42 protein-coding genes (1 of these 42 running past the window's edge) are annotated in these 57671 nt (G+C 60.3%); 24 read left to right on the top strand and 18 right to left on the bottom strand.

The genetic code is table 11. The features are described from left to right. On the top strand, window positions 1-336 hold the final stretch of the coding sequence (gene murB, locus ABVS03_RS07745) for a UDP-N-acetylmuramate dehydrogenase (protein WP_368018660.1). Its footprint begins 579 nt before the window's first position; only the last 336 of its 915 coding nucleotides appear in the window; its start codon lies beyond the left edge, outside the window; the stop codon is at window positions 334-336. A 76-nt stretch (window positions 337-412) separates the two neighbouring features. Here murB and ABVS03_RS07740 read toward each other — a convergent pair whose 3' ends face one another. Together ABVS03_RS07740 and ABVS03_RS07735 are read right to left on the bottom strand one after the other, a co-directional pair. Beyond that, window positions 413-787, bottom strand: a complete 375-nt coding sequence (locus ABVS03_RS07740; RefSeq protein ID WP_330971486.1) for a P-II family nitrogen regulator — start codon at window positions 785-787, stop codon at window positions 413-415. A 15-nt stretch (window positions 788-802) separates the two neighbouring features. Continuing rightward, window positions 803-2050, bottom strand: coding sequence for an ammonium transporter (locus tag ABVS03_RS07735; protein WP_368018659.1), 1248 nt, complete (start codon window positions 2048-2050; stop codon window positions 803-805). Window positions 2051-2410: 360 nt separating this feature from the next. Between ABVS03_RS07735 and ABVS03_RS07730 the strand changes: the two genes are divergently transcribed. Both ABVS03_RS07730 and ABVS03_RS07725 read left to right on the top strand, forming a co-directional pair. Continuing rightward, on the top strand, window positions 2411-3691 hold the full coding sequence (locus tag ABVS03_RS07730) for a coiled-coil domain-containing protein (protein WP_368018658.1): 1281 nt from the start codon (window positions 2411-2413) through the stop codon (window positions 3689-3691). 313 nt (window positions 3692-4004) lie between these two features. Then, window positions 4005-5456 (top strand): hypothetical protein, encoded by a 1452-nt coding sequence (locus ABVS03_RS07725; RefSeq protein ID WP_368018657.1) that lies wholly within the window; start codon window positions 4005-4007, stop codon window positions 5454-5456. 91 nt (window positions 5457-5547) lie between these two features. Here the strand turns inward: ABVS03_RS07725 and ABVS03_RS07720 are convergent, their stop codons facing one another. The 3 genes from ABVS03_RS07720 to ABVS03_RS07710 form a co-directional block, all read right to left on the bottom strand. Further along, window positions 5548-6912 carry a PFL family protein gene (locus ABVS03_RS07720; RefSeq protein WP_330971477.1) on the bottom strand — a complete coding sequence of 455 codons (1365 nt, stop codon included), beginning with the start codon at window positions 6910-6912 and terminating at the stop codon, window positions 5548-5550. A 90-nt stretch (window positions 6913-7002) separates the two neighbouring features. Beyond that, window positions 7003-7656 carry a hypothetical protein gene (locus ABVS03_RS07715; RefSeq protein WP_368018656.1) on the bottom strand — a complete coding sequence of 218 codons (654 nt, stop codon included), beginning with the start codon at window positions 7654-7656 and terminating at the stop codon, window positions 7003-7005. Between the two features lie 179 nt (window positions 7657-7835). Next, the gene (locus tag ABVS03_RS07710; RefSeq protein WP_368018655.1) at window positions 7836-11591 is read right to left on the bottom strand and encodes a phosphoribosylformylglycinamidine synthase; all 3756 of its coding nucleotides are present in this window, start codon (window positions 11589-11591) and stop codon (window positions 7836-7838) included. Between the two features lie 377 nt (window positions 11592-11968). On the opposite strand from ABVS03_RS07710, the gene ABVS03_RS07705 reads away from it, so the two are divergent. Continuing rightward, window positions 11969-13501, top strand: coding sequence for an aminotransferase class I/II-fold pyridoxal phosphate-dependent enzyme (locus ABVS03_RS07705; protein ID WP_330971474.1), 1533 nt, complete (start codon window positions 11969-11971; stop codon window positions 13499-13501). Between the two features lie 164 nt (window positions 13502-13665). Here the strand turns inward: ABVS03_RS07705 and ABVS03_RS07700 are convergent, their stop codons facing one another. Then, on the bottom strand, window positions 13666-14247 hold the full coding sequence (locus tag ABVS03_RS07700) for an N-acetyltransferase family protein (protein ID WP_368018654.1): 582 nt from the start codon (window positions 14245-14247) through the stop codon (window positions 13666-13668). A gap of 184 nt (window positions 14248-14431) precedes the next feature. On the opposite strand from ABVS03_RS07700, the gene ABVS03_RS07695 reads away from it, so the two are divergent. Further along, the gene (locus ABVS03_RS07695; protein ID WP_368018653.1) at window positions 14432-15661 is read left to right on the top strand and encodes an alpha/beta hydrolase-fold protein; all 1230 of its coding nucleotides are present in this window, start codon (window positions 14432-14434) and stop codon (window positions 15659-15661) included. 103 nt (window positions 15662-15764) lie between these two features. Here the strand turns inward: ABVS03_RS07695 and ABVS03_RS07690 are convergent, their stop codons facing one another. Continuing rightward, the gene (locus ABVS03_RS07690) at window positions 15765-16640 is read right to left on the bottom strand and encodes a helix-turn-helix domain-containing protein (RefSeq protein WP_368018652.1); all 876 of its coding nucleotides are present in this window, start codon (window positions 16638-16640) and stop codon (window positions 15765-15767) included. 554 nt (window positions 16641-17194) lie between these two features. Between ABVS03_RS07690 and ABVS03_RS07685 the strand changes: the two genes are divergently transcribed. Next, window positions 17195-17398, top strand: coding sequence for a hypothetical protein (locus ABVS03_RS07685; protein ID WP_368018651.1), 204 nt, complete (start codon window positions 17195-17197; stop codon window positions 17396-17398). A 575-nt stretch (window positions 17399-17973) separates the two neighbouring features. Here the strand turns inward: ABVS03_RS07685 and ABVS03_RS07680 are convergent. Both ABVS03_RS07680 and ABVS03_RS07675 read right to left on the bottom strand, forming a co-directional pair. Then, window positions 17974-19602: an Mbeg1-like protein gene (locus tag ABVS03_RS07680; RefSeq protein ID WP_368018650.1), complete on the bottom strand. Its 1629-nt coding sequence runs from the start codon at window positions 19600-19602 to the stop codon at window positions 17974-17976. A gap of 261 nt (window positions 19603-19863) precedes the next feature. Beyond that, on the bottom strand, window positions 19864-21003 hold the full coding sequence (locus ABVS03_RS07675) for an IS3 family transposase (protein ID WP_368018649.1): 1140 nt from the start codon (window positions 21001-21003) through the stop codon (window positions 19864-19866). Window positions 21004-21050: 47 nt separating this feature from the next. On the opposite strand from ABVS03_RS07675, the gene ABVS03_RS07670 reads away from it, so the two are divergent. Beyond that, complete coding sequence (locus ABVS03_RS07670) at window positions 21051-21701, top strand: sortase (protein WP_368018648.1); 651 nt, start codon at window positions 21051-21053, stop codon at window positions 21699-21701. Window positions 21702-21783: 82 nt separating this feature from the next. Here ABVS03_RS07670 and ABVS03_RS07665 read toward each other — a convergent pair whose 3' ends face one another. The 5 genes from ABVS03_RS07665 to ABVS03_RS07645 all read right to left on the bottom strand — a co-directional run bounded on the left by ABVS03_RS07665 (window position 21784) and on the right by ABVS03_RS07645 (window position 27870). Continuing rightward, window positions 21784-23103: a prolyl oligopeptidase family serine peptidase gene (locus ABVS03_RS07665; RefSeq protein ID WP_368018647.1), complete on the bottom strand. Its 1320-nt coding sequence runs from the start codon at window positions 23101-23103 to the stop codon at window positions 21784-21786. An 82-nt stretch (window positions 23104-23185) separates the two neighbouring features. Further along, on the bottom strand, window positions 23186-24676 hold the full coding sequence (locus ABVS03_RS07660; RefSeq protein ID WP_368018646.1) for a glycerol kinase: 1491 nt from the start codon (window positions 24674-24676) through the stop codon (window positions 23186-23188). A gap of 2 nt (window positions 24677-24678) precedes the next feature. After that, a complete protein-coding gene (locus ABVS03_RS07655) occupies window positions 24679-25626 on the bottom strand; it encodes a transketolase family protein (RefSeq protein WP_368018645.1) in 948 nt (315 codons plus the stop codon). Beyond that, entirely contained in the window at window positions 25619-26452 is an 834-nt protein-coding gene (locus ABVS03_RS07650) for a transketolase (protein WP_368018644.1), read from the bottom strand. The genes ABVS03_RS07655 and ABVS03_RS07650 overlap by 8 nt, the downstream gene beginning before the upstream one ends. Window positions 26453-26454: 2 nt before the next feature. Further along, window positions 26455-27870, bottom strand: coding sequence for an L-fucose/L-arabinose isomerase family protein (locus ABVS03_RS07645; RefSeq protein WP_368018643.1), 1416 nt, complete (start codon window positions 27868-27870; stop codon window positions 26455-26457). A gap of 153 nt (window positions 27871-28023) precedes the next feature. Here ABVS03_RS07645 and ABVS03_RS07640 point away from each other — a divergent pair, with 153 nt between their 5' ends. From ABVS03_RS07640 to ABVS03_RS07615, 6 genes are all read left to right on the top strand, one after another. Continuing rightward, the gene (locus ABVS03_RS07640; protein WP_368018642.1) at window positions 28024-29064 is read left to right on the top strand and encodes a LacI family DNA-binding transcriptional regulator; all 1041 of its coding nucleotides are present in this window, start codon (window positions 28024-28026) and stop codon (window positions 29062-29064) included. A gap of 195 nt (window positions 29065-29259) precedes the next feature. Next, complete coding sequence (locus tag ABVS03_RS07635) at window positions 29260-30711, top strand: PTS transporter subunit EIIC (protein WP_368018641.1); 1452 nt, start codon at window positions 29260-29262, stop codon at window positions 30709-30711. A 97-nt stretch (window positions 30712-30808) separates the two neighbouring features. Then, entirely contained in the window at window positions 30809-32518 is a 1710-nt protein-coding gene (locus ABVS03_RS07630) for a DUF4038 domain-containing protein (protein ID WP_368018640.1), read from the top strand. Further along, complete coding sequence (locus ABVS03_RS07625) at window positions 32515-33795, top strand: DUF4038 domain-containing protein (RefSeq protein ID WP_368018639.1); 1281 nt, start codon at window positions 32515-32517, stop codon at window positions 33793-33795. The genes ABVS03_RS07630 and ABVS03_RS07625 overlap by 4 nt, the downstream gene beginning before the upstream one ends. A gap of 167 nt (window positions 33796-33962) precedes the next feature. Beyond that, on the top strand, window positions 33963-34973 hold the full coding sequence (locus ABVS03_RS07620; protein WP_368018638.1) for a LacI family DNA-binding transcriptional regulator: 1011 nt from the start codon (window positions 33963-33965) through the stop codon (window positions 34971-34973). Between the two features lie 127 nt (window positions 34974-35100). Then, window positions 35101-37605: a phosphoketolase gene (locus tag ABVS03_RS07615; protein ID WP_368018637.1), complete on the top strand. Its 2505-nt coding sequence runs from the start codon at window positions 35101-35103 to the stop codon at window positions 37603-37605. A 104-nt stretch (window positions 37606-37709) separates the two neighbouring features. Here ABVS03_RS07615 and ABVS03_RS07610 read toward each other — a convergent pair whose 3' ends face one another. Next, on the bottom strand, window positions 37710-38702 hold the full coding sequence (locus ABVS03_RS07610) for an AraC family transcriptional regulator (RefSeq protein ID WP_368018636.1): 993 nt from the start codon (window positions 38700-38702) through the stop codon (window positions 37710-37712). A 129-nt stretch (window positions 38703-38831) separates the two neighbouring features. Here ABVS03_RS07610 and ABVS03_RS07605 point away from each other — a divergent pair, with 129 nt between their 5' ends. From ABVS03_RS07605 to ABVS03_RS07570, 8 genes are all read left to right on the top strand, one after another. Continuing rightward, window positions 38832-40208 (top strand): PTS transporter subunit EIIC, encoded by a 1377-nt coding sequence (locus ABVS03_RS07605; RefSeq protein WP_368018635.1) that lies wholly within the window; start codon window positions 38832-38834, stop codon window positions 40206-40208. Between the two features lie 92 nt (window positions 40209-40300). Then, on the top strand, window positions 40301-42532 hold the full coding sequence (gene bglX, locus ABVS03_RS07600) for a beta-glucosidase BglX (RefSeq protein WP_368018634.1): 2232 nt from the start codon (window positions 40301-40303) through the stop codon (window positions 42530-42532). Window positions 42533-42547: 15 nt separating this feature from the next. Next, window positions 42548-44017: a family 43 glycosylhydrolase gene (locus ABVS03_RS07595; protein WP_368018633.1), complete on the top strand. Its 1470-nt coding sequence runs from the start codon at window positions 42548-42550 to the stop codon at window positions 44015-44017. A 12-nt stretch (window positions 44018-44029) separates the two neighbouring features. Beyond that, on the top strand, window positions 44030-45637 hold the full coding sequence (locus ABVS03_RS07590; RefSeq protein WP_368018632.1) for a DUF5597 domain-containing protein: 1608 nt from the start codon (window positions 44030-44032) through the stop codon (window positions 45635-45637). Between the two features lie 258 nt (window positions 45638-45895). Then, the gene (locus ABVS03_RS07585; RefSeq protein ID WP_368018631.1) at window positions 45896-48568 is read left to right on the top strand and encodes a glycosyl hydrolase; all 2673 of its coding nucleotides are present in this window, start codon (window positions 45896-45898) and stop codon (window positions 48566-48568) included. A gap of 132 nt (window positions 48569-48700) precedes the next feature. Next, a complete protein-coding gene (locus ABVS03_RS07580) occupies window positions 48701-50539 on the top strand; it encodes a Wadjet anti-phage system protein JetD domain-containing protein (protein ID WP_368018630.1) in 1839 nt (612 codons plus the stop codon). Window positions 50540-50803: 264 nt separating this feature from the next. Further along, on the top strand, window positions 50804-51367 hold the full coding sequence (ahpC, locus tag ABVS03_RS07575; RefSeq protein ID WP_368018629.1) for an alkyl hydroperoxide reductase subunit C: 564 nt from the start codon (window positions 50804-50806) through the stop codon (window positions 51365-51367). Between the two features lie 80 nt (window positions 51368-51447). Then, window positions 51448-53088, top strand: coding sequence for an FAD-dependent oxidoreductase (locus ABVS03_RS07570; RefSeq protein ID WP_368018628.1), 1641 nt, complete (start codon window positions 51448-51450; stop codon window positions 53086-53088). A 354-nt stretch (window positions 53089-53442) separates the two neighbouring features. On the opposite strand, the gene ABVS03_RS07565 is transcribed toward ABVS03_RS07570, so the two are convergent. After that, window positions 53443-53766: a glutathione S-transferase N-terminal domain-containing protein gene (locus tag ABVS03_RS07565; RefSeq protein ID WP_330971442.1), complete on the bottom strand. Its 324-nt coding sequence runs from the start codon at window positions 53764-53766 to the stop codon at window positions 53443-53445. Window positions 53767-53953: 187 nt separating this feature from the next. On the opposite strand from ABVS03_RS07565, the gene ABVS03_RS07560 reads away from it, so the two are divergent. Together ABVS03_RS07560 and ABVS03_RS07555 are read left to right on the top strand one after the other, a co-directional pair. Beyond that, window positions 53954-54349 (top strand): flavodoxin family protein, encoded by a 396-nt coding sequence (locus tag ABVS03_RS07560; protein ID WP_368018627.1) that lies wholly within the window; start codon window positions 53954-53956, stop codon window positions 54347-54349. Window positions 54350-54406: 57 nt separating this feature from the next. Then, window positions 54407-54868: a GNAT family N-acetyltransferase gene (locus tag ABVS03_RS07555; protein ID WP_368018626.1), complete on the top strand. Its 462-nt coding sequence runs from the start codon at window positions 54407-54409 to the stop codon at window positions 54866-54868. A 270-nt stretch (window positions 54869-55138) separates the two neighbouring features. Here the strand turns inward: ABVS03_RS07555 and ABVS03_RS07550 are convergent, their stop codons facing one another. Beyond that, on the bottom strand, window positions 55139-55831 hold the full coding sequence (locus ABVS03_RS07550) for a DNA alkylation repair protein (protein WP_330971439.1): 693 nt from the start codon (window positions 55829-55831) through the stop codon (window positions 55139-55141). Between the two features lie 174 nt (window positions 55832-56005). Here ABVS03_RS07550 and ABVS03_RS07545 point away from each other — a divergent pair, with 174 nt between their 5' ends. Next, on the top strand, window positions 56006-56458 hold the full coding sequence (locus ABVS03_RS07545) for a hypothetical protein (RefSeq protein ID WP_330971438.1): 453 nt from the start codon (window positions 56006-56008) through the stop codon (window positions 56456-56458). A 213-nt stretch (window positions 56459-56671) separates the two neighbouring features. Here ABVS03_RS07545 and ABVS03_RS07540 read toward each other — a convergent pair whose 3' ends face one another. Continuing rightward, complete coding sequence (locus ABVS03_RS07540; protein WP_368018625.1) at window positions 56672-57640, bottom strand: hypothetical protein; 969 nt, start codon at window positions 57638-57640, stop codon at window positions 56672-56674. Window positions 57641-57671 lie beyond the last annotated feature (31 nt).

The following is a 57671-nucleotide window of genomic DNA, read 5'->3' as shown; positions in this document are numbered from 1 at the left end:
GTCACCTATGCGCTCAAGCGGGGTGACAAGGCAGAGATCCAGGCGAAGATGGACGATCTCACGCGCAGGCGCGAGGAGAAGCAGCCGCTCGAGTATGGCAGTGCAGGCTCCACGTTCAAGCGCCCTGAGGGCTTCTTTGCCGGCAAGCTCATCACCGATGCCGGGCTCAAGGGCTACCGTGTCGGCGATGCAGCCGTCTCCACGAAGCATGCCGGCTTTGTCGTGAACCTGGGCCATGCGACAGCGAAAGATGTCCATGCGGTCATCGGGCATGTGCAGGATGAGGTGCTGAAGCAGTTTGGCGTCTTCCTCGAGCCTGAGGTGCGCTTCCTCTAGAGCAGGCAGTACAAAGACAAGAAAAGAGCGGGCAGAAGCTGTCTTCTGTCCGCTCTTCTGCTGGAGAGGCTCTGCCTCAGAGGGCTTCGAACTTAGCGTTGGGGCTCGGGGTGATGGCCTCGGTATCGCGCTCGCCAGTCCTGATGCGTATTGCATGGTCAATGTCATACCAGAAGACCTTGCCGTCGCCTGGCTCGCCGGTGTGTGCCGCCTTCACGATCGCATTGACGGTCTTCTCTGCCCAGTCCTCGTTCGAGACGACGATCTCGAACTTCGCCTTCGGCAGCATGTTCATAGCGACCTTGTTGCCACGGACCATGTGGGTGTAGCCGAGCTGGGTGCCGCAGCCCATGACCTGGGAGACCGTGATGCCACGAACATCTATGGCACGCAGGGCTTCCTTCACGTCCTCGAGGCGCTCTTCACGCACGATTGCTTCTACCTTGATCATATTGCTGCCTCCTGGCTAATCGTCGAGACCGGTGAAGGACGGATAGGCACGCTCGCCGTGCTGTGTGAGGTCGAGGCCGATGTGCTCCTCGTGCTCTGTGACACGCAGAGATCCGCAGATTGCCTTCGTGAGGGCAATGCAGATGAGCGAGCCCACGATAGCAAGCGCTATCGTCACCAGTATGGCAATGATCTGGGCGCAGATGAGGCCAGTATCGCCGAAGAAGAGGCCATTCCACTGGAGAGCAGGGTTTACGGCCTTGCTTGCAAAGAGGCCTGTTGCAATGCCTCCCCAGATGCCTCCGATGCCATGGCATCCGAAGGCATCGAGTGCATCGTCGTAGCCGAAATGCGCCTTCATGCGGGAGCACGTGAAGTAGCAGATGACAGCACCGATGAAGCCGATGGGAAGCGCTGCAGCAAGAGGCACGAAGCCGCAGCCTGGCGTGATCGCCACAAGGCCGATCACGAGGCCGGTGCAGGCACCGACAAGCGTCGGCTTGCGGTCGAAGAGCACATCCATGAGCATCCAGCCAAGCTCCGCTGCAGCTGCAGAGAGCGCCGTCGTCGCGAAGGCATGGACCGCGAGGCCGTCAGCAGCAAGGGCAGATCCTGCATTGAAGCCGAACCAGCCAAAGAGGAGGATCGTCGCGCCGATCGCGACAAGCGGGATGTTGTGGACGCGGTAGTTCACATCCGAATAGCCGCTCCTCTTGCCGAGCGCGAGGCAGAGCACGAGCGCCGAGATGCCGGAGCTGATATGGACGACATTGCCGCCGGCAAAGTCGACTGAGCCGATTGAGGCAAGAAGGCCGCCCTGGCCCCAGACCATGTGGGCGATGGGGTAGTAGACGACGAAGGACCAGAGCAGGATGAAGACAAAGAGCGCCTTGAAGCGCATGCGCCCTGCAACCGAGCCCGTGATGAGGGCAGGGGTGATGACAGAGAACATCATCTGGAAGAGCGCATAGGCAAGGAATGGAATCGTCGCTGCATAGGGGCCTGCCGCATCGGCAGAGACGCCCTGCATCATGAGGTAGTCGAAGCCGCCGATGATGCCTGCGTGGTCGGACCCGAACGAGAGCGAGAAGCCGACGCAGATCCACAGGACGATCTCGAGGCCGATCGTGAAGAGCGATGCCAGGATGTTGTTCACGACATTCTTCCTGCGCCCCAGCCCGCCATAGAAGAAGGCGAGTCCTGGTGTCATGAAGAGCACCAGCGCGGCCGAGAGCAGCACGAAGGCTGTATCCGCATTGTTCATATGAAAGCTCCTTCCCTGAAGCATGCACACTGAAGACGGTACGGGGCGTCTGTTGCGGGGCCGTGACAGGGCGATTTCAGGAGCGCAGTATTGGTATTACGATATGCGGACCACAAGACCAGAGGACACTATCGAACCAGAGGCAGACAACTGCGAACAGATGCATGATTTCATTCAGGCGCGGCTCAGTGCGGTCTCAGGGACAAGCAAGCTCCATAAAGGCTGTTCAAGGCTTCTTAAGGGAGCGGCTGTTTCTGTGGAGTGTCGATGAGTCCTTCTGTTAGGCGTATAGTGTTGAATGCGCTATCTGTACTCACTTGCAGTTATTGCAAAACGTAGCATGCCCCGTAAGGAGTGAACGTGACACCTATAGATCAGAATACCGACGAGACGAGGCGCACGCCCTCCCTCTCACGCCGCAGCGCATTGAAGATGATGCTGAGCGCTGCTGGCGCCCTTGCCGTGCTTGGCAGCCCGCTTCGCGCTTTCGCAGACGATGTGGCCGATGCAACGGCTGCCGCCAATGATGCAGCGAACCAGCTTGCGGAGACGCAGTCCCAGCTCGATGCTGCCCAGTCTGAATACGATTCGATCTCAGCCCAGCTTACGCAGATTCAGAACGACTATGAGGACCTTGCAAAGCAGCAGGCAAACACCCTCTCCCAGATCGAGGATGTCCAGAAGCAGATCGATGCGACGCAGGAGGACATCGACGAGAAGCAGGCCGATCTCGACCAGAAGCGCCAGGTGCTTGGTGCACGCATGGCATCGTCGTACAAGGCAGGAAACGACAACCTGATCTCGATCGTCCTGAATTCCGATTCGTTCGAGGACCTGTTCCAGAACGTCTACTACCTCGACAAGATCACGGCAGCAGACAATGCGATGATCCAGGAGGTCAAGGCCGCGAAGGATGAGCTCGATGCGCAGAAGGCTGCGCTCGAGGACCAGAAGTCCCAGCTCGATGCCCTGAACCAACAGCAGACCGAGCAGATGAACCAGATGGCCCAGAAGCAGCAGGAGGTTGCCGACCTTCTTGCGAATGCAGACTCTGCCGTCCAGCAGCTCCTTGCCCAGAAGGATGCCGACCTCGTTGCCTACAACAACGCCGAGCAGGCACGCCAGCAGGCAGAGGCGGCAGCAGAAGCCGAGCGCCAGCGCCAGGCAGCAGCTGCAGCAGCTGCCGCAGCAGCGTCGTCAGGCTCGTATTCCGGCTCCTATGCCGCTTCCGGCGCGGGTGCCATCAGCACGGGCGGCGGCAACGGTTCGCTCTCGTCGGTGCTTTCTGCCTGCAGCAGCACGCCGTCACCGGGCTATGGCTACTGCGCTGCCTGGGTCACGAACGTGTTCCAGAATGCAGGTGTCGGCTACTTCGGTGGCAATGCCTGCGACATGTATGCCTCATGGTGCGGCAGCTCGAACAGGGGCGACCTCCAGCCGGGCATGATTATCGCTGTCTCCTCGCACAACCTCGACGCCGCAGGCAGGATCTACGGCCATATCGGCATCTACGTCGGCAACGGCACCGTGATGGACAACATCGGCTATATCAGGAGCACGAGCGTCGATTCCTGGATTTCCACGTTCTCGGGCGTCGTCCCGGCACGCTGGGGCTGGCTCGGCGGTGTCGTGCTGGCATAGGCACAGACATTCAGAAGGGCACTGCCAAGCGGGACCGGATCTTGAATTCGGTCCCGCTTTTTTCAGAGCGAGCATGCCTGATTGACGGACAGAGAAATTAAAAATCAGATCTTGATCTTTTCCGAAAGCTGAGAGATCATCTGACCAGTGCTCCGGACGGAGCGCTGGGTATTCGGGGTCGGATGATCTCAAGCATATATCAGAGCAGGGAGAGACTGGTCTGATCTGTCTGGGCCGAGCAATCGGCTTTTCTTTTCTCTCGGGAAGCCACCTGCCCCCGTATTCCAACATCGGATTATGTTTGGGGGACGCTATGGCAACAGATGCAATCATCATCAGGCTCAAGCAATCGAATGAGCAGGAGGTTGGCGATATAACACGCGTCGTCGGTCTCATGCCGGCACGCCACATGGCTGACATCATCAATGTGCTCGACCTTGAGGCAAATCCTCGCAATTCCCGTCTGGGAAGCGTGACGGACGATATCGAGAGGTCCATAGAGAACGATGAGAATGGTACGGGCCAGAAGCTTTTCCCGCTGAAGTCGAAGGGCGTCTTGATTGCAACTTCCAGATTCACGAAACTGGACAGGGGCCGCTACAAGCTCTCGTTTGGGGATCTGAGCGTCGAGGGAATACTCGACGGAGGACATAATACGCTTGCCATCGGCCGCTACATTCTCGACCAGGCGGAGACGTTTGCAGGAAAACCCAAGCCACGGAAGAGAGATGTGTCTCTCTGGGCAGACTTCAAGAAGGTGTGGAACAGCGAGCGCTCCGATATCGCTACGTATCTTGATGCCATTTCGGATAGCAGAGATGCTCTGAAGAGCGAGGGCATAGGAACGCTCAACTTCGATGTGCCCGTCGAGCTCCTTCTTCCCTTGAAGCCGGAAGATCCGGAGTGCCTGGAGACGTTCCACTCCTCGCTTCTCGAGATCTGCGATGCGCGCAACAACAATGCCCAGCTCACTGCGGGCACGAAAGGCAACAAGGAAGGACTCTTCGACTCGTTCAAGGCGTTGTTCGAAGAAAAGGATCCTGTGTTTGCGAAGAAGATCAGCTGGAAGACGAACGACGGAGGAACCATCGATTCGCGTAGCCTTGTTGCGCTTGCCTGGATACCCCTGTCGCTTACGACGTGGGTTGAAGGCTCCGATAAAATCGTCGAGCTGCCGAAGCCGATGAGCATCTATAGCGGGAAAGGCTCCTGCCTCGAGAGGTATCTCGATCTCATGCGCGATCCGCATATCTCGTCAGCCAATACCAATGGAAACGAGAAAGAGCTGCATGACCTGCAGGTGCTGAGTGCGCTGAAAGTGGCTGTGGATCTTCCAAAGCTCTTCGATCTCATCTACATAAACTTCCCGGACTATTACAACAAAGACGGATCGTACGGCAAGATAACTGCCGTGAAGGGCATGCAACACAAGGACAAAGACAAGAAGAATGCCAAGCCGTATTACACGCCGTATTATGGCATGACATGCAATCAGCCGGTGCCGGACGGCTTCATCTATCCTCTGGTCTATGGACTTCGTGCCTGCATGAAGCGGAACAAGGACGACAGGATCGAATGGACGCTCGACCCCTTCGACTTCATCGAGAGCGACGAATTCAGCAGTGCGGCTGCAGATTACTGCGGCGTCATTCGGCAGAGCGACTACGATCCGCAGAAAGTAGGCAAGGGAAGCTTCAGCTATAGCGCTGCCTTGACCGGTCTCAAGCTTGCTGCCATCGACTATCGTGCTGACTGCGAGCAGTAGGAAGGGCCTGCTGCATCTTGGATGCATCAAAACGAGCGGCCGGACTCCAGGAGGAAACCGGCCGCTCTGCTGCTTTGCGATGGGCTCAGGACTAGTTCTTGAGGGAATTGAGCGGTGCCGGGAAGCGGCCGCCACGGTGGGCAAAGACCTTGCCGGCATACTTGTTGACGGGCATGACAGGAGCGGAGCCGAAGAGGCCGCCGAACTCGAGCATGTCGCCTTCTTCCTTTCCGATGGCAGGGATGAGGCGTACGGCCGTCGTCTTCGTGTTGATGACGCCGATGGCCATCTCGTCTGCGATGATGCCTGCCATGGTCTCGATGGAGGTATCGCCCGGAATGGCAATCATATCGAGGCCGACCGAGCATACGCTTGTCATGGCCTCGAGCTTCTCGATCGAAAGGGCGCCCTTCTCGGCAGCCTCGATCATGCCAGCATCCTCGGAGACCGGGATGAAGGCGCCGGACAGGCCGCCCACCGAGCTTGATGCCATGACCCCGCCCTTCTTGACGCAGTCATTGAGAAGCGCGAGGGCGCAGGTCGTGCCAGGGCCGCCACAGGTGCCGACACCGATAATCTCCAAAATCTTTGCGACGGAGTCGCCGGCTGCCGGCGTCGGTGCCAGCGAGAGGTCGACGATGCCCTTCGCGACGCCGAGCCTACGTGATGCCTCGCGGCTCATGAGCTCGCCGGCACGGGTGATCTTGAAGGCGGTCTGCTTGATCTTCTCTGCGACGGTCATGAGGTCTGCATTGTCGGGGAGCTGCGAAAGCGCTGCTGCCATGACGCCAGGGCCAGAGACGCCGACATTGATCACGGCATCTGCCTCGCCGACGCCGTGCACGGCTCCTGCCATGAACGGGGAGTCTTCGACCATGTTCGCGAAGCAGACGAACTTGGCTGCACCGTAGCAGTCGATATCGGTCGTTGCCTGGGCGCAGGCACGTATCGTCTCTGCGGCACGCAGGACTGCATCCATGTTGATGCCGGCACGGGTCGAGGCAACGTTCAGGGACGAGCAGACACGCTCGGTCGTGGAGAGGGCATCAGGGATGGAGTTGATGAGGCGCTGGTCGGCGCTTCCCATGCCCTTCTGCACGAGGGCAGAGAAGCCGCCCATGAAGTCGATGCCCAGAGTCTCAGCAGCCCTGTCCATCGTGCGTGCGATCGGGGAGAAGTCCTCATCGGCGCATCCTGCCGCGACCATAGCAATCGGCGTGACAGAGACGCGCTTGTTCGCGATGGGGATGCCATATTCGCGCTCAAGGTCTTCGGCCGTCTCGACGAGGTGTTCTGCCTGCGTCACGATCCTGTCGTAGATCTTGTCGCACATGCGGTCCATATCCTCGTCGGCGCATCCGAGAAGCGATATTCCCATCGTAATCGTGCGCAGGTCGAGATTTTGCTCTGATACCATGGCCAGAGTCTCTGCGACCTCATTCGGAGTGATGTCCATGCTGCCCCTTATCGTCTGTGCTGGTATGTCCCAAGTATGGCAGAGAAGGGACGCATGTACGTCCCTTCTCTGCTGTAGATGCATCAATTTTTACTTTCCGGCTGCTGCTGTGCCGTCCTTCTCGGCCTGCTTCTCCTGCATAGCCTTGAGGCCTTCCTTTGCCATGTCCTCGAGCATGCCGGTGTAGATCTTGGCCTTCGTCTGCTGGCCGCGGTTGCCGTACTGAAGCGCTATGAGGGAGAGGAGCTGGGCCTTGCGCTCGCCCTTGGCATCTTTGAGCTCCTCGAGCATATCGTCGAGGTAGACAGAGCTCCTGTTCGCGATGATCTCATACATCTGGCGGCAGGACTTCTCGTAGGCTTCATCCTCGTCGCGTGCCTCGATGAGCTTCAGCATCTTCTTGGCATCCTTGTACTTGCCGGCATCGAGATAGAGCGTGAATGCCTTGTCCTCGGCGGCAGCGCGCTGCTTCTTGTTCAAGCGGGCATTGAGCAGACGGTCGCAGACCTCGAGGGCATGCTCGTCGTCGCCCTTTGCGATATAGGCATTCATGCGCACGAAGTCGCGGTTGAAGGGATGCAGGTACATCTTCGCAATGAACGAATCCATGTACTTCAGGAGCTCGTCGTAGGAGCCCTGAGCGAAGTAGCGCGTGATGCGGTCGGAAGCGACGCGGCGCATGATGAAGTCGATGAGGATGAGGACGATAACCAGGATGAGGGTTATCTGCATGGGCGTGCTCATGATCAAATCCTTTCTGGGCTTGAGGCCCAGTGTCTGCGTACCTGTTGCGTCCTTGGGGGAGGGGCGCATGTAGCTATCAGTATACGGATTGGGAGCGCTCGGGCGCCATAAGGATGGCAAAAGGCGCAGGTCCCTGGAGGAACCTGCGCCTTGGAAGTGCTTATGGCTGCCTTCTGCTGTTATGCGAAGTAGGCGACGCCGCCCTCGAGCAGCGGCTGGAAGCGGTTGCCCGGGATGTTCTGGTAGCAGCCCTTGCTCACGCGCTCTGAGTGGCCCATCTTGCCGAGGACGCGGCCATCGGGGCTCGTGATGCCCTCGACTGCCATGAGGGAGCCATTCGGGTTGAAGGCAAGGTCCATCGAAGGCGTGCCTTCGTCGTCCACATACTGCGTGGCGACCTGGCCCTTTGCGATGAGGTTCTTGAGGACTTCGTCAGAGGCGACGAAGCGACCCTCGCCGTGGCTGATCGCGATGCGGTGCAGGTCTCCGACCTCGCACTTGGAGAGCCAGGGGGAGAGGTTCGAGGCAACGCTCGTCGTGACGATGCGGGACTGGTGGCGTCCGATCGTGTTGAACGTCAGGGTCGGGCTTGCAGCGGTCGTGTCGACGATATCGCCGTAGGGAACGAGACCGAGCTTGATGAGGGCCTGGAAGCCGTTGCAGATGCCGAGCATGAGGCCATCGCGCTTCTGCAGGAGGTCGCGCACCGCCTCCGTGATCTGCGGGTTCCTGAAGAAGGCGTTGATGAACTTTGCGGAGCCATCAGGCTCGTCGCCGCCGGAGAAGCCGCCCGGCAGCATCACGATCTGGGACTCGTTGATCGCCTTTGCCATGGCCTCGACAGACTCTGCAACCGCCTCGGGCGAGAGGTTGTTGAGGACCAGGGAGCGCGGAGCGGCACCTGCACGCCTCCAGGCACGCTCGGAGTCATACTCGCAGTTCGTGCCTGGGAAGACCGGGATGATGACGCGGGGCTTGCCGAAATCGACACCGCCTGCAGGGGCTGCGAAGTGCACGGGCTCGTAGTCGTGCTCCTCTGCCTTCCAGGCAAGCTTCTCGAGAGCTGGCCCTTCAGCGACGCCGCGGTACGGATAGACATCCTCGATGCCGTGCTCCCAGGCCTCCTGGAGCGTGGCGCCGGCCAGGGTCTCGCCGCAGGCACGGATATGGTAGTCAGCGGCCGTCTCGCCCAAGGGAGCGACAGAGACATTCTCGGGTGCCTTTGGCACGATGCAGCCGTCTGCAAGCTCGACGATATAGGAGCCATAGGCAGGCGTGAAGAGGCTCTCGACCGTATAGGTATCAGCAACATCGACGCCGATCTGGTTGCCCAGGCACATCTTGAAGAGGGCTTCGGCCACGCAGCCATAGCCCGGCGTCGAGACAGCGACGGCGCCCTTGTCGGCAATGAGCTTCTCCACGAAGGAGGAGGCAGCAAGGAAGGAGTCTGCCTCGGGCACAAGGCCATCCTCGTGGTAGGCAGGGACGACAGCGATGACGCGAGAGCCTGCGTGCTTGAACTCGGGAGAGACGATTGTGTCGATCGTGCCCAAGCCTGTCGCGAAGGAGACAAGGGTAGGCGGCACGTCGAGGTCCTCGAAGGAGCCAGACATCGAGTCCTTGCCGCCGATCGAGGCAAGGCCCAGATCCATCTGCGCCATGAGCGAGCCGAGAAGGGCTGCTGTCGGCTTGCCCCAGCGCTCAGGCACGTCGCGGAGCTTCTCGAAGTATTCCTGGAACGTCAGGTAGAGGTCCTTGTGGGCAAAGCCCGTGGCCACCATCTTTGCGACAGACTCGACGACGGAGAGGTAGGCGCCGCGGAACTGGTCTGCGCTCATGAGGTAGGGGTTGAAGCCCCATGCCATGCCCGAGCAGGTCGTCGTCTCGCCCATGACGGGGAGCTTTGCGACCATGGCCTCGGCAGGCGTGAGCTGGGTCTTGCCGCCGAATGGCATGAGCACGGTCGAGGCGCCGATCGTGGAGTCGAAGCGCTCGGAAAGGCCCTTGTTCGAAGCAACATTGAGGTCGCGGACAAGGGAGTCCATCTTCTGGCCGAAGGTCGTGCCATCCCAATCGTGGGAATAGGGCTTCTGGGCCTCCACATGCACCTTCTGGTGCTTCGGGGCGCCGTTCGAGCTCAGGAACTCGCGGGAGACGTCGACGATGGTCTCGCCGTCCCAGACCATGCGCAGGCGCTTCTCTTCGGTCACGCGGGCAACGACCGTGGCCTCGAGGTTCTCCTCGTGGGCGATCTTCAGGAACTCGTCGACATCCTCAGGCGCCAGGGCAACAGCCATGCGCTCCTGGGACTCGGAGATGGCAAGCTCGGTGCCGTCCAAGCCCTCATACTTCTTCGGGACGCGGTTGAGGTCGATGAAGAGCCCATCTGCAAGCTCGCCGATAGCGACAGAGACGCCGCCTGCGCCGAAGTCGTTGCAGCGCTTGATGAGGCGGCAGGCGTCCTTTCTACGGAAGAGGCGCTGGAGCTTGCGCTCGACAGGAGCATTGCCCTTCTGGACCTCGGCACCATCCTGGGCCAGGGACTCCACATTGTGAGCCTTGGAGGAGCCGGTGGCACCGCCGATGCCGTCTCGTCCCGTGCGGCCGCCGAGGAGGACGATCTTGTCTCCCGGAGCCGGGCACTCGCGGCGGACATGGTCAGCGGGCGTGGCACCGACGACAGCGCCGATCTCCATGCGCTTTGCCACATAGCCTGGATGATAGAGCTCGGAGACCTGGCCGGTTGCAAGGCCGATCTGGTTGCCGTAGGAGGAATAGCCTGCTGCAGCCGTGCGGCAGATCTTGCGCTGCGGAAGCTTGCCCTCGAGCGTCTCGGATACCGGCTGCGTCGGGTCGCCTGCGCCGGTCACGCGCATGGCCTGATAGACATAGGAACGGCCAGAGAGCGGGTCTCTGATGGCGCCGCCGATGCAGGTGGCAGCTCCGCCGAACGGCTCGATCTCGGTCGGGTGGTTGTGTGTCTCGTTCTTGAAGAGGAAGAGCCAGTCCTCGGGCTTGCCGTCCACATCGACCGTGCACTTGACGGTGCAGGCATTGATCTCTTCGGACTCATCGAGGGTCGTAAGTATTCCTTTGTGCTTCAGATACTTGGCACCGATCGTGCCCATGTCCATGAGGCAGAGCGGCTTCTTGTCGCGGCCAAGCTCGTGGCGGGCGTCAAGGTAGCGCTGGAAGGCCTGCTTCACGACCTCGTCGTCGATCTCCATATCGTCGAGGTTCGTGCCGAATGTCGTGTGGCGGCAGTGGTCGGACCAGTAGGTGTCGATCATCTTGATCTCGGTGATGGTCGGCACGCGGCCTTCGCTTGCAAAGTAGCGCTGGCAGAACTTGATGTCGGCGAGGTCCATGGCAAGGCCACGCTCGTCGATGAAGGCCTGAAGACCCTTCTCGTCGAGGTCGAGGAAGCCTTCGAGCTTCTCCACCATCTTCGGCTTCGGATACTCGGTCTTGAGCGTCGCCTTCTTCTCGAGCGATGCCTCGCGGGCCTCGACCGGGTTGATCACATAGCTCTTGATCTGGGCGATATCGTCATCCGAGAGCTTGCCTTCAAGCACATAGACCTTGGCAGAGCGGACAAGGGGGCGCTCGCCCTTCGAGATGAGCTGCACGCACTCGCTTGCAGAGTCTGCACGCTGGTCGAACTGGCCGGGGAGCGACTCGACGGCGAAGACATAGGAGCCTTCTGCGACTGGAGGCATCTCCTCGAGGCTGGTGTCGTCCACCTGCGGCTCGCTGAAGACGGTCGGGATGCACTCGTGGAAGAGTGCGTCCGTGATGCCTTCGACGTCGTAGCGGTTGATGATGCGGAGCTTTTCGAGGCCGGCAATGCCGAGCATGTGCCTCAGCTCATGGGAAAGGTCTTTTGCCTCTCCGTTGTAGCCGTCCTTCTTCTCCACGTAGATGCGCTGGACCATGGTCCTACCTTCCCGGGGGTGTGGTGGCACGTACAGCTCAATTCTACGTCTCGGCCAGGGGAGGAGAGCCCACCTGTTTGCCTGCTGATAACACTCCCTGCAAATACCGCATACGGAAGGGATGGGTGTCCAGAGCAGGGGTGGGTCCCGTGCAGGCAGCCGGCGTTCTGTTTCCACCCGCTTTCCGGAAGCAGGGAAAGGGCCTCAAGAGGGACCGTCTGCAGGCAGCTGCTGTGAATTGAACCTACTTCCTGGAAAGTTCAACGATTGGTGCATACAAGCTGTGCTATGCTGCCACTTGCATTGAACATACGGCAGCAGATGAATTGAACTTCTCATAAAATTGAACTTGTTGCGCATGCAGGGAAGGAGCGCGCATGGAAAGCAGGACTGCAGCGGAGCCCCAGGCCTTTGCCCGGCGTCTGGAAGATGCGATGCAGGAGCGCCACCTCAAGCAGGTCGACCTCATCCATATGGCAGAGGATGCCGGCGTGAAGCTCGGCAAGAGCAAGCTCAGCCAATATGTAGGAGGAAAGACCTACCCGCGTCCCGAGATGCTCGATTTCCTTGCCCAAGCACTTGATGTGCCGTCTGCATGGCTTGGAGGAACGGAAGCCTCCGATCCTGCAGCAGCACAGAAGGCACCTGAACCCAGCACAGACCAGAAGAGCACGACAATTCCGGAAGGACGTCCGATGCGCGAATTCACGAAGTCCCACAAGCTCGACAATGTCCTCTACGACGTGCGTGGCCCCGTGGTCGACGAAGCCAACCGCATGGAGGAGGCGGGCACCCATGTCCTGAAGCTCAACATCGGCAACCCTGCTCCCTTCGGCTTCCGCACGCCGGACGAGGTCGTCTACGATATGAGCCGCCAGCTCACGGAATGCGAGGGATATTCTGCCAGCCGCGGCCTCTTCAGCGCCCGCAAGGCCATCATGCAGTATGACCAGCTCAAAGGCCTGCCCAATGTCGAGATGAACGATATCTATACCGGCAACGGCGTCTCCGAGCTCATCAACCTCACGATGCAGGCGCTGCTCGATGACGGGGACGAGATCTTGATCCCGAGCCCGGACTATCCGCTCTGGACGGCATGCGCCACGCTTGCAGGCGGGCATGTCGTGCACTATCTCTGCGACGAGAAGGCCCATTGGTATCCTGACATCGAGGACATCAGGAAGAAGGTCACGCCGCGCACGAAGGCCATTGTCATCATCAATCCGAACAACCCCACCGGCGTCCTCTATCCGAAGGAGGTCCTGGAAGAGATTGTCGAGGTCGCACGCGAGCATCAGCTCATGATCCTCTCCGACGAGATCTATGACCGCCTTGTCATGGACGGCAAGACACACGTTTCCATCGCAAGCCTGGCGCCGGACCTGTTCTGCATCACCTACTCCGGCCTCTCGAAGTCCCACATGATCGCCGGGTATCGTATTGGATGGATGACGATGTCGGGCAACAAGGACTGCGCACGCGACTTCATGATGGGCATCAACATGCTCTCGAACATGCGCCTGTGCTCCAATGTGCCGGCACAGTCCATCGTCCAGACGGCTCTGGGCGGGCACCAGTCGGTGAACGACTACATCGTGCCGGGCGGCCGTGTCTATGAGCAGAGGAACTTCGTCTACGACGCCCTCAAGAGCATCGACGGCGTCGAGGCCGTGAAGCCGGATGCTGCCTTCTACATCTTCCCGAAGCTCGATCCGAAGAAGTTCCATATCACCGACGACGAGAAGTTCGCGCTCGACCTGCTGCGCCAGAAGAAGGTGCTGATCGTCCACGGCAAGGGCTTCAACTGGGAGACGCCGGGATATTTCCGCATCGTCTATCTGCCGCGCATCGAGACCCTGCGCGAGGCCATGAACAAGCTTGCCGATTTCCTGAGCTACTACCACCAATAGGAGGATCCGCAGATTCCAGAGATGTCCAGAAGCGCCGTGTCCCGAAAATGGGGTGCGGCGCTTCTGTGCCGTTCCGGCGTCCTTGCCAAGGCTCTGGGGTCTCTCTTGAGATCTGCGCTATCGGCACAGACCCATACGTGGCACCGGAAAGCGCTGTCCGGTGCCTAGGACATCCAGGGAAGTGCAGGCGCCGGTGTCGGGTGCGTGCCGATCATGCGCTCCATCCACACCACGTCGTACCACTGGCCGAACTTGTAGCCGCATCTTGCGAAGCGGGCACAGAGCGCATACCCCAGCCTCTCGTGGAAGCGGATGCTCGCATCGCCGAGATAGGGGTCCTCGGTCCGGTCTTCGGGCAGGGCCGTGATGCAGGCATACATGTTCTGGATGCCCATCTGGGAAAGCTTCTCTTCGAGCCCGGCATAAAGCGCCCTGCCGATGCCTTTTGCGCGTTGGGCCCTGTCTACATAGATCGAGGTCTCCACAGACCAGGAGTAGGCGGCGCGTCCATGATAGACGCCCGCATAGGCATAGCCCAGAAGATGGCCGGGCTCTTCTGCGTCTGCTGCCACAAGGTAGGGGTAGCGCCCGAGCGTATGGGCAATGCGGGATTTGAACTCCTCGGCCGAGGGAGCCTCATATTCGAAGGTGATGGCCGTCTCCTCGACATAGGGACGGTAGATGGCAGCAAGCCTTTCTCCGTCATCGGGGGTGGCAGGGCGGATGAGGATGCCTTGTTCGGACATGGAAGCTCCCAGGTTTTGAGGAATCGGTTCATTGACAGTCTATGGCAGGAGGGACCTTTCGGCATGAGTTGCCGCAGGCTTGTTACGTTGCTGCATTTGCCGAGAGGCGTTGTGGTACAAATGCTGAAGGGGTATACGAGACACGAGACGTGCTTCGGCGCATTCGCTTCCGAGGAGGCCTGCCATGGAAGAGGACTTTACCGTCCACAGCGACGCGATGGACAGGGATTTCGATGTTGAGGTCTATGGAGCGGGCGGAGCGCCCCTCATCGTGCTTCCGGAAGGCAATGGCTCCTGCTCGAGCTGGAACGACCATGGCATGGTCGAGACGCTCTCCGACCGCATCGACGACGGGACGATACAGCTCTTCTGCGTCGACTCGGCAGACCCTTCCGGCTGGTACTTCGCAGAAGGCGCTGCACGCTACCGCAAGAAGGCGGCGCTTTCCTACATCAAGTTCCTCTGCCAGGAGTTCGTGCCGTTTGTGCGTACGAAGAACCAGGGCCTTCCCATCCTTGCCGGCGCCGGCATCGGCGCCCTCAATGCCGCCATCGCAATGCTCCAGCACCCTGAGCTCTTCGGCGGCCTCCTTGCGATGTCGGGCACCTATGATGCAAGAAACATCGTCGGGGAGAGCTTCGACGATGTATGGGAGCAGCTCTCGCCGGTCGATATCGCACAGCATCTGACGGCGGCCCAGAAGAAGTCTTTGGCTCCCCGCCATCTTGCCTTCGTGTCAGGCCAGAATGTATCCGAGGACGGAGTCAAGACGCAGCATGTCCTCGAGGCGATCTTTGCAGACCAGGGCATCGACGCCACATTCGAGTACTGGGGCGAGGATGTCACGCACAGCTGGATGTGGTGGCAGGAGATGGCACGCCAGATGGTGCCCTGCCTTCTTTCCAGGGATGGTCTCGAGGAACGGAAGAGATGCGGCATCCTCTCCCGTGCAGAGATAGCAGCTTCCGAGGCAGAAGATGTCTTCGAGGCAAGAAGGCAGGACCTTGCCGGAGCGCAGGCCTGGCTCGACAATGCCTCCGAAAATGCGGATGCCACCTCGAAGCGGCTTGACGCCGAAAAGGCCAATGTCGCTGCGCGCGCAGACCGTGCACGCGCGCTCCAGGAGAGCGCCAATGCGCTCTGGAGCGCGCGCGATGCAGCGGCACAGGCGCTTGCGGAGGCAGAGGCCCGTGCCCGCGCTGCGCAGGACGAAGCGGACAGGGCAGCCCATGCCCTCTCCGATGCCCAGTGGATCGAGGGCGAGGCCAAGGCCGCCCAAGCATCTGCCATCGAAGAGAAGAGGCGCGCGAAGGAGTCGGTCGCGACGCAGAAGGATGCGCTCGAGCGTGCCCGCTATGCAAAGACGCGTGCAGAAGCGGCGCTCAAGGCAGCTGCTGCCCAGAAGAAGGCATAGCGCTGCTCCCGGACCGGGCATGGTAGGAAAACTGAACTGGTTGGCTTGGATTGCATGAAGGGGCTGGTATCGTACAGATGCCAGCCCAGTACATACGGCTGCTCTACCCCGGCTGCACCTCACGGTAGAGGCGGGGAGCGCCTGCGCGGTAGGCGCTCGGGCTCTGTCCGCACATCTCGCCGAAGCGGTAGCTGAAGTTCGATTCGCTCGCAAAGCCTACCTGCCGGGCAATCGTGGCAACAGGAAGCGTCGTCTCTGCAAGGAGCTCCTTTGCCTGCGTGATGCGGTAGCGCAGAAGGTAGCTATGAGGGGTCGTTCCGAGCTGGCGCTTGAAGAGGCGGATCAGCTGCGAGGTGGAGATGGCAGCCTCCCGGGCTACATCGTCCACATGGAGGTCCTCTGCGTAGTGCTCTTCCATGTAGCGGCGCGCCACCGATACGGCATCGAACTCGACGAAGGATCCTCTCGAGTCAGGAGCAAGCGCAATGGAGGTCAGGAGCTTGTCCACGGCAAGCGATGTCGTCAAGGACTCTATATATCCTTCCTTCTTCATGTTCTCGAAGATCGTCTCGAAGATGGGCCTCACGTCTGCAAGGGGCAGGCTTACCGGCTGGAGCTTCGGGAGCCCCATGGCCTGGGAGATGGCATCGGCACCGGCGCCGTTCACATGGGCCCAGAGATGGTACCAGTGGTGGCGCACGGGATCGGTGACATAGCGCTGGGGTGCCCTGCAGTCCATAAGGAGGGCCTGGTTCTGGCCAAGCGTCACAGACTGGCCTCCCTGCTCGATGATGCCTGCGCCTCCGAGCGTATAGAAGACAAGATAGGCATCCTTGTGGGAGCGTTCCGTCACAAAGCGCTCGCGTGCGTAGAACGTGCCTGCCTCCGTGCAGAAGAAAGGGAGGGAGCGGCCTGTCTCGCTCGGCGTGGACCTGAACCAGGTGCTCCTCTTCTCGATATCCATGGTGTAGGTGAGCATGGCATCTCCTGGGAAAAGACGTCGCAAAGGCTTACTCGGAACAGCTTATCATGACAGGGGATGGGCATGCGCAAATATCGAAACACAGCATTGGCTGGCAGTGTCGGTCCGTATATATGTGCAGCATATCCTTCGTTTCAATGAAGCGAGGAAGCAGGCGCAGATAGGGAATCTGCATCATGCCGAGGACGGGCTTGCCTGAGGCCATGCTATCTGGCGATATCGGGCGACAGACACTGCAGGCGGAAAGGATGCTTTGGGCGAGATTGCGCACATGAAGGCCTGGCGCCTGCAGATCGGGATGTGGGAGAGAGCAGATCCCGTCTGGGGTCTTGCAGAGCCTTTCCGTGAGCGAACTGACCTGCATATGCCGTTTTTTCTGGTCCATCTGGCCGAGAATGGTGCAGGCATCGGCGTGATGCCGGCGGGGCTTTCCCGGCTGGTCCTGCTTGACTCTTTCCATGCCCTGAAGACTCTGGGCTGCCGGGCTCTTCCGCCCATGACGGGAGAATTCTGCAGGCTCGGGGCAGCGGCTGCCAAAGGAGGGGTGCGCCATGGTGAAGACAGGTCCTGTTCCAGAAGAGGCGACAGCTGCTCGTCTTCCTGCCTTCCACACAGAGAGGGCGTCCGTAGGAGACGACTTCCTCGATGGAATCTGCGAAGGGCCAGGAGCTCCAGGCCGTCTCATGCGTCTGGCCGGACCTCTTGGCTCTGGCAGGGCCACGCTTCTGGGGGATCTGGCACGGATTGCAAGATGATGAAGGATGGCAGGCAATAAAGATTTCCGGCACAGGCCTTCTGAGGGATGCTGTAGATGGACTTGCTGCATTGTCTGAGGGCTTGGATGATGGATGTCTGCCTGATGGCCTCCGTCTCCGCCATCTGCTTGAGCGCACCACTGCCGATCTGAACGGCGGGGGCAGGGGTCTCGTGCTTCTGGTGGATGACGCGCAGAAAGCAAAGAAAGACGAGCTTGCACTTCTGGCTGAATGCGTGCCGTGCGAGATCAGGAAGAGACATGACATAGCGCGTGTCCCTGCAGGGACACGCGAGAGCATGCTTGCATGTACAGGTGGCGCTGGCATGGGCTTTCTTTCGCGTGCGAAGGCAGAAGACCTGCGTGTGATTCCTGAGGACGAATCTGCGCCTGCCCTGGAAGAGGCGCTCTTGGCAGCTGGCCTTGTAATCGAAGGTGGAGTGCTGTTTCTGCTGCAGATGGGCTCAAGGAACGCCAGCTCCTGGAAGAGACCTCCCCGGGCTGCGTGGCGCTGGCGCATCCCTTTCTCGGGATCTATCTGCTGGAGCATGCAGGCAGCCTCGCTCCTGCGGCGTCCTAGAGGCCTGATGCTGCGCTTGCCTCATGGCGCCAGTCGAGGAAGGCGGCTATGGCACAGATGAGCAGCAGGTAGCCGAGAGAGGTTGCATAGGCTGCAAACGTCGAATAGGGTGCCACAAGCACGAAAGCGGCAGAGAGGGCCAGAGCGATGGCGCAGAAGCCATTGAAGATGGGGGAGGTGCCTCTCTCCTTGCCGCTTCTTGCCTTCTTTGCATAGGACCAGGAGCCAAGGCCAAGGATGATGCCGAAGAAGAGGCTTGCATAGATGTAGAGGGCTTCTGGCTTCACGATGGTGAGGACAAAGATGAGGGAAGCGGCAATGAGTGCTCCGATGCGCAGCTGTTCCTTCCGGAGGTCTGCGCCCTCTGCCTTGAGGCGGAGGACAAGCTCTGCTGCAAGCACGACCACGACAGCAAAGAGCGCAAGAGACAGCGCCATGGGAATCGCTATCTGGTGCAGGGCGATGAGGAGGATGCCTCCTGCCAAGAGCTCGATGCAGTGTGCCAGGCCATCAACCAGGAACCACTGGATAGGGACATGCTCCTTGAGAGAGTCCGAGACAGCGCCCGCAAACATGCGAAGCGGCACCTTTGCTGCGGTCTTCCTGGCTCCGGGTCGCGAGCCTGCAATCCCTTCCAGGATGAGCGGCAGGCTCTCGTTCAGAGAGGCTGCGATATCGGAAGTCTTGGAGCCGGCTCTGCCGATTGCATTGAAGACATCATCCGTGAACTCCTGCCGCTCCTTCAGCGAGACATTGTCCATCCACTCATGGAAGACCTCTGCACAGTAGTCGCTCTCAGGATCGGGCTTTGCTGCAAGGTCGAGCTTTCCTTCCCTGAGCTGCCAGGAGAGGAGCTCATGCTGGAAGACGCCCTCGCCTGAGCTGTGCACGACGAAAGGTGCCAATGCAGGCTCGAAGAGCCTGCCGAAGACGCTGAAGGACGGGATGATGCGGATGGTCTTGGCTATCCAGGCGCGGGAGGGCTTGCCCGACGCAAGCTCGGGAGCTATGCCAGGGCCATCGAGGAGATAGATGGCATCGATCTGGGAGAGCTCCTTGCCGGTGAGCTCGGCTGTTGCATACTGTGCGAGATTGGCACCTTTCGAGTGTCCACCGACCAGAAGATGCGTGCCTGATTCCTCTACATGTCTGAGTGTCTCGGCAAGATAGCTCCGGGCCCGCTTCTGCGCTTCTGTCTCCTTGAAGGAGAGCTCGAAGTCTTCCTTCCAGCCAAGGATGGTCGAGTCCGTTCCCCTGAAGGCGACAAAGATCCTGCCATCAGGCAGATGGAACTCTTCAGCAGAGAACTGGGTCCTTTCCAGCGAAGGCTCTGTATCCACATAGCGGCAGACACGCACGTCGCCAAAGCGCTTCGTTGTAGCAGTCTTCTCGAAGAATCCTCTTCCTTCGCTGCTGAGGCCTTTGGGAGCAATGAGGCCAGATGCTTCCTCTGTGCATTCGGCAAGGCTCAGGCCTGTCGCTGTCTTCGCTTCATCCAGAGCCACAAGGTCATAGTAGGCAAGCTTGCAGAGGACGATTGCATCGATTTCCGAGAACGGGGAGACGGAGAAGGGAATATCCCCGCGCCACCCGAGATAGCTCTCGATGTTCGTCCCATAGTCCATAGCATGCTCCTCGTATCGGATGAATCCATTGTAGGTGCATCTGCTGGCTGATGACGCTGTGCTGTTCAGCGCTTGGGGATGTCTTTATTCCTGTCGGGAGCGGGAGATAGCATGAGCAGGGCAGAGAAAGCTGCTGCCAAGATCCGGAGAAAGAGGTTGCCATGCTGAAGCTTCTCAAGGGCATTGCCTATATCACGCTGAGGTGGACCCCAATCTCCGCACACTGCCAGGCAGTGAACCTTCCTGCATGCTCCATGGGGGTCAGCCATCCCAGGCGCTCCTGCCCCCTGCGATCGCTGCAGCGGTCGGCGTGCCTGCCGGCAGGCGCCATGACCCCCTCGGAGGGAGATGCGCCGTGTCTCCCATCTGCTCCTCCATCCGTCCCCAGAAGCTCCCGATGCATGCATTGTCCCAGCAGCAGGCCCGCCTGGACATGGACTGCCGGATCCCGGGCTCCCTGGGCCTGTCCCGGCAGGCCCGTGCGGCATGGTGGACGCCCCGGTCCGAGCATGCCCAGATGTCGTCGGGAAGGCCGGGCCCCCTGAGCTGGTCATATGTGTCCAGCACGAGCCTCTCCTCCATCGAGATGGAGCATTTTTGGGCAAGCAGCACATCTGTCTGGCAGTCCAGGATTCCGGACATGCAGACGAAGCCCTCGTCCATGCATGGGGGGGCAGGCGATGTCGGTGGAGACGGCCTTGAGGGGAGCGCCGCGCCTGAAGTCCCTGTCCACGGCATTGGGCGCCACCTTGGGCTCCCGTCCTGGCCGATCGGGCCGCAGGGCCTCCCGCGCTTCCCCTCCCACACGATGCCGAACTTCCTCATGATGCGCTGCACCTTCCTGCGGCTCATCCTGACCTTCTGCCCGCGGGCCAGGCAGTCGACGATCTGCCGCGACCCCTTCCTGGAGCCGTGCGAGGCGAAGGCTGCCTCCACCTGCTCCTTCGCCGCAAGGTCGGCCTTCTCGCGCTCGAGGCGGCCGGGGCGTGCCGCCACCCAGTCGTAGTAGCCGCGCCTCGAGACCTCGAGGGCCCCGCAGGCCGCGCTCACGTTAAAGGACGGGTCCTCCTCCCTGAGCTGGAAGATCAGCCCGAACCTTTCCGACTTCTCCGTCGCCCGGGGTGCACGCTGGGTCCTCCTTGCCAGCGCGCCAAGAGCTTTTAAAGCCTTCACCTGCGCCTTCAGGGACTCTATCTCGGCCCGCTGCGAGGCGATGATCTTTTCCTCGCGGCTCCTGGCGCGCTCCTTCTGCCTCGCCAGCCTGTCCTCCATCTCGGCTTTCTCGCGCGCCCTGATGGCCCTCTGCCTCTCCACGGCCTCCCGCTTCTCCCGCCGGATGCTTTCGACCTTGTCGCGGTGCCTTGCCTGGGGCGCGTCCGTCTTCGTGAGAGCACCCTTCATCTCGGCTTCCTTCCAGTGGCAGGCCGCCCGCGATGCGCTTGTAGCCGATGAGGGAGGCAGGGAGCCCCGCCTGGGCGAAGATCTCTCCCGGCCTCTCGCCTTCATGGCAGCGCCTCATGCACTCTTCCTTGAACCGCTTCGAGCAGACGAGCGATTCCGTCCTGACCTCGTCCACCGCATCCAGCGGGATGAGATGGGCGCGCTCTTCCTTCGCGAACCTGCCATCGATCATATATGGAGCCCCGTTCCATCCGTGGCCCGCTGCCGGGCGGAGTCGAACCGTTTCGCGATTCCGAATCGGGTATGCGGAATACGGGGCCCAGGTCAATATCCGCGATCTCGTTCCCGGAGACATCGTGCTCCTCCATACGATGGGGGAGGTGCTGGCATACAAGGTGGACTCCTCCGAAGCCGTATGGCCCGATGAGATGGACTCCTTGGGCATCCAGCAGGGCAAGGACCTCCTCACCCTTGTCACCTGCACGCCGTATGGCCTGAACGACCACAGGCTCCTCGTGCACTGCGAGAGGACGGAATATGTCCCCGAGGAGGCGGAGGCGCAGGGCGACCTCGCGAACCGCCACTGGGGCATGCGCGAATGGGCAGTGCTCATCGTGGCTGTCGTCCTCCTCGATGTGATTGTCCACCGCATTCGCCAGAAGCGGAAGGCGAAGGCCTCTCCCAAGCACATGGAATGAATCCCTCTTCCATAGGAAAGAAAGAGCGTCCCGGCTCATTGCGAGCCGGGACGCTTGTCTGTAGGAACATGCTGTCTGCGGCCTATACCAGATGATGGAGGCCAACCCATTGCCAGAGGGTGACGGGGGTACCGTCTACAAGCACGTTCGTACCGTTGAGTTCCGTCTTCACGAAGTCATGGTAGGCAGGAATCCAGACGAAGTGGCCGATATAGCGCTGCGGCTCTCCATTCTTGTCGTGGTATCTGCCGGTCTCGTCCTGGATGTGGTCGAAGCAGGTGATATGCACGTCCTGGGCACCGAGCTCCTTGAGCTTCTTGTAGTCAGCAAGAGCATGATCCTGTGCTGTCACGATCGGGTCGTCTGCAGACTGCACGAACCAGAGCGGCGTCTGGGCAATGGCCTTCATCTCTTCCTCTGCGGCAAGAGAAGCCACCCACGGAGCGCAGACCGGCACGCCTGCTGCGAAGAATCCCGGATAGTCTGCCACCAGCCTCATTGTCATGAATCCACCGTTGGAGAGACCTCCCACATAGATGCGCTTGCGGTCGATGTCGGGGTGCGCCTCGATGAACTCATCGATCAAGGTCTTCAGGGCCTTCGTATAGATCGACTTGTTGTCGTCGGCAATCTGACCATTGCCGGAGTCCATCCAATAGGTCGGGCTTGAAGGAGCCAGGATATAGGCAGCTCCGCCGAGCTCCTCCTGAATCTCAGGGGAGGAGAGAAGCGTCACACGGTTGCCCATGACGGTACGGTAGGGCTCCTGTCCCTCTCCTGCACCGTGGAGCCAGACAAGGAGCGGCACGGACGCAATCGGCGGCAGCGGGCTGAAAGGACGTGCTGCGCGTGCGGCATTGACGGCGTCCAAGTCAGGCGTGAAGAAGCCGTAGTTCATATCGATATCGTCGAAGATGCCAGAGCCCGTGAGATCCCAGCCATTGAGGTCAGGGCAGATGTCCCCGGTGTCGATGTCGAAGACCAGGCCTGTGAGCGGAGCCTCGTCCGGAGTCTCAGACGATATGGCTTTCGTCTGCGTGATACGGAAGTCCAGCACACGTATGTAGCCACGGGTGAGCGCTCCATCGATCCTCTTCGTGAGGCGGACCTCGGGCAGCTCGAGCGCGATATAGGAGCCCTGCTCCTGCGGGTTGCCTTCGCCGTCAGAGGCATAGGCAGAAAGCACAGGGACATAGCCCTTCGAGGGGTAGGCGCGCTTGTCCGTATGATGCTCCTTGGCGAGAACGACCTCCCCGGTCTCGGCGTCCTTGCGCTCCACATAGACGCTGAAGCCAGCCTTGTCCACGAATTCCGTACGCACCTTCTCGGGGAGCTCGAGGATGAGCTTCGAGACATAGGGCCCCATGTCGGCGGCCGAAGTGAACGTCTTGTATCCAGCCATGCATATCCCCTTTCTTGTGCAGCAGGGGCCAGCATCTGCTGGCCCTGCAATGTCTTTCCGTTGCTTGTTCTACCCAGATATGTCAGCTGTGGCAGCGGACCTGTCGAAGGGCAGCCTGCCAGCCTGAGCGCTTGCTCTGGCGCATCTCTTCTGCCATCTCGGGCGTATAGGTCTCATGTCCATAGCGCTTGTGGATCACATTATCTGTCCAGAGGCCAGCTCCTCTGCCTGCTGCAAAGGCGGCTCCTGCGGCAGAGAGCTCGGCGAGCTTCGATACCTCGACCGATGCCTTTGCCATGTCTGCCTGGAACTGCATGAGGTAGGCATTCTTCGTGACGCCGCCATCTGCTCTCAGGGTTGTGAGAGCAAGGCCGGTATCGGCCCTCAAGGCATCGAGCACATCTGCTATCTGGTAGGGGATGCACTCGGCGCAGGCCTTTGCGATCTCTGCCCTGCCGGTGAGTGTTGTGACACCGGTGAGCATGCCCGTGGCGGCACTGTCCCACCAGGGAGCACCGAGACCTGTGAAGGCAGGCACGAAGTAGCTCCTGTCGTTCGGATTGGCCTCGGAGATGAGCTTTTCAAGCTCGCTCGGGCTCTCGATCAGATGGACCCGGTCCTTCAGCCAGGAGACGACAGCACCGGTGTAGTTGAGGTTTCCTTCGAGCACGTAGGAGAGCCTGCCTTCGAGGTTCCAGGCAATGCTCGAGACAAGGCCATGGGTGCTCCGGATGGGAGCATCTCCTGCCATGAGCATGACGGAAGAGCCGGTGCCATAGGTCGCCTTGACTTCTCCCGGCTTGAGGCAGTCCTGGGCTGCAAGCGCTGCCTGGGAGTCACCGAGCATTGCATGGAGAGGCACAGGAGCCGCAAGCGCGCCATTGAAGTCAGAGACACCGAAGAGGGCATCGGACGCAAGGACTTGAGGCAGGGAAGAGCGGGGGATGCCGAAGAGAGAAAGCAGTCCATCGTCCCACTCAGCCGTCTCAAGGTTCAGAAGCTGGGTCCTGCAGGCATTTGATGGCTCTGTCACGAAGGGATGGCCTTCGCAGAGGCTGTAGGCCAGCCAGGAGTCGATTGTGCCGAAGCAGAGCGTGCCTGTCTTTGCAGCCTCTTGGACTTCCGGCACGTTCTGGAGCATCCAGGACATCTTGGCGGCAGAGAAGTAGGGAGAGAGTGCAAGACCCGAGCGATCCTGCACAAGCTCTTCTGTACCAGGATGTGTCGTCTTGAGCTCGTCGCAGAGTGCTGCAGCACGGCCGCACTGCCAGACGATGGCACGTCCCAGAGGCTTGCCGGTGGTCCTGTTCCAGGCAAGGCAGGTCTCGCGCTGGTTCGAGATGCCGAAGGCGGCGATGTCTTCCGCGTGGGCACCGGACTCCTGCATCAGCGTTTCGACGCAGGAGCAGACGTTCCCCAAGATCTCTTCCGCATCATGCTCGACCCAGCCCTGCTCGTTCACATACTGCGTGTGGGGCAGGGAGGTCTTTGCCAGAAGGGAGCCATCCTCTTGGAAGAGGAGCGCCTTCGTGCCCTGTGTGGACTGGTCTATTGCAAGGATGAGCTTTCCCATCGCTACTGTTCAGCCTTTCCGAGAAGCTTCTCTGCAGATGCTGCAATGCCTTCTGCATCGAGGCCGTAGTAGCTGAAGACCTCCTTCGAGGTGCCGGTGACGACCGGGGCATCAGGAAGCGAGAGGTTCTCGACGAGTCGCGGGCAGCTGGAAGCGACCGTCTGGGCGACGCGGGCGCCGAGGCCTCCATACGGAGAGTGCTCCTCGACCGTGAGGACAGCCTTTGCGTTGCGGGCAGCCTTCACGACAGCCTCTTCATCGAGCGGCTTCACGCAGTACATGTCAAGGACGGTGGCAGAGATGCCCTTGGCCTCAAGCAGCGCTGCTGCATCGAGTGCTGGACGGACGAGCTCGCCTGTGGCGACGATTGCGATGTCGGTGCCTTCCTTGAGCCAGGTTGCCCTGTCCATCTCGAAGGGGCAGGAGTCCTCGGTGTAGATATCCTCGACGGCGTTCCTGCCGACACGCACATAGGCAGGCTTTTCGTCCTTCAGAAGGGCACGGATGAGCTTGGCGGTCTGGAAGCGGTCGCTCGGGAGATAGACGCGCATGTTCGGAATGGCGGACATGGCTGCGATATCCTGGGCGGAGTGGTGGGACATGCCCAAGGCACCATAGGAGATGCCGCCGGAGATGCCAATGAGCTTCACGTTCGTATCGGAGTAGGCGCAGTCGACCTTTGCCTGCTCATAGGAGCGGGTCGTGAGGAAGCTTGCCGGGCTTGCGGTGAAGGGCTTCTTGCCGCAGGAGGCGAGGCCGGCAGCAATGCCGACGAGGTCCTGCTCGGCGATGCCGACCTCGATGGCCTGCTCAGGATACTTGTCGAAGAAGGGCGTCAAGGAGGCAGAGCCCCTCGAGTCGGAACAGAGGACGCAGACGTCCTTGTCAGTGGCGGCAGCCTCCATCAGCACATCGCAGATGGCCTGCTTGTTCGCAATCTTGTTAGGCATGGCACTCCTCCTTGCGTGCTGCGAAATCTGCGGTGATCTGGGCGTACTCTTCTGCATTCGGCAGGTGGTGGTGCCAGGATGCCTTGTTCTCCATGACAGGGGAGCCGAAGCCCTTTGTTGTGTTGGCAATGATGACGGTAGGCTTGCCCTTCGTCTCTTCGGCAAGCGAGAAGGCAGCATCGAGCGCACGGATGTCATTGCCCGGAATCGAGAGGACGTTCCAGCCGAAGGCGGCCCAGCGATCCTCCTGGGAGTCCTGCTTCATAACATCTTCCGTGGAGCCAGAGATCTGGAGACGGTTCCTGTCCACGAGGGCACAGAGGTTGTCGAGCTCGAAGTTGCCGCCCGACATGGCACCTTCCCAGACAGAGCCTTCTGCAAGCTCGCCGTCGCCCATGAAGACATAGGTGCGGTAGTTCCTGCCATCCATCTTCGCGGCAAGCGCCATGCCCACAGCGACGGGCAGGCCGTGTCCCAGGGAGCCGGAGTTCATCTCGATGCCAGGAAGCTTGTTGTTCGGGTGTCCGATGTAAGGGCTCTTGAACTTCGAGAAGCGTGCCTTCACATCGTCGAGGTCGAGGAAGCCTTCGTGGCAGAGCACGGCGTAGTAGGCCTCCATGGCATGTCCCTTGGAGAGGACGAAGCGGTCGCGGTCGGGGTCATTCACCGTCTCCGGCGTGATCCTCAGATGGTTCTCGTAGAGGACCATCAAGGCATCGATCACGGACATGTCGCCTCCGATATGTCCGCCACCTCCTGCCATGATGATATCGACGCAATCCTGGCGCAGGTCCCAGCGCAGGCTCTCGAGCTTATCGATTTCCACAGCTACTCTCCCCTCAGATAGGCCTTGATGTCGTCTTCGATCGGGTCATACAGATCCGGCGTGATGCCCAGATACTTGCAGGCTTCATAGAGCACGGGCACGACGTCGTCGTGGATGCCGGCGCAGTGGTGAATATAGGGTCCCTCCACGATCTTTGCCTCGAGGCGCTTGATGTTCTGTACGCGGATCCAGAGATAGGTGCCCATGCCCTTCGGTCCGTCGATGCCTTCTGCCGTGCCCAGCAGCATCGAGTACTGTCCGTTGTCCCCATCGAAGCGGGCCAGCGTGACCGTGCCGTGCTTTGCCTCTGCCGTAAGGGCGCCATTGTGGTCGAAGGCAAGAGGCGTCGTGATGACCGGCTTTCTCTGTGCCACGGAGCAGGGCCACGGTCCGCAGTGCTGCAGGAGCTCGCCGTTGGGATCGTCAGGATGGCGGATGGTCCAGTCGGCAAAGAATGAGCGCTTGCGGCCCATGTCAGCAGCCTCGATCATGAGGGAGGTGATCGCGCCGTGGACATCGGTCTCGCAGGTGATGGGCGTGCCCTCCTCGTTCAGGATCGAGTTCGCGGCACAGGGCATGATGCCCAGCTCGTGCTGGAGCTCGTTCCAGCATTGGATGCAGCCAGCCGTGCAGTGGTACTTCCTGAGCATGCGGCGTATCGCCACGGCCATGGCTGCAACGGTGCGTACCTGCTCGTTCGTGCAGTTCTTCTCGAAGTGCTCAGAGATCCAGGCAAGCTGCTTCTCCACATCGGAGGTCCCGTCGCCCTTGTCCTCTGCAAGTGCTGCCTTCACGCCGCGGGTGAGCTCGGGCAGGGGCACTGGCACGCACTCGATGCCAAAGCGCTCGAGGAGCTCGCCCTCGTTGCACATCGTGGAGTAGAACTCATAGGGACGCGGCCCGATCTGGAGGATCCTGGCAGAGCGGAAGGTCTTCACGACATTGCAGACGGCAATGAAGTCGCGCAGTCCCCGTTCGAAGACAGGATCGTCCACCCTGCAGTTTGTCATGTACGTGAAGGGCACCTGGAAGCGGCGCAGTACCTTGCCGGTCGCGAAGAGTCCGCACTGGGTGTCGCGCAGGCGGGTGCCATCAGCCTCGGGGCGCTCATCGAGCGGTCCCCACAGAAGGACGGGCTTGCCAAGATCTTTGGCAAGGCGTGCACAGATGAACTCCGTGCCGAAGTTGCAGTGGGGAAGGAACAGGCCATCGACCCCTGCATCCTGGAACTTCTTCAGGACCTTGAGACGGTCGTCTTCGTCGTAGAGCAGGCCTTCCTCATTGATATCGTCGATATCGACAAACTCCACGCCGAGCTCACGCAGCTTGTCGGCGATGATCTTGCGGTACTTCCGTGCATCGGGCGCGCTGAAGATGCTTCTGCGGGTCGGTGCATAGCCAAGAACGATCTTGTCCATGAGGCTCCTCTCCTCTGTCCCCGCATCCGCCATTTAGCGGATTGGAAGGGCAGGTTTCTTTTCCTGAGATAGAGGATATGGATGGACTCAGCTATACTTAACGAGTAGGCGCAATTACTAAATATTTAGCTCTAAACAAGTTGAGGAGAGCTTATGGCGGGAAAGGTCACGGCACGCGATGTTGCAAAGGCAGCAGGAGTCTCTCCGGCAACGGTCTCGCTCGTGTTCCGGGATCGCCCTGGCGTCGGTGCAGAGACAAGGGACCGTGTGCGCAAGGTGGCAGAGGAGCTCGGCTTCGAATATGACGTGCCGTCCACACCCCGCAAGACCAGTACGATTCTTCTTGTCATCTACAAGCAGCATGGCCGCGTCGTCTCAGATACCCCCTTCTTCGAGTCCCTCATCAAGGGCGTCTCAGACATGACATACAAGCTCGGATACCACCGGCTCTCCGTCTCCTACTTCTATTCGCAGGAGAACAAGGCAGAACAGATGGACAGCCTGCGCTCCATCAAGTGTGCCGGCATCGTGCTTCTGGCCACGGAGATGCGGGCAACCGATGTGGCACAGTTCGAGCATCTGGGCGTGCCCATCGTCCTTCTGGACAACTGGTTTCCGACGAAGAATCTCGACTCCGTCGTGATTGACAACTCCCGTGGTGCCTGGACGGCTGTGCGCTACCTCAGGAACATGGGGCATACCGATATCGGCTATCTCCATTCCCGTACAGAGATCAGGAACTTCCTCGAGCGCAAGGATGGCTACATTCAGGCCATGCGCTACTTCAATACTTCCGATATAGATCCCCGTCACACAATCATCGAGGTCGGCTCCACGATGGAGAGCGCCTATGAGGATATGAACCGCTATCTTGACGGGAATCCATATCTGCCGACTGCCTACTTTGCAGACAACGACCTCATTGCGATGAGCTGTATCCGTGCGCTCAAGGATCACGGCATCAGAGTCCCCGAAGACATCTCTGTCATCGGCTTCGACGACGTTTCGACGGCTGCCATAGCAGATCCGCCGCTCACGACCATGGCGGTGCCCAAGACGAATATGGGCGGTCTGGCTGTCAGGCGTCTTGTCGAGCATGTGAAAGGCGAGACAGGTGGCGAGGTTGTGCGCATATCGGTCCTGCCGGAGATTGTCCAGCGCGAATCGGTCATGAAGGCCGAGGAAGACGCCTAGATGAATGCAGATTGCTGCTAGCACAATCCATAAATCTGTGCAAGTAATTGAGCTAAATATTCCTAAATTCTCGTAAACATGCTACTAAATCCATTGAAGAGTCAAGGTACAGTCCCGCTTCTGTAATCTTCATGTCAGCAAGTAATTCCGGGTGCAGGCAAGGAGGCCTGCACAGAGGAAAAGAAGGGGGATTCAATGGCAGTCGATTATCAGAAGATTGCTGAGGGCGTGCTTGCCAATGTAGGAGGCAAGGATAACGTCGCTTCCGCGACGCACTGCATGACAAGGCTGCGCCTGACCTTCAAGGACAAGTCGAAGGTCAACAGCGACGCAATCAAGGGCCTCACGGGTGTCCTGGGCATCAACTGGGCAGGCGAGCAGCTCCAGGTCATCATCGGCCAGGCTGTGCCGAAGGTCTATGACGCGGTGCTCGCGATGGGAGTTGCCGGCGGCGGCTCCATCGACGAGAACCTCGATGAGAACCTTACGAAGGAGAAGCTGACGCCGAAGGTTGTCGGCAACAAGATCCTCGACTATCTCTCCGGCTCCATGGTGCAGATGATCCCGTTGATCATGGCATCCGGCCTGTTCCGCACCCTTGCTGTCGTTATGGGTCCCCAGATGTTCAATCTCTGGGCTGCCGATTCCGGTATCTACACATTCTTCTACACGACGCTCTATGAGGCTGGCTTCTACTTCCTGCCGATCTATCTTGGCTACTGCGCGGCAAAGAAGGTTGGCGCCAATCCGCTGCTCGGCCTGCTTTCCGGCGGCATCCTGATTGCCCCGAGCATCATCACGGCGGCAACAGCTGGCACGACCATCAATGTCTATGGCCTCGATATCGCAGCTGCAAACTATAGCCAGTCGGTGCTTCCGATCATCCTCACGATTCCGGTGCTTGCTGTCGTCGAGAAGTTCATGAAGAAGCACGTGCCTGAAGTCCTCTCGACGCTCTTCACGCCGTTCTTCACGATGATCGTCGTCGTTCCTATCGAGCTCATCGTCCTTGCTCCTATCGGCAACCTCATCGGCCAGGGCATCGCTGCTATCATCTTCGGCCTTGCTGATCTCGGCGGCATCGGCGTCCTCATCGTTATGGCAGTCCTCGGTGCCTTCTGGCAGCTCTTCGTTATCGCCGGCATGCACATGCCTGTCATCCTGCTTGCCCAGGTCACGCTTCTCCAGACTGGCGTCGACCCGTTCCTCTTCGTTGCTACGAACTGCGCTATGACCGCCGTCTGGGGCTGCGCTATCGGTGCCTTCCTGCGCATACGCAACAAGGAGGAGAAGGGCATGGCAGCTGGCTATGTCATCTCCGCTCTCCTCGGTGGCGTGACTGAGCCGGCACTCTTCGGCATCCTCATGCGTTTCCGCCGCACCATGCTTGGCATGTTCATCGGCGGCGCTGTGGGCGCAGTCGTCTCCGGTATTCTCGGCGTTCACCTCTATGTCGGTGCCATGGCAACGAACTTCCTCGTCTTCCTCGGCTATCTCCAGGGCGGCACCTTCAATACCGTTGCTGCTGTCATCGGTCTCACCATCTCCTGCGTTGTTGCTGCCGTCGTCGTCTACATGACTGGCTTCACGAAGGAAGAGCTCGATGCTCTCGACAAGGAGAAGCCCGGCCAGATGACGGTCGAGTAAGAGCTGCTCCATGCACCAGATCTGAAGCAGAACAAAGCGGACAGTCGGGTCAGCGTGCCTGGCTGTCCGCTTTCATGAAGGGAGGCGTTTTTAAGCTATGGCTGAAGCGGAGAATCTGCACCGCGAAGCAGAGACCTGGCGCGAGGTCGTGCTGCACTTTGAGTCGGCCCATCCGTTCAGAGATCCCGTCAGGGACTGCTGCATCGTCGCGGACTTCACAGGGCCTGAGGGCATGCATATCCAGCGGGAAGCGTTCTGGGATGGCGGATGCCGCTTTTGCGTGAGCTTTGCTGCACCGAAGCCAGGAACCTGGACCTGGAAGCTCGCTGCTCCTCCCGAGAGCGGGCTTGACGGGAAATCGGGCACGATTGTGGCTGCCCCCTATTCGGGGAATCTTCCCATCTACCAGCATGGCTTTCTGCGCTGTGCCAAGGCAGGCGAGCTCTATGAGGGTCAGCCTCTTGCGAGGAATATCCTGGTCCATGCAGATGGCATGCCGTTCTTCTGGCTCGGGGATACGCACTGGGAGTTCGCGCTGGGGGAGAGCTGGGACGCATCGAACCATGCCGGCATGAGAAGCCAGTTCAGGGGCATGGCGGACAAGCGTGCAGAGCAGGGGTTCACGGTCTATCAGACGAACCTGAGGAGCGATTTCCATGAGCACGGCCGCTTCTGGCTGACGAGAGAGGATGCAGAGCATCCCATCCCCAATCCTGCAGTCTTTGCAGAAGAGATCGACCGCCGCATGCACTATATCGCCGATCTTGGCCTCGTGAATGCGCTTGGCTTTGCCTGGGGTAGCAGCATGGAGGCAGAACCTGATGCCTTCGGAGCTGCCGCGACATTGGCGGAGCAGAAGACGCTTGCACGCTACTGCGCTGCCCGCTATGGAGCATTGCCACTTGTCTGGACCATTGCTGGCGAAGCTTCTGGTTACGATCCTTCTCGGCACGACTTCCTTGTCTCCCGCTGGAGCGAGGTAGCACGTACTGTGCGCAGGCATGATGCCTACCGGCAGCCCTGCACGGTGCACTCTGCAAATGAGCGGCCGTTCTCGGACTGCTTCTGCGAAGAGGCATGGTACGATTTCACGCTCAACCAGGCAGGGCACGGCGACTTCGTCGTGGCTGAGTCCGACTACCGCGACTTCATGGAGCGGCACCCCGAGAAGCCCTTCGTGGAAGGGGAGGCGCTCTACGAGGGATGTTCCTCGCTCGAGGAGAACGGGAGCCGCCGCATCGATGCCTCGATGCTTCGTCGTGCGGCCTATATCACCATGCAGCTCGGAGGAGCAGGCTATACGTATGGCGCTCAGGGCATCTGGGATAACATCTGGTCCCAGGCGGACCTGTCGAAGTCTCCTATGGCCCGCATGATGGCGGAGATCTTCAACCGTTATGGCGTCACCTGGACAGAAGCCATAGACTTCCCCGGTGCCGATCAGATGGGCATCATGCGTCGCTTCTTCGAAGAGCAGAAGTGGTGGACGCTCGAGCCTTATGGGAAGGGCGGAAGCGCGCTTCTGGGCAGGAAGGCACCTCTGGCTGCAAAGAACGCGGACGGCACGCATGCCGTGGCATACTATGCGGCAACGACGAGAAAGCCGCTCGAGCTTGCTGGCTTGAAGGATGGCTCCTGGCTGCTGCGGTGGTTCGACCCTGTGCGGGGCGTCTATGCAGGAGAGGAAGTCCGGCAGATATCCGGAGGGCGCATGCGCCTGCCAGACAAGCCGACGATGGACGACTGGCTGCTTGTCCTCAATAGGGCAGACGGCCTGTACAAGATGAGGATGGAGCAGAGCAAATGAGCAAGGTATCAATCGAAGGAATGCATCTTGTCCGTGACGGAAAGCCGTTCTTCTGGCTTGCGGATACGATCTGGACTGCCTTCACCAATCCGACAGACGACGAGTGGATAGCCTATCTCGACCAGCGTGCCGCACAGGGCTTCAATGTGCTCCAGATCAATGCGCTGGCCCAGTGGGACCGTGCACAGGCGGCTTTCGACCGCTATCCCTACCAGACGCCGGACCACGGGAAGACCTTCGACTTCACGAAGCCGGACGCCTCCTATTGGGAGCATGCACGCTGGCAGCTTGCCGAGGCGACAAAGCGTGGCTTCACGCCTGCCATCGTCGTCCAGTGGTGCAACTACGTCCCCAATACCTGGGCCTCGAACATGATGCCTGACAACATCATCCCAGACGGGCTGGTCGAGCCGGTCGTGAAGCAGATCCTTCAGAGCTTCAACGAGTTCGACCCCATCTATATCATCTCGGGCGACACCGATTTCGACCACGAGGAGCCGATCGAGCGCTATATGCTCGTGACCGACCTGGTGGAGCGCTATGCACCGGATGCCCTCAAGTGCTATCACATCAAGGGCCGCTACGACGGGCTGCCGGAGTGCCTGGCCGAGCGTGCAGATATCTATCTCTATCAGTCGGGACACAACATCTCGGCGCAGGCAGGTGCCTACGATCTTGCACGGAGCTTTGCGGCCAGGCCCAAGAGGAAGCCGATCATCAATTCGGAGCCCTGCTATGAGCAGATGGGCTACTCGCATATGGTCTATGGACGCTTCCGCCGCGAGGACTGCAGGCGGGCCCTCTGGCTCTCGCTTATGGGCGGAGCCTCTGCCGGCGTGACCTATGGCGCGCACGGCGTATGGAACTGGGAGACCGGCGTGCTCGAGGGAGGCTTTGCCTTCGGCGAAGGCTTCCTCAAGGCCCTGCCGCATGAGCAGGGAATCCATTTTGCGGGAGCCTGGGATTTCTCCTTTGCCCGCACGGTCGCAGAGCGGCTGGGGCTTCTGGAGCTCGAGCCTGCGCAGGAGATGCTGGCAAGCCGCGCAGACGATGTTTTCGCTGCCAGGACAGCGGATGGAACGACGCTGTGCATCTATGTGCCGACCAATGCGACCCTCCGTCTCAAGGGAGACCTCACGCAGGCGCATCTCCATGCGCTCGACGTGGCAGAGCATGAAAGCCTTCCGCTCGCTGCAGAATATGATGCAGAGCGGGACGAGACGCTGATACAGCAGAGCTCCTGCCTCGAGGATGCACTCTACATCGCAGAGCTCTGAGAGAGGATGCGGGGCAAGGCTTCCGATGCAGCATCTTGCCCTGCATGGCTATGCCGGAAGGCGGCATGCCTGGCATAATGAAGAGAGCCGCCTTGGGGCGGCTCTCCGGCTTTCTGCCGCACGCATGCCGCGGAGAAGCAGGATGGAGCGCGAGGGGAGCGCAGACAATGGGCAAGGTGACGCTCAAGGACATCGCACATGAAGTAGGCGTCTCGCCTTCCACCGTGTCGCTCGTGCTGAATGGCAGGGAGGTGCGCGTCTCGGATGCCAAGCGCCAGGCCATCCTCGACTGTGCCCGCAAGAAGCGCTATGTGCCGAACCAGATTGCACGCAGCCTCGTCTCCCAGCGCTCCGATACCTTGGGCCTCATCATTCCCAACATCGAGAGCCGCTTCTTCAGCTCCCTGGCCAAGAATCTCGAGCAGCGCCTGAGAAGAGAGGGCTATGCGCTCCTGATCGCGAACTCGGACGATGTGCCTGCCAATGATGCGGCGCTCGTGCGCCTTTTCGTGAACCGTGGCGTCGACGGGATTTTTCTTGTCGCAGCAGGAGGCCTTGCTCCCGATGCAGCCTTGGCAGAGATGCTCTCGTCCCTTCCCGTACCCTATCTGATGGTCGACCGCGTGCTCGAAGGCGTCGCAGGTGATTCCGTGAGCTTCGACAATGTGCTCGGGGGATATCTGGCAGCGCAGCATCTTCTGGAGCAGGGGCATGAGCGGATTGCGATTGTCGCAAACATGCAGGAGGGCACCGGCAGGAAGCGTGTCCAGGGGTACGAGAAGGCGCTTTGCGAGGCCGGGATTGCGCCTGATGGGGTACTCGAGCTCCAGAGCCGCTACTACATTCCCGATGCCTACCATGTGGGGGATGCCGTGATCGCGACCGGAGCGTCTGCTGTCGTTGCTACGAGCGACAACATTGCGCTGGGGCTCCTCAAGCGCTTCCTCGAGCGCCGCTTTCGCGTGCCGCAGGACATCTCGATCGTGAGCTACGACAACTCGGCAGCAGATATGCTCTTCGAGCCTGCGCTGACTTCGATAGAGCAGAATGTGGGCGAGCTTTCGGATGCTGCCGTCTCCTGCATGCTCCAGCGCCTCAAGGGCTCGGTGCCGCCTGGCCCCAGGGCCTGCCTCCTGCCGCCACGGCTCGTGTGCAAGGATTCGGTCAGAGCCGTCTGAGAAGCCTTGCCCCTGATTCAGCTAAATCTTTGCTAAATTGCATGTTTATCGAATGATAAAACGTTTTATCACCTATATTCCAATCAAGGATGCATGACAGACAAGAAAGGGAAGAGGAGTATCGCTCATGGCTCAGCCTGTCTTGGGTACGCCCTGGAAAAAGCTCGACCGTGCCGTTCCGGAAGAGGAGGTCGCCTGGCTTGACCGCTACTGGCGCTGCGCGAACTACCTGTCCGTCGGCCAGATCTATCTCCGCTCGAATCCGCTCATGAGGGCAGATTTCAAGAACGAGGAGGGTCCTGACGGATTCACGCGCGAGGACGTGAAGCATCGCCTTGTCGGCCATTGGGGCACGACGCCGGGATTGAACTTCCTCTATGCTCATGTGAACCGCCTGATCCGTGACCATCAGCAGAACACGCTCTTCCTGATGGGGCCGGGACACGGCGGTCCTGCAGGCACCTCCCAGAGCCTGCTTGATGGCACCTACCGCGAGATCCGGCCGGACATCACGGACGACGAGGCGGGACTCCAGAAGTTCTTCCGCCAGTTCTCCTATCCGGGAGGAATCCCTTCGCACTACGCTCCTGAGACCCCGGGATCGATCCACGAAGGCGGCGAGCTTGGCTATGTGCTCTCCCATGCCTATGGCGCTGTGCTCGACAATCCGAGCATGCTTGCCGTGGCGGTCGTCGGCGACGGCGAGTCGGAGACCGGACCTCTTGCCACGAGCTGGCAGACCAACAAGTTCATGGATCCTCTGACAGATGGCATCGTCCTGCCGATCCTGCATCTCAATGGCTACAAGATCGCGAACCCGACAATCCTTGCACGCATCTCTGACGGCGAGCGCGAGGAGTTCTTCCGGGGCATGGGCTACCATCCCTACAGCTTCGTTGCCGGCTTCGACGAGGAGGATCATGCCTCGATCCACAGGCGCTTTGCAGCCCTGCTCGAGGCGGTCTTCAACGAGATCTGCGACATCAAGGCCCGGGCTGCTGCAGGCGAGGCTGCCCGTCCTGCCTACCCGATGATCATCTTCCGCACCCCGAAGGGCTGGACCTGCCCGAAGACGATCGACGGCAAGAAGACCGAAGGTTCCTGGCGTGCGCATCAGGTGCCTCTGGCATCTGCCCGCGATACCGAGGCACACTTCCAGGTGCTCAAGGGGTGGCTCGAGTCCTATGAGCCGTCAGGCCTCTTCACGGAGGAGGGCGCCATCCGTCCCGAAGTCACCGAGTTCATGCCGGAAGGCGAACTCAGGATCGGCGCGAACCCCAATGCCAATGGCGGCCGCATCAGAAAGCCGCTCGAGCTGCCGAAGGCAGAAGACTATGCCTTCGATGTGGACGGGCTGGGACATGGTGCCGGCGCGACCGAGTCGACGCGTGTCCTCGGCGAGTACACGGCCGAGCTCATCAACAATAACCGTGACCGCTTCCGCATCTTCGGCCCCGATGAGACGGCATCGAACCGCCTGCAGCCGAGCTATCAGGTGACCGACAAGCAGTGGTTCAACGGCGACCTCAACGACGATCCGGCAAACGACGAGCATATGGCGCCTGTCGGCAATGTTATCGAGCAGCTCTCCGAGCATCAGTGCGAAGGCCTGCTCGAGGGCTATCTGCTGACCGGCCGCCATGGCCTGTGGTCGTCCTACGAGTCCTTTGTCCACATCGTCGACTCGATGGTGAACCAGCATGCCAAGTGGCTCGAGGCAACCGTGCGCCACATCCCCTGGAGAAAGCCTATCTCCGGCCTCAACATGCTCCTCTCGAGCCATGTCTGGCGCCAGGACCACAATGGCTTCTCGCACCAGGATCCGGGCTTTGTGGATGTGCTGCTCAACAAGTGCTGGAACAACGACCATGTCGTGAACATCTACTATCCGGCGGATGCGAACATGCTGCTCGCGGTCGCAGAGCGCTGCTACCAGTCCACGAACTGCATCAATGGCATCTTTGCCGGCAAGCAGCCCGAGGCCACGTGGCTCTCGCTTGCCGATGCCCGCAAGGAGCTCGAGAAGGGCGCGGCCGAGTGGAAGTGGGCATCAACTGCCAAGGCAGGGGAGGAGCCTGATATCGTCCTCGGCTGCTGCGGCGACGTGCCGACGCAGGAGACGCTTGCGGCAACAGAGCTCCTCGATGCGCTCGGCGTGAAGGTCCGTGTCGTGAATGTCGTCGAGCTCCTGAAGATCCAGAATGCGCAGGAGAACGACGAGGCGCTCTCTGATGAGGAGTTCGCAGAGCTCTTCACGGAAGACCGTCCGGTGCTCTTTGCCTTCCATGCCTATCCCGACACGATCCATCGCCTGATCTGGCACCGTCCGAACCATGATGCGTTCCATGTGCATGGCTACGAGGAGCATGGCTCCACGACAACACCCTACGATATGCTGCGTTTGAACCACATGGACCGCTGGGCGCTTGCGGCAGATGCCCTCAGGATCCTCGATGCAGACAGGTGGGCAGGCCAGATCGCGGAGTGGGAGAAGTTCCGCCAGGACGCCTTCCAGTTCGCCGTGGACAAGGGATATGACCATCCTGCATTCACCGACTGGGTGTGGCATGATGCAAAGGATGGGGGAGCTGCCCTCAGCGCCACCAAGGCCACCGGCGGGGATAACGAGTAAGAGTCTAACTAGTACGATTTGGTCAATCCAGAAATCTGCAGACGCTGCCACACCATCGGTGAGTGGCAGCGTCTTCGCATATGTATGGGCGTGACTGCATCCGCTCAGACCGCATGCTTCCGTGTCCGCCAGGCTCCGGGCGAGCATCCGAACTCTTCCTGGAACTTGCGGTAGAAGAAGGTCACATTGTTGTAGCCGACATGGCGAGCGACCTCGGTGACAGACGTGGTGCCGAGGTCAAGCAGGCGTGCGGCCTCGCTCATGCGCTGACGGGTGAGGAGCCGCTGGAAGCTGCTGCCGCACTGCTGCTTGAGAAGCCGCGAGAGATAGGCAGGGCTCACGCCCATCTGCCGGGCAATCTCGTCGAGCGTAATGTCCGGGTAGTGCTCCTCGATTGCCTGGAGTGCCGGCAGGACCGAGATCTGGCGCGCGCTCTCGAGGCTGGCTGACGACCTGCCATCCTGGCACAGAGCTATGAGCTCCATCATGATGAGCTGGAACAGCGGGGTGAGGCGTTCGTCTGCGGCATTTTCCTGTTCGAGGAAATCGCAGCCGAACATCACGACGAGCGAGTGGAGCTTCCAGGAATCTGCAGCATCGAACAGGATGAAGGAATCCTTGCGCGCGGTCTGGCTCATGGAATTGGCCAGAAAGTCGTACACGATGCTGTGTGGGCTTCTCAGCTGCTCGAGCAGCGTCGGAATCGTGTCTGCACCGAAGAACAGGTTCAGAAGGATCTGGCCCTCCCCGAGGCGGGGCACCTTATGGCGGGTGTTCTGGTCGATGAGAAGCGCCTGTCCCTGCTTTACCTCGATCGGCATGCCATTGAGATGCTGCACGCACGATCCTGCATACATATACTCGAACTCCACCCAGTCATGGACATGCTCGGGATAGTCCAGAAAGCGGCTGTGCTTCTTGAACCCGAAATGGCGCTCTCGGCTGAGGGCGGCCGTGGTCGGAATGCGGGGGTGTCCCTGCCCGTCCGTCCCGATGGTGCGCAGCTTCTCGGCAAGCCCGCTTTCGTCATTCCTCAGATAGCGCTCCTCGCTCTCTGTGTGCTTGCGGAGCCACTGGTCGAGCTCTTCGGGATTCATGGCATCAGGCTCCTCCAAAGTACGAAATGGTCAATGCATGCCGCTCCTTCTGTCATTGTAGCGCTCGGGGGCGCTCCCTATATTTGGTTCTGGTCGTGCCAGAGCGGCACGAAAGAGGAGGAGGACTCTATGGCAAGGAACTGGGGAGAGCTTGCCGCCAGCATCGTCGAGCTGGTGGGCGGCAAGGACAATATCACATCCTATACGCACTGCATCACGCGCCTGCGCTTCCGTCTGAAGGACGAGAGCAAGGCAGACGACAAGAAGATCTCCCAGCTTGAGGGAGTCATCCAGGTCATGCATGCCCAGGGCCAGTACCAGGTCGTGATCGGCACGCATGTCACCGATGTCTACGACGAGGTCGTGAAGATCCTGCCCGAGCTTGCGGGCGGCGAGGTCGAGGCAGACGATGAAGGCAAAAAGGGCAACATCGTCGGCAGGCTCATGGACATCATCACCGGCATCTTCACGCCGTTCCTTCCGGCATTCACCGCTGCAGGTCTGCTCAAGGCCGTTGCTGTCATGTGCAGCTCCTTCGGCTGGCTCGATCCGGCCAGCTCCACCTACGTAATCCTGAACTGCGTGGGCGATGGCTTCTTCCAGTTCCTGCCGATTGCGCTTGCCTATTCTGCCGGCAAGAAGTTCGGCTGCGACAAGTGGATCACGGTGGCCGTGGCGGCATTCCTCGTGCATCCGTCGATGGTCTCCCTCAACACGGCATTCCCGGACGGAGCGACCTTCTTCGGCATTCCGGTGCAGCTTCCTGCTTCAGGCTATCTGCAGTCGGTCATCCCGATCGTCCTGGCAGCCTATATCCAGTCCTGGATCGAGAAGCCGATCAAGAAGATGCCGGACGGCGTCCGTGGCCTCTTCGGCGGCATGATCGACCTGTTCCTGACTGGCATCGTCACCCTCTTCGTTGTCGGTCCTGTGGCCAATGTCATCTCTTCTGCCATCGCTTCCGGACTCCTCTTCCTGCTCAGCACCGTCCCTGCTGTCGCCGGCTTCCTGATTGGCGGCCTCTGGCCGGTCCTCATCATCTTCGGCATGCACTGGGCCTTCATCCCGGTCATCATATCGAACATGGCAACGATGGGCTACGACGTGATCCTTCCGATCACGGTCGGCACGAACTATGCGGTTGGCGCCTGCTGCCTTGCCATCTTCCTGAAGACCAGGAACTCCTCCGTCAAGGAGAACGCGCTCAACTGCCTGGCTTCTACCTGGCTGGGCGGCATCACCGAGCCTGCCATCTACGGCCTGCTGCTCAAGTACAAGCGTCCGTTTGCAGTCATGGCGATTTCCTGCGGCTTCTGCGGCGCCTTCGCGGCTGGTTTCGGCATGCACCAGGTCGCGCTGATCACGACCTCGCTGATCACCCTGCCGGCGGTCTATGCGATGTGCGGCCTGCCTGAGCTCATCGCCGCCCTGATTGCGGTTGCCGTTTCGTTTGCCGGCACCTTCACGGTCGGCTACAGCGACAAGATGCTCCTCGAGACCGAATAGCTTCCCCATGCTCTGGCAGCCGGCGGCTCCTGACGCCGGCTGCCGCTTTCCGCTCGAGAGATGGTTTGGACTTCTGCCAGAAAGGCTTTCACATGAAAGACGTTGAGCTGCACGCACTGCTGGACCAGATGACGCTCGGAGAGAAGATCGGGCAGCTCGTGCAGCTCAGCGGAGACTGCTTTGGCGGGGGAGATATCGCGACAGGTCCTGCAAGCAGGATCGGCGTCACGCAGGAAGATATCGATCGGTGCGGCAGCGTCCTCAATGTCGTGGGAGCAGACGAGGTGCGCCGCATCCAGGAAGCCCATCTTGCAAAGAGCCGCCTTCATATACCGCTTCTCTTTATGGCAGACATCGTCTATGGATGCAGGACCTGTCTGCCGATCCCGCTGGCACAGGGGTGCAGCTTCGACCCGGAGCGTACCGAGCTCGCCTATCGCGAGGTCGCTGACGAGGCCAGGGCCTTGGGCTGCATGGTGACATTCAGCCCTGCGGTCGATGTGGTGCGCGATGCGCGCTGGGGCCGTGTCATGGAGATGCCGGGGGGAGAGGACCCCTATCTGGGCGCGCGCTTCGCGGAGGCGATGGTCAGGGGCTTCCAGGCGGGGCTTTCCGAAGGCCAGGGCATCGCTTCCTGCGTCAAGCACTTTGCCGGCTATGGCGCGGTGGAAGGCGGGCGCGAGTACAACACGGTCGACATGAGCGAGAGGCGTCTGCGCCAGGAGTATCTGCCTCCCTATCGTGCTGCCGTCGATGCCGGGGCGAAGATGGTGATGACAAGCTTCAACACGATTGACGGCGTGCCGGCAACGGCGAACCGCTGGCTCCTGCATGATGTGCTGCGCACGGAATGGGGATTCGACGGTCCTGTCATCACGGACTATGCCGCAATCCTCGAGCTCATGAATCACGGCGTGGCGAAAGACAGGGACGAAGCCTCCGAGCTTGCGATGAAGGCCACGGTCGACATCGATATGAAGACCGACTGCTACGCCCACAGCCTGAAGCGCCTTGTGGATGAGGGACGCATCGCCGAGAAGGATATCGACGCTGCCTGCTGGCGCGTGCTTTCCCTCAAGAACGAGCTCGGCCTCTTCGAGGATCCCTTCCGGGGCTGCATCGATGGAAACGAGGCCCAGAAGCATCTGTGCACGCCGACACATCTTGCTTCTGCCCGTACCGTCGCAGACGAGTCGCTCGTGCTGCTCAGAAACGAGCCGGCGCATGACGGCAGGCCGCCCCTGCCGCTTCGCCGCGACCAGAAGATCGCCCTCATCGGCCCGTATGCCGACTCGCAAGACATCGTCGGCATGTGGGCAATCCATGCAGACAGAGATCCGGTCGTGACCGTGAAGCACGCATTCGGCGAACGTCTCGGCGAAGGCGGCTTTGCCTGCGCGAAGGGCGCAGATGTGCTGAGTGCGGAAGAGCTTGCACAGCTCGGCTCCTTTGCCAAGATGCTGGGGCAAAGTGCACCGGGTCCCCAGGAGCCTCTTATCGAGGAGGCGCTTGCTGCCTGCAGGGAGGCCGATGTGGCCGTGCTCTGCCTCGGCGAGCATGCGCTGCAGTCGGGCGAAGCGGGGACACGCACGAAGCTCAGGCTTCCCGGTGTCCAGCAGGAGCTCCTCGAGCGGGTGCATGCTCTGGGCATCCCGGTCGTGGCAGTCATCTTTGCCGGGCGTCCGCTTGTGCTCTCCGATGTCGTGCCCTTTGCCGATGCCATCCTCTATGCATGGTGGCCCGGCACCGAAGGCGGCGCGGCTATCGCGGATGTCCTCTTCGGCGACGTGAATCCTTCAGGCCGCCTCGCAATGAGCTTCCCTGAAACGGAAGGGCAGCTGCCGCTCTATTATGCGCAGTATCCGACCGGAAGGCCTGCCGGTGCCAATCATGCTGGACGCTTCGTCACCGGCTACCTCGATGCCGGAATCTTCGGGCTCTATCCGTTCGGCTATGGCCTGAGCTATCACCGGAGTCATCTTGGGAATCTGAAGCTCAGCTCGGATTCCTTCATGCCGGGTGGCAGCATCCAGGTGGAAGCCGAGCTGACAAATGACGGACCGGTGGTCGGAACCGACGTGGTCCAGCTCTATCTCCATGACTGCACCGGCTCTGTCACCCGTCCGATCAAGGAGCTCAAGGGCTTCAGGCGCGTGAGCACAGAGCCCGGCCAGACGAAGAAGGTGGCGTTTCGGATAGACGAGGACATGCTCGCGTTCTGGCGCCGGGACATGACATTCGGCCCAGAGCCAGGAACGTTCGGGGTGTTCGTGGGGCTTTCGAGCCAGGACGTGCTTTCGGCCACGTTCACCTTTGGAAAATGAAAGGAGACCAGATTCATGGGCAGACGCCAGATTGTCAATCCCTACCTTCCGAGCTGGGAATATACGCCGGACTGCGAGCCGCATGTCTTCGGAGACCGGCTCTATGTGTATGGAAGCCATGATGCAGCAGGCGGAAAGAGCTACTGCGTCGGCGACTATGTCTGCTGGTCGGCTCCCACAGACGACCTCACGCATTGGAGCTATGAAGGCGTCATCTATACCCGCTGGGACGATCCGAACAATGCGGAGCACGCCACCTATGCTGCCCCTGATGTGGTGCAGGGACCCGATGGGCGCTACTACCTCTATTACTTCTATGGCTTTTCCGCCATCGGCGTGGCGGTCGCAGACGAGCCGGCGGGACACTTCCGCTATCTTGGCCGCGTCCAGATGGAGGATGGCACCCTGATTGCTCCCGGCAACGGTCTGGGTGCACCGTTCGATCCGGCGGCGTATGTCGAGGATGGACGGGTCTGGCTCTACTATGGCTTCGGCGCACGTCCTTCAGACGCTGCGCGGTTCAAGGGACCGGATGAGGTGCTGGCGGGTTCCTATGTGGCAGAGCTCGAGTGCGACATGCATACCGTGAAGGGGGCGCCGAAGCCGTTCGTGCCCGGCATGCGCGATGCTGCCGGCACGAGCTTCGAAGCACATCCCTTCCTCGAGGCATCGAGCTTCCGGAAGATCCGGGGCAGATACTACTTCATCTATTCGAGCGCCCAGGGCCATGAGCTCTGCTGGGCGAGCACGAGCGCTCCTGATGTGCCGCCCACGTTCGGCGGCGTCATCATCAGCAACGGCGATGTGGGGCTTCGCGGCCATGAGCGGGAAGAGGATGCCGTCTTCTATCTCGGCAACAACCACGGCAGCATCGTCGAGGTCGAGGGGGTGCCCTATATCTTCTATCACCGCCATACCCATGGCATGCAGTTCTCGCGCCAGGACTGTGCAGAGCCGCTCTGCATCGGGGAGGACGGCAGCATCCAGCAGGCAGAGATCACGAGCCAGGGCCTGAATGGAGGACCTCTCGATCCGGAGAAGGAGATTCCTGCCTATGCCGCCTGCCATCTGAGGAGCGCCGAAGGCATCCTGCACTTCTCGTCGCGGTGTGTCTGGAGCCCCCTGCATCCGAAGCTCGTGCAGGAAGAGATTTCCGGCGTGCCGACCTCGTCGCGCCTCTTCATCGCGAACATGCGCGACCGCGCCGAGGTGGGCTTCAAGTATTTTGCCTTCTCCGGAGCAGGAGACGCGCTCGAGGCAGAGATCAGGGGGGATGCGGAAGGCGTGCTCGAGGCCCGCCTCGATGCACCGGATGGCCCTGTGGCTGCCCGGATTCCGGTGTCTGCTGCAGATAGCTGGCACAGGGCAAGCGCTGCGCTCGATGGAGCTGTCCGGGGCACGCATGCGCTCTATTTCGTCTTCCGGGGAACGGGCGCTCTCGATTTCTATGCGTTCCGTACCGTACACAGCGCAGAAGGCTGCTGAAAGGAGCACAAGATGGCACAGATGGGATCCTGGCACGGAGAGCCGTGCCTTGAGGTCGCAGGAAGGCGCTTCGTCGCGCTTGCCGGCGAGGTCCACAACTCGACGAGCTCGGATGAGGCTGCCATGGAAGCTGCCTGGCAGAAGGCCCATGAACTGGGCATAGCGACACTGGCAGTGCCCGTGACGTGGGAGCTGCTCGAGCCGGAAGAGGGCGTCTTCGACTTTTCTCAGGCAGACAGCCTGATTGCGCAGGCACGTACCCATGACGGGCATCTGGTCTTTCTCTGGTTCGGCACCTGGAAGAATTCCCAGGGCTTCTATGCGCCTGAGTGGGTCAAGCGTGACCAGAAGCGCTTCTGGCGCGCAGAGCCCATCCGCGGGCAGCGCCAGATCGAGATCGCGCGCTACCATGCCACCTATGGGACCTTCAGCGCGCTCTCGGACGAGACTGCAGCTGCCGATGCCCGTGCCTTCGCTGCACTGATGCGGCATCTGCGGGAGCTCGACGGCAAGGCGCAGACTGTCGTCGCTGTGCAGGTGGAAAACGAATGCGGCCTCATGTGCGCAGCACGCGAGCATTCGGAGCTGGCAGACGGGCTCTTTGCGCAGGAGGAGGTCCCCGAAGCCCTGCTCGGTGCCCTGAAGGCACACCTCGAAGAGCTGCCGGACGATGTCAGGGCCGTGGTAGGACAGGCTCAGGCAGGAAGCTGGGAGGAGGCCTTCGGCAGCAATGCCGTAGCAGACGAGCTCTTCCAGGCCTGGCATACCGCACGCTTCGTCGAAGAGGTCGCTTCGGCCGGCAGGCGCGAATATGCGCTGCCGCTGCTTGCGAACTGCTGGCTCGACAAGGGCAAGCCTGCAGGCAGCTATCCTTCCGGCGGACCGGTTGCGCGCATGATGCCGGTATGGAAGGTGGCGGCTCCCTCGATCGATATCATCTGCCCCGACATCTATGTACGCAGCTTCTGCGACGTCTGCGACGGCTACCACACAGATGCAAATCCCCTCTCGATCGTCGAGACGGCCACGCACAGCTATCTGGCTCCGCGTGCCATCTGGGCCATCTGCCACCACCATGCCCCGATCTTTGCGCCGTTCGGCTTCGAGGAGATGGGGGAGCCCTTCACAGCGACGCAGGGCTTCCTTTTTGGCATGGATGTCTCGGATCCGGCGCTTCAGACGCCGCAGGATCCTGTGCGCTATCGGCAGACGCTGGAGCTTCTCCAGGAGCTTGTGGATATGCAGACGGCATGCGACCTCGCAGGCAGCAGGCTCGATGCTGCAATCGCGGAACGGGGAACCGAACAGGCGCTTCCCTTCGGGCAGGCACTGCTCAAGGCCAGCTTCACGGAGGGCGTGCCGGGAGCCGTGGCTGTGCTCGATCTGGGTGCAGACAGCAGGGAAGGGACAGCCGAAGCCCTGATCCTAGCGTATGAGGCACGCCTTTCCCTTGCATCGGCAGACGGGAAGCGGCCGTATGCCGAGGTGCTGAAGCTCGAGGAAGGACGCTGCCCGGAAGGCGTGTGGCAGCGCGGAAGAAGGCTCAACGGCGACGAGCTCCAGATCCTTTCCTGCACCGAGCCCACGCTCCTGAAGGTCCGCGTGCTGCTCTTCTCCTAGGGCAGCTCTTCGCTTCGGACATCTGGCCTGCGCCTGCCTTGTCGCATATGGTCAGCACAGAGCTGTGTGTCCTGGATGTGGGCCATTGGCGCAGATGGGGAACTACCTGGAGATATCCAGTCGGCATGTGCCCTGAAAAGGGTGTGTCCGGCAGCGTGATGAGGTCATTTTCCGTCAACTCTTCGGTCCTTCTCCGTCATTGTCCTGAGGCTTGGCCTATCCGTAGAATCAGGTTGGACAGCTTGAGAAGGGATTGCCATGACAAAGATCGAGCAGGTGCTTGCCGGAACATCTGAGAACCATATCGCGCCCTTTCTCTGGGTGCACGGGGAAGACCATGAGGCATACCGCGAGACGATTCTGGCCATGCACAAGGCAGGCATCGGCGCGCTCTGCATCGAGGCCAGGCCCCATCCCGACTTCAACGGCGAAGGCTGGTTCTCCGATATCGCCTTCATCATCGATCTCTGCCGCTCTCTTGGCATGAAGGTGTGGCTGCTCGATGACAGCCACTTCCCGACAGGATTCGCGAACGGCGAGGTCGCAAAGAACCACCCTGAGCGCCGCAAGCGCTATCTCAGGCTCCAGACCTTCGATGTGATGGGCCCGCTCAAGTGCTCCCAGCTGAACCTCAGCTATGCCCTGATGGATCCCGAGGCGAAGATTCTCGCTGTGCTTGCGCAGAGGAGGGCCGAAGACGACGAGCCCGATGTCTCAGACACGCGCGACCTCACATCCCTTGTCCATGAGCGCAAGGACTGGAGGTTCGGCCGTCCGTCTACCGATCCTCTGGGAAGGCCGACAGGCGCCTCGGAAGGCCCCGTCACGGTCGTCGACCTCGACCTGCCCGAAGGTGCCTGGTACATCCAGGTGCTCATGGTGAGCTATCGTGGCGGCGAAAAGGAGACGGAAGGCTATCTCAATCCGCTCGAGAAGGAGGCAACCCAGATCCTCCTCGATACGGTCTATGAGCCCATCTTCGAGCACTTCGGCGACGAGTTCGGTCACACCTTCCAGGGCTTCTTCTCGGATGAGCCCCGCTTCGGCAACATCCATGGTTCGGAAGGCGCTTCGATTGGCAGGAATCCCCAGATGGTCCTTCCCTGGACCGAAGCCGTGCCCGAGCGTATGGTGGAGCATCTCCCAGAAGAGATGGGGAAAGACGACATTGTCCGCTATCTGCCGCTTCTCTTCTTCGGCGAGAGCGCAGAGGCCCATGCGATACGCTATGCCTACATGGATGCTGTCAGCGAGCTCTGGAGCGAGAACTTCGACGGCGTGATTGCTGACTGGTGCCACCGCCACGGCGTCAGGCATATCGGCCATACGATCGAGGACAACAACGCGCTGGCTCGCCTGGGGTATGGTGCCGGCCACTTCTTCAGGGCAGAGGCTCATGCCGACATGGCAGGCATCGATGTGGTGATGCAGCAGCTTGTGCCCGGGTATGACAAGGGGGTCTTCCGCGCCTTCCACAAGCCGGGCTGGGATGCAGAGTTCTTCACCTATGTCCTGGGCAAGATTGGCGGCTCGCTCGCCCATATCGATCCTGCCAAGCACGGGGCATGCATGGCAGAGGTCTTCGGTGCCTATGGCTGGGAAGAGGGCCTTCCCCTCATGAAGTACCTCGCCGACTACATGCTCGTGCGTGGCGTGAACTACTTCGTGCCGCATGCGTTCAGCCCGAAGGCCTTCCCGGATGGAGACTGTCCGCCGCACCTCTATGCCCATGGCATGAACCCGCAGTATCCAGAGCTCAAGGTCCTTATGGATTACATGAACCGGCTGGCAGCCCTTCTCTCGGGCGGCACCTATGCAGCACCGGTTGCCCTCTACTTCAATGCCGAAGGGGAATGGTCGGGAGACTGGCAGCTTGCGCAGAAGCCTGCCCGTGTCCTTGCCCGCAGCCTCATCGAGTATGACTTCATCTCTGCAGACTGGCTCATGGAGGCAAAGGCAGAGGAGGGCGAAGACGGCGTGTGGCGTCTCGTGGCAGGCGCCGAGCGCTTCCGTGCCCTCGTCCTTCCCTGGAGCGAGGCGCTGCCCGAAGCGCTGCTGATGAAGGTTGCCGAGCTCTCCCAGAACATTCCGGTCTGGTTCCTCTGCGGCCTCCCCGAGCGTACGAGCGAGGGGCATGAGGTGCCAGATCTATCCTGCGTGCACATCGCTTCCCTGGATGACCTCGCAGACAAGCTCTATGATGCAGGCATTGGAGAGCTCCTGCCTTCTGAGCCGGAGCCGTGGCTCAGGAGCTACCACTACGTGCTCGATGGGGTGGACGAGTACTTCTTCGTGAACGAGAGCCCCTCCGAGCGCGTCCAGTGCACGCTTATGGGTGCACCAGAAGGCAATGGCTATGTGTTCGACGCCTTCTCGGGCCGGCTCTTTGCAGATTCTGAGCCCTTCGCGCTCGATCTGGCACCGGGTGCCTCGAAGTTCGTGCTTGTCTCGAAGGCCCCGCTCGAGGCAGAGGAGGCTCTGCCTGCATTCGAGGCTTCCAGCCGCCGTGTCCTCACGAGCTGCACTGCCGAGCTTTCCTCCTTCGAGTCGAGGGGCACGGAGTGGAGCGCACCGTACAGGCTCTCGAAGCCTGCCTTCGCAACGAACCTGCCAGGACAGGAATCCTTTGCAGGATATGTCCGCTATCGTTTCAGCTTCGAGCTCACGGAGGCGGAAGCTGCAGCTTCAATCATGCTCGAGCTTGCCGATGTCGCAGGCGTCGTGCGTGTGCAGGCAAACGGACGCGAACTCGGCGTGCGCATCGTGCCGGACTGGAGCTTCAGCCTCGATGGGGCGGTGCATCCGGGACGCAACGAAATCCTCGTCGAGGTCGCAGGAACGCTCGGACGCGCGATGGATGACTTCGTGGGGCAGTTCCTGCCAATCTCGCCGACCGGCATTGACGGCGCAGAGCTCGTCTTCGGCGCCTAGACAGCAGCATAGAGAGTCTTCTGGCCCTGCTTTTCCTGCGAGAAAAGCAGGGCCTTCTGCTATGAGGCTATCTGTCAGATGGGCCGAGAGGGTAGAATGCAGCTGTTGCCAATGGAAAAGGAGGTGTTAGAAATGGCAAGAAAACTGACTGATGTCGAGCATGCCCTCATGGAGCTCGTGCGTGATGAGGTGTCTCCTCTGATCCCGCCTGCCAAGCGCAATCTGGCTTCTGGCTTTGCAAGTGCGCTCGTGCGTCTCAAGGACTACCGCACGGACAGGAAAGGCCTCGAGAAGCTTCTTTCGAAGGTCGGGCTCGACGACAGCGAGACGCAGGACAGCATCTGCTCCGAAGTCCTGGTCTGGTATGGACAGGACAATGTCTTTGGCATCAAGGACGAGCTGATCGAGGCTGCCTATGCCAAGGCGACCGAAGAGGCCGAAGAAGAGGCGGCAGAGGCTGACAGGGAAGAAGACATTGTTCCCGAAAGCGAACCGGTCGCATCTGAAAGCGTTGCAGTAGCCGTGGCAGAGCCGGAGGCCGAAGCTGCACCGCAGGAGGAGGCTCCTGAAGAGGAGCCGAAGCCGAAGAGGACCCGCAGGCGGAGGACGAAGAAGGCTGTGCCTGAGGCTGAAGAGGCCGAAGGCCCATCCAATGCTTCCGAGGCAGACAATGTGCAGGAGCAGGAAGAGGCACCGAAGAAGCCCCGCCGCCGTACGCGCAGGAAGGCAGAAGCTGCTGCAGCAGAGCCTGAGGCAAAGGCTGCAGAAGAGCCTCAAGAGGCAGGGGAGGCCAAGGCAGAACCTGCAGATGAGGCTGCCGAGGCACCGCGCAAGAGGCGCCGCCGCACCCACCGCATCGTGAAGGCAAAGGAGGATTCCTCCGAAGAGACGCCGGAAGAGGTGCCTCTGCAGGAGGCAGAAGCACCTGCCGAGGCAGCATCCGTGCTCGAGCCTGAGCGCGAGGCAGAAGCCGAGGAGGCAGCTGCTGAAGAGGCAGAGGCTGACGAGGCTCTGGGCATCGACAGCGATGCAGCCGTTGAGGCAGATGAAGAATCTGCTCCGAAGGAGGAAGGGGCGCCTGCGGCGAAGCGTCCGCTTCCGCCGAAGCCGTCCCACTCGCGCGACCTGCGCAAGATTCCCTATGTGCGCAGGGGTGGCGAGACCGACGCAGAGATCAGGCAGAAGATTGTCCAGCTCGATGAGAGGTTCTGGATGAACGGATGGCTGCTCTCGCATCCGAAGGCCTATGTGCTCTTCGAGCATGAGATCGAGACGATGAACTCCATCCTCCAGGACGGGATGCTCCCTGGAGACATCACCCGCCGCCAGCTCGCCTACCAGATGGGAGGCGACGAGAAGTTCTTCGAGTATGGCTCTGACGGATTCCGTCTTCTTCGTGCCCTCGGTATGGAGGACATCATCCGTCACCGTCCGCTTCCGAAGTCTGACCTCGTCTACCATGCGCCAAGGAGACGGAAGCACATGCGGGTGCTCGTGACGGAGAACCTCGACCCCTACCTCGATGTGCATGACCTCATGTACGAAGATGGCAGGACGACGATCCTGGGCGAGCGCATCCATGCAGTCGTCCTCGGCGGCGGCACGCCCATCATCGAGCACAACAGGCTCTCGCTTCTGCTCGATACCTTGGGTGCTGACACGATCGAGGTGCTCTACTGGGGCGATATCGACCGCGCCGGCATCTCGATCATGAACAAGCTTGAGCATGAGCTCAATGGCAAGTACGGGTTTGCCCCGTTCGCCCCTGCCTACGAGCTCATGGTGAAGAAGGCGTCCGAGCGCTTCCCGGATGCCCGGGACAACGAGACGACGAAGCAGGTGAATATCGAGGACTATGATATGACCCCGCTTCTGAATGTCCTTTCCGACGAGGCGGCTGCCTATGCAAAGACGGTCGTCGATTCCTGCGAGCTCATTCCGCAGGAGATTCTCGTGAAGCAGGATCTCTAAAAAAGAGCCTGTATTGTTAGAGATACTTATTCGAGGCACGCTTTCCCTGATGGGGAGGCGTGCCTCTTTCTTTCCGCATGCTCTTATATATATGCATCATGACCTGCACATATGCTGCTCCGAAGAGACGGCCTGCTCCTTCAGGACGAAGCTCCAAAAATATTGAGAATTGTTCTTGACTAGTGAGAATGGATATTGATAATAATAATCGTTCTCAGTTAAGGAGCAGCACAGCAGAGCTGCAGAAAAGAAAGGGGATGGGACATGTCTCTCATCAACAAGGAGATCTCCGATTTCAGCGTCCAGGCCTACCAGGCGGGCGAGTTCAGGACTGTTACCAAGGCTGATGTCCTCGGCAAGTGGGCTCTGTTCTTCTTCTATCCTGCAGACTTCACCTTCGTCTGCCCGACCGAGCTCGAGGAGCTTGCAGAGAACTATGAAGGCTTCAAGGCGGAGGGCTGCGAGGTCTACTCCGTCTCCTGCGATACCCACTTCGTCCACAAGGCATGGCACGACGAGTCCGAGCGCATCCAGAAGGTCGCCTATCCGATGCTCGCTGACCCGGCACATGTCCTTGCAGAGGACTTCGAGGTCCTGATCGAGTCCGATGGCCTTGCGGAGCGCGGCGCCTTCATCGTCGACCCGGATGGCAAGATCCAGGTCTACGAAGTCACCGCAGGCGGCATCGGCCGCAATGCGAAGGAGCTTCTGCGCCTTGTCCAGGCCGCGAAGTTCGTCCGCGAGCACGGCGACCAGGTCTGCCCTGCAAAGTGGCAGCCGGGTGCCGAGACCCTGAAGCCGTCCCTCGATCTTGTGGGCCAGCTGTAAGACAGAAACGTTTCGGGAAGGCCAGCGGAAGCTGGCCTTCTCTCTGAGGTGGCAGCAGACGAATACGAAGGAGGTCTGCCATGGAACAGGAAGAGAAGATCTATGATGCGGTGATCGTCGGCGGCGGCCCCGCTGGACTCACGGCGGCGCTCTATCTGGCACGTGCCCGCTACCGCGTCCTTGTGGTCGAGCGCGAGCACTTCGGAGGCCAGATCACGATCACATCAGAAGTCGTGAACTATCCAGGCGTCCTTGCTGCCTCGGGCACAGAGCTTACCGATACGATGCGCCAGCAGGCCGAGGCCTTCGGTGCCGAGATGCTGCTCGCCGAGGTGGAGAAGATCGACCTCTCGGGCGACGTGAAGCACGTGAAGACCAGCAGGGGAGAGCTCTCGTGCCTCGCGGTGCTTCTGGCAACCGGTGCAAGCCCGCGCCGTGCCGGCTTTGCTGGCGAGGAAGAGTTCCGCGGCCACGGCGTTGCCTACTGCGCAACCTGCGACGGCGAGTTCTTCTCGGGACGTCCGGTCTTCGTCGTGGGCGGCGGCTTTGCGGCGGCAGAGGAAGCCGTCTTCCTCACCCGCTATGCCTCGCATGTGACCGTGCTTGTGCGCGAGGATGACTTCACCTGCGCGAAGGCGACAGCCGATGCGACACGTGCGAATCCTGATATCACCGTGCATACGAATGCCGAGCTCGTCTCGGTATCTGGTGACTCCGTCGTAAGGAGCCTCGTATGGAAGGACGAAAAGACCGGCGAGACTCATGAGGTGAAGCCTGAGGATGGAGGGACTGTCGGCGTCTTCGTCTTTGTTGGCTATGCGCCGGCAACAGAGCTGGCGCAGGGCCTTGCCGAGCTCGATCCTCAGGGCTATGTGATCACAGACGAGCACCAGATGACGACAGCAGACGGGCTCTTCGCGGCAGGAGACATCTGCCAGAAGAGGCTCCGCCAGGTCGCTACCGCAATCGGCGAGGGCGCTGCCACGGCGACGGAGATGGAGCGCTATCTCAAGGCAGCGCAGGAAAAGACCGGCATCCATCCTGTCCAGCCGGCAACGAGGGTCCAGAAGGCAGCCTCCAAGAAGGAGGAGAAGGTCTCCTCTGATGGTCCCATCGACGACGCGATGCGCTCGCAGCTGGCAGCGGTCTTCGAGCGCATGGAGAAGCCTCTTGTCCTCGAGCTCCATCTCGACGACGGAGAGATTGCATCCGAGCTTGCCGCCTACATGGAGGCGCTTGCTCAAGAGAGCGACAAGCTTTCGGTCACGCGTGCCGATACATCTTCCGACGATCCGGCAGAGCTCCCCTATGTCTCAGTCCTTCGGGATGGTGTGCCCTGCGGCATGAGCTTCCACGGCGTGCCGGGAGGGCATGAGTTCACCTCGTTCGTGCTCGGCCTCTACAATGCTTCCGGTCCCGGCCAGCAGATAGCCGCCGCAGACCGCGAAGCCATCGCGGCAATCTCGCGTCCGGTGAAGATGAAGGTGCTTGTCGGCCTGTCCTGCACGATGTGTCCTGAGGTCGCCGTCGCGACGCAGCGCATCGCAGCAGAGAATCCCAAGGTCGAGACTGCGGTCTACGACGTGAACCGCTTCCCGGCACTCAAGGATGCCTACGACGTGATGAGCGTTCCCTGCCTTGTTATCAATGACGGAGGCGACGAGCGTGTCGCCTTCGGTAAGAAGGGCTTGACGGAGATCCTCTCCCTCATCGGCGTCTAGGAAAACCTCAGAGACTGTACTTTTTGGGAGGGCCTCCGGACCCTCCCTTTCCATGTCAGCGCTCTGCGCAGGCCCGAAGTGCCTGATGGGGCTGCAAGAAAGGCAGGGGATGGAAAAGGCCTGATGGATATCAGCGCGTGCTCTCTGTCCTGTGTTCTGTTCTGCCTGCCGAATCCAGACAGCATCTTTCCTGGAGCATACATGGGGCAGGACCGCTGCCGCAGGTCAGCCCTTAAGCTTCCGGAAAGAGCGCTGCGGAGGTGCCGCTGTCTTCCGGCAGATGGGATGGCAAAAAAGAATCGCCCGGACCTCCTGACGAGATCCGGGCGATACGAGGAAGGGCACAGGAAAAGATCAGAAGCTGCAGTGGCCATCGAGCGTGCAGTGCGCGCCAGCAGCAGCGGGCTCTTCAGCAGGCGCTGCTTCCTGAGCCTCGCCTTCCACGACATGCTCCTTGAGGTAATCGATAATGTCAGAAGACTCATAGAGGGCCTTGCCGTCGATGAGAAGGCATGGCACCTGGCGCTTGCCGCCAACCTCGATGAGGTGCTCGCGGTCAGCTTCGGACTCATCGATGTTGTGGAGCGGCAGCTCGATATCGTTTGCCTCCATGAAGGAGAGGACCTTGTGGCACCAGGGGCAGCCGTTCTTTACGTAGAGCTCGAGATTCGAAGACATGGAATCCGCCTTTCGTTCGCTGTTGTTGCCTTCCTTGTTCCCGCAATCAGCAATTGGTACACAGAAGGAAGCATATTCATGCTTCATCCATGGATGCATATGCCGTGTCCGAATTCATGCCGCCGGTTGACCGTCTAAATATATTGTGCACAATAGATATGTCAGAACACGATGCAAGGAGGATCTCATGAAGTGCGCAGTCCGCTACTGTTCCCGTTCCGGCAATACCCGTCTTCTCGCAGAGGCTATCGCAGAGGAGCTCGGCGTGCCGGCCGTCTCTGTCGACGCTCCTGAGGCAAAGCTCTCAGGCCACATCGATGTCCTCTTTATCGGCGGTGCCCTCTATGTTTATGGCCTCGACAAGAAGCTTGTCTCCTATATCAGGACGCTTGACGGCGACATGGTGGGACGGGCGGTCCTCTTCTCCACGACCTGGCTCTCGAAGCACTCCTTCGACCTTATGAGGAAGGAGCTCGAGGCACGCGGCATCGTCGTCGCCGAGAGGACCTTCTATGCGAAGAACAAGCCGTCTGCTGAGCGCTTGAAGGAAGCAAAGGCCTTTGCCGACGATATGGCCAAGTAGAGGGAGCAGCTGATGGGTTGCATCCGTCCAGCCAGGAAAGAGGACCTTGCCCGCTGCATGGAAATCTATGCAGCAGCGCAAAGATTCATGGTGAAGGCAGGAAACCCGAACCAGTGGCAGGTGGGTTTTCCGACCGAAGAGATGATAGCGCGCGATATCGAGGGACATCATCTGATGGTCTGGACAGACGAGGATGGTGTGCCGCAGGGCGCCTTCGCCTTCCTGCCCGGTCCCGAGCCTGACTATGCGAAGATCTATGAAGGTGAGTGGCAGGACAATGGACACTACCGGGTCGTGCACCGCTTTGCGACAGCGAAGCAGGGCCTCGGCATCGGCTCTGCCATGATGCGCTGGGCGCTCGATGAGGCCAAGGCAGAAGGCATGGCAGTGCGCATCGACACCCATAGGGACAACATCCCGATGCAGGGACTGATCAGGAGCTGCGGCTTCGTCTATTGCGGCATCGTCCATATCAGGCGCAACGGCGAGGAGCGCCTTGCCTTCACGCATACATTCTGAGGGCGGTCGCTGTTAAGTGACTGAACATCCACACATCCCGCCCACATGTGTGATGGAAGTGCGGGCACAACGTGTCCGAGGTGTGGAGAAACATGCATAAAAGTGCCCTTTGAACAGGGATAACGCGTCATCGGGTATAACTGATGTCGGCGCGGGAAGCGCCCTGAACAAGTCCCCCAAAGGGCTCTCAGGATTGCATTTTATCTTGGGAATCCTATATGCTCCGGTGCTTTTGCCTCCTTGCACACCGGAGCATTTTCATATCGAAAATCAGAGCGTGGCGCGAATCTGGCGCAGATGCTCCTTCATCTTGGGAGCGATCCTTCTGCTGTCGAGCGCCTTCTGTATCGCTATGCGCTCCGTCTTTACGTGAAGCGTCTTTGCCTCGAGGAAGGGAAGGACCGATGCCTCCTGGGTGACGAGGGCCTCTGCCACAAACCAGCCGACCATCATCTCGATATAGTACCTTCCGTCATCTGCCTCCTGCGCCCAGAGGAGATGCTCGGGCCTGAAGCCATCGGGCAGAAGATAGCGCATGAGAAGAGAGATGCCGAAGCGGCGCGTGTATTCATGCTCTGCTTGCATCCACTTCCGGGAAAGCGCCTCGAGATGCTTTGGTGCGAGCTTCCTGAACGCTTTCGGGACAAGCGCATCGCAGACGGCCCAGTTGTCGACGAAGGGCAGAAGACGGCCGAGCTCTGCAATCGTGCGCTCTGCATCCTTCTCCTCGTTCAGCACGAAGGCATGGAGGAGGTATTCCTCGTAGTACGCATGGGGAAGCTCTTCGAGGAAGGCTGCCCTGTCAGGGGAGCGCAGAATCTCTTTCGCAAGGCGCCGCAGGCGCGGCACACGGACGCCGAGCATCGTGGCAGGGTCCGCTGTTGCGACAACGCGCGCATTGAACGTGCGGTACTGGCTCTCGGTATCCCTGAGTTCGAAGAGCCTCTGCTCGATCCAGTCCATGAGATCCTCCCTTCCCATAACAAGCATAGCCTGAAGAAAGAGGGACGGCTGCAGGATGTCGGACTCTCCAATCAGACGGATTGATGATTCAAATGCGTCCGAATATGGTCTTCTGCAATAAGTATCAATAGGCTAACATCTTCCCGTCGCTTATTGAGACGGGAGTGTCGGCATATGAAGAAGCCAAGTACGAAAGCACGCCTTGCAACCGATATCGTCGTGGCGGTGTTTCTCATCGTGACCTATCTGACGGGCCATGCAGATCCCCATGTGCATGCGCTCTTCGGCTTCCTGCTGGTCGCAGCGGTTGTCGTGCATGCCGTGCAGGCACACAGGAAGGTCGTGGCAACGACACGCAACGTGGCGAAGAAGTCCATGAACAGAGAGACGAGGCTCGACTGCTGCCTTGGCCTTGCGATGGCAGTCTTTCTGATCGCGGCGCTTCTGAGCGGCGGTGCGCTCATGCATATGCGCATGGCGGAAGGTCTCAGCTTCGACGAGGCGGCATCTACGCCTCAAGGCATCGTGCATATGTGCTCAGCTGTGCTCTTCCTCATCTGTGCGATTGTGCACATCGTGCTCAACAGGGCAGGACTCGACAAGCTGCTGCCCGCCAAGAAGGCATAGAGCATATTCTGGGGACATCCTGCGAAGGGACGGAAAGGCCTGCAGGCTTTACCGTCCCTTCTCTTTCTGACGATGCATTAAGGCCATCCCTCGAGCAGGCATTGCCATACGGCAGCGCTTTTTGGGTGATCGGCCATAGTCGACAGAAAGGGCAGCCTGAATCGATTATGGCCGATTCAGGCTGCCCTGGCATAAGACTGAAACCCCGTGCCTCTACTTCTGCGGGAAGGTCAGGATGTCAGCTCCTCCTGAAGTTCCTGTCTCGAGGCTGCCTTCTTCCTCTTCACTATCACCTCTGCTTGCCCTGTACCAGTGCTGCATGCGCTCATTCACCTCATCGAGGTCGAACGGTCCGTAGTTCTCGGTGCCAGCCCAGGTCACCGCACCGTCGTGGTCGGGATCCGTGACATCGGAGAGCGCTGACAGGAACTCCCTGAAACCGTAGGAGCCGCCCACATCTTCCGGAGGCGCTGCTCCTTCTCCTGCCGTGCAGCAGGGGAGGGTGCCCGGATAGGAGCGGATCGTCTCTGCGAGATGGATCGAATGCAACCAGGAGTCGCCGAAGTCGTACTCATAGACGGCATTCTTCGTCCTGGGGAACACCTCGTCGATGGTCATTGACTCCGCATCGACTGGCCCATTATGGGCGATGGCCGCGAAGGCCGCTCCTGCACCGTCTGCATCGCTCACAATCTCGATCTTTCTACCGTGCGTCGTGAGGCGGAATTCGAAGAGATGGGAGTCTTCCCAGAGGAAGGCCGACTGGATGATCTCATGGAACTGTCCGAATGTGATGTGCTGCGGCACGACGATGTCGCGCCAGCAGGTGAGGTCGTGTCCGAGATCGAGCACGATATGGAACTTGAAGGCAGGATTCTGGCGCTTCTTCTCCTGCTTCTTCGAGCTTGCGGCTACGGTCGTGAAGATGTCCTCCTGGAAGGCACTGAAGAGTTCCTTCATGAACTCGCCGGTGGCAGCACCTGCCGGCGTGAGCTCTATGCGCCCTGCAGGGTCCTTGGATACGCGGATATAGCCGCTGCGGACAAGGTCTGCGAGCGCCTCTCTTGAAAGTGTCCCGGTGCTTACCTGCTTCGTCTTGCTGCCTCTGCCCTCCGCCTTCGATGTCGCGGCGAGATACATGAGCGTGAGCATATCGAGCAGATCCCTGCTGTCTGTGTCCATTGCACGTGCCTCCATCCGGTCATTTCTGCAT

The sequence above is a fragment of the Olsenella sp. AGMB03486 genome, from assembly GCF_040884255.1.
Lineage (GTDB): Bacteria > Actinomycetota > Coriobacteriia > Coriobacteriales > Atopobiaceae > Olsenella_L > Olsenella_L kribbiana.
This window is presented reverse-complemented; position numbering and strand designations above follow the sequence as displayed.

Excerpts from the sequence above, each read along its gene's own strand:
- ABVS03_RS07740 (WP_330971486.1), bottom strand. The coding sequence starts at position 787 with ATGATCAAGGTAGAAGCAATCGTGCGTGAAGAGCGCCTCGAGGACGTG.
- ABVS03_RS07735 (WP_368018659.1), bottom strand. The coding sequence starts at position 2,050 with ATGAACAATGCGGATACAGCCTTCGTGCTGCTCTCGGCCGCGCTGGTG.
- ABVS03_RS07725 (WP_368018657.1), top strand. The coding sequence starts at position 4,005 with ATGGCAACAGATGCAATCATCATCAGGCTCAAGCAATCGAATGAGCAG.
- ABVS03_RS07720 (WP_330971477.1), bottom strand. The coding sequence starts at position 6,912 with ATGGACATCACTCCGAATGAGGTCGCAGAGACTCTGGCCATGGTATCA.
- ABVS03_RS07715 (WP_368018656.1), bottom strand. The coding sequence starts at position 7,656 with ATGAGCACGCCCATGCAGATAACCCTCATCCTGGTTATCGTCCTCATC.
- ABVS03_RS07710 (WP_368018655.1), bottom strand. The coding sequence starts at position 11,591 with ATGGTCCAGCGCATCTACGTGGAGAAGAAGGACGGCTACAACGGAGAG.
- ABVS03_RS07705 (WP_330971474.1), top strand. The coding sequence starts at position 11,969 with ATGGAAAGCAGGACTGCAGCGGAGCCCCAGGCCTTTGCCCGGCGTCTG.
- ABVS03_RS07700 (WP_368018654.1), bottom strand. The coding sequence starts at position 14,247 with ATGTCCGAACAAGGCATCCTCATCCGCCCTGCCACCCCCGATGACGGA.
- ABVS03_RS07695 (WP_368018653.1), top strand. The coding sequence starts at position 14,432 with ATGGAAGAGGACTTTACCGTCCACAGCGACGCGATGGACAGGGATTTC.
- ABVS03_RS07690 (WP_368018652.1), bottom strand. The coding sequence starts at position 16,640 with ATGCTCACCTACACCATGGATATCGAGAAGAGGAGCACCTGGTTCAGG.
- ABVS03_RS07685 (WP_368018651.1), top strand. The coding sequence starts at position 17,195 with ATGGTGAAGACAGGTCCTGTTCCAGAAGAGGCGACAGCTGCTCGTCTT.
- ABVS03_RS07680 (WP_368018650.1), bottom strand. The coding sequence starts at position 19,602 with ATGGACTATGGGACGAACATCGAGAGCTATCTCGGGTGGCGCGGGGAT.
- ABVS03_RS07675 (WP_368018649.1), bottom strand. The coding sequence starts at position 21,003 with ATGAAGGGTGCTCTCACGAAGACGGACGCGCCCCAGGCAAGGCACCGC.
- ABVS03_RS07670 (WP_368018648.1), top strand. The coding sequence starts at position 21,051 with ATGAGGGAGGCAGGGAGCCCCGCCTGGGCGAAGATCTCTCCCGGCCTC.
- ABVS03_RS07665 (WP_368018647.1), bottom strand. The coding sequence starts at position 23,103 with ATGGCTGGATACAAGACGTTCACTTCGGCCGCCGACATGGGGCCCTAT.
- ABVS03_RS07660 (WP_368018646.1), bottom strand. The coding sequence starts at position 24,676 with ATGGGAAAGCTCATCCTTGCAATAGACCAGTCCACACAGGGCACGAAG.
- ABVS03_RS07655 (WP_368018645.1), bottom strand. The coding sequence starts at position 25,626 with ATGCCTAACAAGATTGCGAACAAGCAGGCCATCTGCGATGTGCTGATG.
- ABVS03_RS07645 (WP_368018643.1), bottom strand. The coding sequence starts at position 27,870 with ATGGACAAGATCGTTCTTGGCTATGCACCGACCCGCAGAAGCATCTTC.
- ABVS03_RS07640 (WP_368018642.1), top strand. The coding sequence starts at position 28,024 with ATGGCGGGAAAGGTCACGGCACGCGATGTTGCAAAGGCAGCAGGAGTC.
- ABVS03_RS07635 (WP_368018641.1), top strand. The coding sequence starts at position 29,260 with ATGGCAGTCGATTATCAGAAGATTGCTGAGGGCGTGCTTGCCAATGTA.
- ABVS03_RS07630 (WP_368018640.1), top strand. The coding sequence starts at position 30,809 with ATGGCTGAAGCGGAGAATCTGCACCGCGAAGCAGAGACCTGGCGCGAG.
- ABVS03_RS07625 (WP_368018639.1), top strand. The coding sequence starts at position 32,515 with ATGAGCAAGGTATCAATCGAAGGAATGCATCTTGTCCGTGACGGAAAG.
- ABVS03_RS07620 (WP_368018638.1), top strand. The coding sequence starts at position 33,963 with ATGGGCAAGGTGACGCTCAAGGACATCGCACATGAAGTAGGCGTCTCG.
- ABVS03_RS07615 (WP_368018637.1), top strand. The coding sequence starts at position 35,101 with ATGGCTCAGCCTGTCTTGGGTACGCCCTGGAAAAAGCTCGACCGTGCC.
- ABVS03_RS07610 (WP_368018636.1), bottom strand. The coding sequence starts at position 38,702 with ATGAATCCCGAAGAGCTCGACCAGTGGCTCCGCAAGCACACAGAGAGC.
- ABVS03_RS07605 (WP_368018635.1), top strand. The coding sequence starts at position 38,832 with ATGGCAAGGAACTGGGGAGAGCTTGCCGCCAGCATCGTCGAGCTGGTG.
- bglX (WP_368018634.1), top strand. The coding sequence starts at position 40,301 with ATGAAAGACGTTGAGCTGCACGCACTGCTGGACCAGATGACGCTCGGA.
- ABVS03_RS07595 (WP_368018633.1), top strand. The coding sequence starts at position 42,548 with ATGGGCAGACGCCAGATTGTCAATCCCTACCTTCCGAGCTGGGAATAT.
- ABVS03_RS07590 (WP_368018632.1), top strand. The coding sequence starts at position 44,030 with ATGGCACAGATGGGATCCTGGCACGGAGAGCCGTGCCTTGAGGTCGCA.
- ABVS03_RS07585 (WP_368018631.1), top strand. The coding sequence starts at position 45,896 with ATGACAAAGATCGAGCAGGTGCTTGCCGGAACATCTGAGAACCATATC.
- ABVS03_RS07580 (WP_368018630.1), top strand. The coding sequence starts at position 48,701 with ATGGCAAGAAAACTGACTGATGTCGAGCATGCCCTCATGGAGCTCGTG.
- ahpC (WP_368018629.1), top strand. The coding sequence starts at position 50,804 with ATGTCTCTCATCAACAAGGAGATCTCCGATTTCAGCGTCCAGGCCTAC.
- ABVS03_RS07570 (WP_368018628.1), top strand. The coding sequence starts at position 51,448 with ATGGAACAGGAAGAGAAGATCTATGATGCGGTGATCGTCGGCGGCGGC.
- ABVS03_RS07565 (WP_330971442.1), bottom strand. The coding sequence starts at position 53,766 with ATGTCTTCGAATCTCGAGCTCTACGTAAAGAACGGCTGCCCCTGGTGC.
- ABVS03_RS07560 (WP_368018627.1), top strand. The coding sequence starts at position 53,954 with ATGAAGTGCGCAGTCCGCTACTGTTCCCGTTCCGGCAATACCCGTCTT.
- ABVS03_RS07555 (WP_368018626.1), top strand. The coding sequence starts at position 54,407 with ATGGAAATCTATGCAGCAGCGCAAAGATTCATGGTGAAGGCAGGAAAC.
- ABVS03_RS07550 (WP_330971439.1), bottom strand. The coding sequence starts at position 55,831 with ATGGACTGGATCGAGCAGAGGCTCTTCGAACTCAGGGATACCGAGAGC.
- ABVS03_RS07545 (WP_330971438.1), top strand. The coding sequence starts at position 56,006 with ATGAAGAAGCCAAGTACGAAAGCACGCCTTGCAACCGATATCGTCGTG.
- ABVS03_RS07540 (WP_368018625.1), bottom strand. The coding sequence starts at position 57,640 with ATGGACACAGACAGCAGGGATCTGCTCGATATGCTCACGCTCATGTAT.